This window comes from Chryseobacterium luteum (assembly GCF_000737785.1).
GTDB lineage: Bacteria > Bacteroidota > Bacteroidia > Flavobacteriales > Weeksellaceae > Chryseobacterium > Chryseobacterium luteum.
On sequence record NZ_JPRO01000006.1, the window covers coordinates 57,672 to 115,342 of the forward strand.

Annotated in this window: 52 protein-coding genes and 1 tRNA gene (2 of these 53 cut by a window edge); 23 read left to right on the plus strand and 30 right to left on the minus strand. The window is 36.6% G+C overall.

The features are described 5' to 3' along the window. Positions 1–450 carry the end of a nucleotidyltransferase domain-containing protein gene (locus tag IX38_RS09180; protein WP_034704039.1) on the plus strand. 612 nt of this gene lie to the left of the window's left edge, so the window shows 450 of its 1,062 coding nt (coding positions 613–1,062); its start codon lies beyond the left edge, outside the window; its stop codon occupies positions 448–450. A gap of 82 nt (positions 451–532) precedes the next feature. On the opposite strand, the gene IX38_RS09185 is transcribed toward IX38_RS09180, so the two are convergent. The 3 genes from IX38_RS09185 to IX38_RS09195 all read right to left on the minus strand — a co-directional run bounded on the left by IX38_RS09185 (position 533) and on the right by IX38_RS09195 (position 4,952). Continuing rightward, entirely contained in the window at positions 533–1,798 is a 1,266-nt protein-coding gene (locus IX38_RS09185) for a PQQ-binding-like beta-propeller repeat protein (protein ID WP_131368654.1), read from the minus strand. A gap of 4 nt (positions 1,799–1,802) precedes the next feature. Continuing rightward, entirely contained in the window at positions 1,803–2,534 is a 732-nt protein-coding gene (locus tag IX38_RS09190; protein ID WP_165570719.1) for a WG repeat-containing protein, read from the minus strand. A gap of 129 nt (positions 2,535–2,663) precedes the next feature. Next, positions 2,664–4,952, minus strand: coding sequence for a polyribonucleotide nucleotidyltransferase (locus tag IX38_RS09195; RefSeq protein ID WP_034704045.1), 2,289 nt, complete (start codon positions 4,950–4,952; stop codon positions 2,664–2,666). A gap of 450 nt (positions 4,953–5,402) precedes the next feature. On the opposite strand from IX38_RS09195, the gene IX38_RS09205 reads away from it, so the two are divergent. Both IX38_RS09205 and IX38_RS09210 read left to right on the plus strand, forming a co-directional pair. Next, the gene (locus tag IX38_RS09205) at positions 5,403–6,824 is read left to right on the plus strand and encodes a sugar MFS transporter (RefSeq protein ID WP_034704050.1); all 1,422 of its coding nucleotides are present in this window, start codon (positions 5,403–5,405) and stop codon (positions 6,822–6,824) included. 106 nt (positions 6,825–6,930) lie between these two features. Further along, the gene (locus IX38_RS09210; RefSeq protein WP_034704053.1) at positions 6,931–7,290 is read left to right on the plus strand and encodes a DUF4260 domain-containing protein; all 360 of its coding nucleotides are present in this window, start codon (positions 6,931–6,933) and stop codon (positions 7,288–7,290) included. Positions 7,291–7,346: 56 nt separating this feature from the next. Here the strand turns inward: IX38_RS09210 and rpsO are convergent, their stop codons facing one another. Continuing rightward, the gene (gene rpsO, locus IX38_RS09215) at positions 7,347–7,616 is read right to left on the minus strand and encodes a 30S ribosomal protein S15 (RefSeq protein WP_034704056.1); all 270 of its coding nucleotides are present in this window, start codon (positions 7,614–7,616) and stop codon (positions 7,347–7,349) included. A 175-nt stretch (positions 7,617–7,791) separates the two neighbouring features. Between rpsO and IX38_RS09220 the strand changes: the two genes are divergently transcribed. The 6 genes from IX38_RS09220 to IX38_RS09230 all read left to right on the plus strand — a co-directional run bounded on the left by IX38_RS09220 (position 7,792) and on the right by IX38_RS09230 (position 11,376). After that, positions 7,792–8,343 carry a hypothetical protein gene (locus tag IX38_RS09220; RefSeq protein ID WP_034704058.1) on the plus strand — a complete coding sequence of 184 codons (552 nt, stop codon included), beginning with the start codon at positions 7,792–7,794 and terminating at the stop codon, positions 8,341–8,343. A 249-nt stretch (positions 8,344–8,592) separates the two neighbouring features. Further along, on the plus strand, positions 8,593–8,745 hold the full coding sequence (locus IX38_RS23120) for a bacteriocin-like protein (RefSeq protein WP_194293695.1): 153 nt from the start codon (positions 8,593–8,595) through the stop codon (positions 8,743–8,745). A 38-nt stretch (positions 8,746–8,783) separates the two neighbouring features. Next, complete coding sequence (locus IX38_RS23560) at positions 8,784–8,927, plus strand: bacteriocin-like protein (RefSeq protein ID WP_449384747.1); 144 nt, start codon at positions 8,784–8,786, stop codon at positions 8,925–8,927. Between the two features lie 34 nt (positions 8,928–8,961). Then, positions 8,962–9,126, plus strand: coding sequence for a bacteriocin-like protein (locus IX38_RS22955; protein WP_165570720.1), 165 nt, complete (start codon positions 8,962–8,964; stop codon positions 9,124–9,126). Positions 9,127–9,292: 166 nt separating this feature from the next. Then, on the plus strand, positions 9,293–10,615 hold the full coding sequence (mgtE, locus tag IX38_RS09225) for a magnesium transporter (protein WP_034704061.1): 1,323 nt from the start codon (positions 9,293–9,295) through the stop codon (positions 10,613–10,615). A gap of 23 nt (positions 10,616–10,638) precedes the next feature. Further along, positions 10,639–11,376, plus strand: coding sequence for an ABC transporter substrate-binding protein (locus tag IX38_RS09230; protein ID WP_034704063.1), 738 nt, complete (start codon positions 10,639–10,641; stop codon positions 11,374–11,376). Between the two features lie 324 nt (positions 11,377–11,700). Here the strand turns inward: IX38_RS09230 and IX38_RS09235 are convergent, their stop codons facing one another. Together IX38_RS09235 and IX38_RS09240 are read right to left on the minus strand one after the other, a co-directional pair. After that, positions 11,701–12,150, minus strand: a complete 450-nt coding sequence (locus tag IX38_RS09235) for a GAF domain-containing protein (protein ID WP_034704064.1) — start codon at positions 12,148–12,150, stop codon at positions 11,701–11,703. Between the two features lie 13 nt (positions 12,151–12,163). Further along, positions 12,164–13,591: a nicotinate-nucleotide adenylyltransferase gene (locus IX38_RS09240; RefSeq protein WP_034704065.1), complete on the minus strand. Its 1,428-nt coding sequence runs from the start codon at positions 13,589–13,591 to the stop codon at positions 12,164–12,166. A 54-nt stretch (positions 13,592–13,645) separates the two neighbouring features. Here IX38_RS09240 and IX38_RS09245 point away from each other — a divergent pair, with 54 nt between their 5' ends. The 5 genes from IX38_RS09245 to IX38_RS09265 all read left to right on the plus strand — a co-directional run bounded on the left by IX38_RS09245 (position 13,646) and on the right by IX38_RS09265 (position 19,447). Further along, positions 13,646–14,413 carry an MBL fold metallo-hydrolase gene (locus tag IX38_RS09245; RefSeq protein ID WP_034704067.1) on the plus strand — a complete coding sequence of 256 codons (768 nt, stop codon included), beginning with the start codon at positions 13,646–13,648 and terminating at the stop codon, positions 14,411–14,413. A 68-nt stretch (positions 14,414–14,481) separates the two neighbouring features. After that, positions 14,482–14,561: transfer RNA gene (locus tag IX38_RS09250), tRNA-Leu, on the plus strand. Positions 14,562–15,061: 500 nt separating this feature from the next. Continuing rightward, complete coding sequence (locus IX38_RS21910; RefSeq protein WP_165570721.1) at positions 15,062–17,131, plus strand: reverse transcriptase domain-containing protein; 2,070 nt, start codon at positions 15,062–15,064, stop codon at positions 17,129–17,131. Positions 17,132–17,138: 7 nt separating this feature from the next. Next, a complete protein-coding gene (locus IX38_RS09260; RefSeq protein WP_034704069.1) occupies positions 17,139–17,762 on the plus strand; it encodes a hypothetical protein in 624 nt (207 codons plus the stop codon). Then, positions 17,759–19,447: a response regulator gene (locus IX38_RS09265; protein WP_034704070.1), complete on the plus strand. Its 1,689-nt coding sequence runs from the start codon at positions 17,759–17,761 to the stop codon at positions 19,445–19,447. The genes IX38_RS09260 and IX38_RS09265 overlap by 4 nt, the downstream gene beginning before the upstream one ends. A 331-nt stretch (positions 19,448–19,778) precedes the next feature. Here the strand turns inward: IX38_RS09265 and IX38_RS09270 are convergent, their stop codons facing one another. The 8 genes from IX38_RS09270 to IX38_RS09305 all read right to left on the minus strand — a co-directional run bounded on the left by IX38_RS09270 (position 19,779) and on the right by IX38_RS09305 (position 31,998). Next, on the minus strand, positions 19,779–21,062 hold the full coding sequence (locus tag IX38_RS09270; RefSeq protein ID WP_034704072.1) for a TolC family protein: 1,284 nt from the start codon (positions 21,060–21,062) through the stop codon (positions 19,779–19,781). Positions 21,063–21,083: 21 nt separating this feature from the next. Next, positions 21,084–21,905 (minus strand): GLPGLI family protein, encoded by an 822-nt coding sequence (locus IX38_RS09275; RefSeq protein WP_034704075.1) that lies wholly within the window; start codon positions 21,903–21,905, stop codon positions 21,084–21,086. Between the two features lie 59 nt (positions 21,906–21,964). Then, positions 21,965–24,403: an ABC transporter permease gene (locus tag IX38_RS09280; protein ID WP_034704077.1), complete on the minus strand. Its 2,439-nt coding sequence runs from the start codon at positions 24,401–24,403 to the stop codon at positions 21,965–21,967. A 39-nt stretch (positions 24,404–24,442) separates the two neighbouring features. Beyond that, entirely contained in the window at positions 24,443–26,857 is a 2,415-nt protein-coding gene (locus tag IX38_RS09285; RefSeq protein ID WP_034704079.1) for an ABC transporter permease, read from the minus strand. A 69-nt stretch (positions 26,858–26,926) separates the two neighbouring features. Further along, complete coding sequence (locus IX38_RS09290) at positions 26,927–29,341, minus strand: ABC transporter permease (protein ID WP_034704081.1); 2,415 nt, start codon at positions 29,339–29,341, stop codon at positions 26,927–26,929. Positions 29,342–29,552: 211 nt separating this feature from the next. Then, a complete protein-coding gene (locus tag IX38_RS09295; protein ID WP_034704083.1) occupies positions 29,553–30,275 on the minus strand; it encodes an ABC transporter ATP-binding protein in 723 nt (240 codons plus the stop codon). 12 nt (positions 30,276–30,287) lie between these two features. Continuing rightward, positions 30,288–30,665, minus strand: a complete 378-nt coding sequence (locus IX38_RS09300; protein ID WP_131368655.1) for a hypothetical protein — start codon at positions 30,663–30,665, stop codon at positions 30,288–30,290. Positions 30,666–30,756: 91 nt separating this feature from the next. Next, positions 30,757–31,998 carry an efflux RND transporter periplasmic adaptor subunit gene (locus IX38_RS09305; RefSeq protein ID WP_034704087.1) on the minus strand — a complete coding sequence of 414 codons (1,242 nt, stop codon included), beginning with the start codon at positions 31,996–31,998 and terminating at the stop codon, positions 30,757–30,759. Between the two features lie 176 nt (positions 31,999–32,174). On the opposite strand from IX38_RS09305, the gene IX38_RS09310 reads away from it, so the two are divergent. The 3 genes from IX38_RS09310 to IX38_RS09320 are packed head-to-tail and all read left to right on the plus strand — an operon-like array spanning position 32,175 to position 35,894. After that, positions 32,175–33,215: a PDDEXK nuclease domain-containing protein gene (locus IX38_RS09310; RefSeq protein WP_051884594.1), complete on the plus strand. Its 1,041-nt coding sequence runs from the start codon at positions 32,175–32,177 to the stop codon at positions 33,213–33,215. Between the two features lie 17 nt (positions 33,216–33,232). Beyond that, entirely contained in the window at positions 33,233–34,576 is a 1,344-nt protein-coding gene (locus tag IX38_RS09315; RefSeq protein WP_034704090.1) for a sigma-54-dependent transcriptional regulator, read from the plus strand. Position 34,577: 1 nt separating this feature from the next. Further along, positions 34,578–35,894, plus strand: coding sequence for a sensor histidine kinase (locus tag IX38_RS09320; protein ID WP_034704093.1), 1,317 nt, complete (start codon positions 34,578–34,580; stop codon positions 35,892–35,894). 126 nt (positions 35,895–36,020) lie between these two features. On the opposite strand, the gene IX38_RS09325 is transcribed toward IX38_RS09320, so the two are convergent. Both IX38_RS09325 and IX38_RS09330 read right to left on the minus strand, forming a co-directional pair. Next, positions 36,021–37,277: a hypothetical protein gene (locus IX38_RS09325; RefSeq protein WP_051884596.1), complete on the minus strand. Its 1,257-nt coding sequence runs from the start codon at positions 37,275–37,277 to the stop codon at positions 36,021–36,023. A gap of 596 nt (positions 37,278–37,873) precedes the next feature. Then, positions 37,874–38,818 (minus strand): beta-1,6-N-acetylglucosaminyltransferase, encoded by a 945-nt coding sequence (locus IX38_RS09330; RefSeq protein WP_034704095.1) that lies wholly within the window; start codon positions 38,816–38,818, stop codon positions 37,874–37,876. Positions 38,819–39,348: 530 nt separating this feature from the next. On the opposite strand from IX38_RS09330, the gene IX38_RS09340 reads away from it, so the two are divergent. The 4 genes from IX38_RS09340 to IX38_RS09355 all read left to right on the plus strand — a co-directional run bounded on the left by IX38_RS09340 (position 39,349) and on the right by IX38_RS09355 (position 42,944). Then, on the plus strand, positions 39,349–40,473 hold the full coding sequence (locus tag IX38_RS09340; protein ID WP_034704099.1) for a DEAD/DEAH box helicase: 1,125 nt from the start codon (positions 39,349–39,351) through the stop codon (positions 40,471–40,473). Between the two features lie 91 nt (positions 40,474–40,564). Next, a complete protein-coding gene (locus IX38_RS09345; RefSeq protein ID WP_034704100.1) occupies positions 40,565–40,759 on the plus strand; it encodes a cold-shock protein in 195 nt (64 codons plus the stop codon). A 214-nt stretch (positions 40,760–40,973) separates the two neighbouring features. Next, positions 40,974–41,810, plus strand: coding sequence for a prolipoprotein diacylglyceryl transferase (gene lgt / locus IX38_RS09350; protein WP_034704101.1), 837 nt, complete (start codon positions 40,974–40,976; stop codon positions 41,808–41,810). Positions 41,811–42,515: 705 nt separating this feature from the next. Next, positions 42,516–42,944 (plus strand): cold-shock protein, encoded by a 429-nt coding sequence (locus IX38_RS09355; RefSeq protein WP_034704102.1) that lies wholly within the window; start codon positions 42,516–42,518, stop codon positions 42,942–42,944. A gap of 224 nt (positions 42,945–43,168) precedes the next feature. Here the strand turns inward: IX38_RS09355 and IX38_RS09360 are convergent, their stop codons facing one another. From IX38_RS09360 to queG, 3 genes are all read right to left on the minus strand, one after another. Further along, positions 43,169–43,603 (minus strand): murein L,D-transpeptidase catalytic domain-containing protein, encoded by a 435-nt coding sequence (locus IX38_RS09360; protein WP_117585884.1) that lies wholly within the window; start codon positions 43,601–43,603, stop codon positions 43,169–43,171. Positions 43,604–43,817: 214 nt separating this feature from the next. Next, complete coding sequence (locus IX38_RS09365) at positions 43,818–44,504, minus strand: TIGR02117 family protein (RefSeq protein WP_034704104.1); 687 nt, start codon at positions 44,502–44,504, stop codon at positions 43,818–43,820. A gap of 349 nt (positions 44,505–44,853) precedes the next feature. Beyond that, on the minus strand, positions 44,854–45,807 hold the full coding sequence (gene queG / locus IX38_RS09370; RefSeq protein ID WP_034704106.1) for a tRNA epoxyqueuosine(34) reductase QueG: 954 nt from the start codon (positions 45,805–45,807) through the stop codon (positions 44,854–44,856). Positions 45,808–45,971: 164 nt separating this feature from the next. Here queG and IX38_RS09375 point away from each other — a divergent pair, with 164 nt between their 5' ends. Both IX38_RS09375 and IX38_RS09380 read left to right on the plus strand, forming a co-directional pair. Continuing rightward, entirely contained in the window at positions 45,972–46,271 is a 300-nt protein-coding gene (locus IX38_RS09375) for a rhodanese-like domain-containing protein (RefSeq protein WP_034704108.1), read from the plus strand. Positions 46,272–46,439: 168 nt separating this feature from the next. Continuing rightward, complete coding sequence (locus tag IX38_RS09380; RefSeq protein ID WP_228377931.1) at positions 46,440–46,916, plus strand: HD domain-containing protein; 477 nt, start codon at positions 46,440–46,442, stop codon at positions 46,914–46,916. 628 nt (positions 46,917–47,544) lie between these two features. On the opposite strand, the gene IX38_RS09385 is transcribed toward IX38_RS09380, so the two are convergent. The 11 genes from IX38_RS09385 to IX38_RS09435 form a co-directional block, all read right to left on the minus strand. Further along, positions 47,545–48,312, minus strand: coding sequence for an alpha/beta fold hydrolase (locus IX38_RS09385; protein WP_034704112.1), 768 nt, complete (start codon positions 48,310–48,312; stop codon positions 47,545–47,547). 12 nt (positions 48,313–48,324) lie between these two features. After that, positions 48,325–49,314, minus strand: coding sequence for an NAD(P)H-dependent flavin oxidoreductase (locus IX38_RS09390; protein ID WP_228377932.1), 990 nt, complete (start codon positions 49,312–49,314; stop codon positions 48,325–48,327). Between the two features lie 72 nt (positions 49,315–49,386). After that, on the minus strand, positions 49,387–49,884 hold the full coding sequence (locus IX38_RS09395; protein WP_034704114.1) for a hypothetical protein: 498 nt from the start codon (positions 49,882–49,884) through the stop codon (positions 49,387–49,389). 84 nt (positions 49,885–49,968) lie between these two features. Continuing rightward, the gene (locus IX38_RS09400; protein WP_034704117.1) at positions 49,969–51,333 is read right to left on the minus strand and encodes a peptidylprolyl isomerase; all 1,365 of its coding nucleotides are present in this window, start codon (positions 51,331–51,333) and stop codon (positions 49,969–49,971) included. Positions 51,334–51,420: 87 nt separating this feature from the next. Further along, the gene (locus IX38_RS09405; RefSeq protein ID WP_034704158.1) at positions 51,421–52,344 is read right to left on the minus strand and encodes a PfkB family carbohydrate kinase; all 924 of its coding nucleotides are present in this window, start codon (positions 52,342–52,344) and stop codon (positions 51,421–51,423) included. A 27-nt stretch (positions 52,345–52,371) separates the two neighbouring features. Further along, positions 52,372–52,929, minus strand: coding sequence for a gliding motility lipoprotein GldD (gldD, locus tag IX38_RS09410; RefSeq protein WP_034704119.1), 558 nt, complete (start codon positions 52,927–52,929; stop codon positions 52,372–52,374). 44 nt (positions 52,930–52,973) lie between these two features. Beyond that, positions 52,974–54,008 carry an A/G-specific adenine glycosylase gene (mutY, locus tag IX38_RS09415; RefSeq protein ID WP_034704121.1) on the minus strand — a complete coding sequence of 345 codons (1,035 nt, stop codon included), beginning with the start codon at positions 54,006–54,008 and terminating at the stop codon, positions 52,974–52,976. A gap of 84 nt (positions 54,009–54,092) precedes the next feature. Further along, positions 54,093–54,566 carry a hypothetical protein gene (locus tag IX38_RS09420; RefSeq protein ID WP_117585885.1) on the minus strand — a complete coding sequence of 158 codons (474 nt, stop codon included), beginning with the start codon at positions 54,564–54,566 and terminating at the stop codon, positions 54,093–54,095. A 64-nt stretch (positions 54,567–54,630) separates the two neighbouring features. Beyond that, entirely contained in the window at positions 54,631–55,992 is a 1,362-nt protein-coding gene (locus tag IX38_RS09425; protein WP_034704126.1) for a DUF5458 family protein, read from the minus strand. A 21-nt stretch (positions 55,993–56,013) separates the two neighbouring features. Then, positions 56,014–56,460, minus strand: a complete 447-nt coding sequence (locus tag IX38_RS09430) for a type VI secretion system contractile sheath small subunit (protein ID WP_034704161.1) — start codon at positions 56,458–56,460, stop codon at positions 56,014–56,016. Positions 56,461–56,731: 271 nt separating this feature from the next. After that, positions 56,732–57,671, minus strand: the end of a protein-coding gene (locus IX38_RS09435) for a M13 family metallopeptidase (protein ID WP_034704128.1). 1,157 nt of this gene lie beyond the right edge of the window; only the last 940 of its 2,097 coding nucleotides appear in the window; the start codon falls outside the window, past its right edge; the stop codon is at positions 56,732–56,734.

Genomic DNA, 57,671 nt, shown 5'->3' on the forward strand with positions numbered 1-57,671 from the left:
GAAGCTAATCAGGTTTCTGTATCATCTGTCCCGAAAGAGGAAAAACCGGTTGCCTATTTGTTTTGCAACCTCGATGCCTACTCCACGTATTGCAAAGATTACAGAGAATATTGGAAGTGGGTTTCCGAACGAAATGAAGACCGTTACAATGTCAATCAAACTCACGGACAAAATTATGACAGCAAAAACATGATGCACACCATTCGTCTTTTGCAGTCTTGTGAACAAATTTTCAAAACAAATTCATTACAAATCCGTGTAGAAAATCGGGATGAATTATTGGATATTAAAGCCGGAAACTGGTCCTATGAAGCTGTTATGCAGAAAGCAGAAAATCTGATAAAGTCCATAGAACATTATCACTCAGTTTCTACCCTTCCCGAAAATCCTGATTTGGAAAAAACAACCAGGATTTTAGTAGAAATCAGAGAGCAATTATATGGATCATAACTTCCTGTTTGCTTAATAAGTATAAACCTCATGAGTCTAAGACCCATGAGGTTTTTTTAATCTTAAAAGAACATATGAATTCCTATTTGCTGAAGTATTTAATTTGATTTAAAGGAATAGAACTTGGGTAGAAGGTATGAGCAATCAGCAGCTCAGCTTTTTTGGAATTCCTGTCTATGGATACAATTCCTTTTCCTGTCATATAGAGCAATTGTTCCTTTGCATTCACTTCAATATTAGAAACCGGATATAATGAGGGATCAATAGGGATTTCCAGGGTTGTTTTCCCTTTGAGATCTACTATAAAAATTTTGTTTTTGGTGTATCCTGCCACTTCATTTTGGTTCACCACCTGCCAGTTTTTGATAATATCCTGAGGCTCGAACAGCCATTTTTCCTTTCCTGACTGGGCATCAAGAGCAATTAAGGCCATTTTGTTTTCGCCTTCCGATTTTTTACAAACAATGAACAGATCGTTCGTTAAAGAAGTTTGGTCATCTCCTAAGCCCGGATATTTTTTGGATTGATAGGTCCATTCAAAAATATCTTTCCGGTCTATAAAATTGTTCTTGGGATTGGTAATATCTCCGCCTTTTGCCAATCCTTTTTTATCCACAGCCAATGCATGGAAAACTCCGTGATCATCCCCTACAAACAAGTATTTTTTTGAAGTCTGCATCTGAGTATAAAGAGGGTTTTCAAAGACTGCACCTTCATACATTCCGTTACTGGCAAAAGTTCCTTCCTTGTAATGTAAATCGAGATAAACGGCAGAATTAAGATAGATATTATCCGAGTTTTCAACCGGTTGATAGTAGTTATAGTTGGTAGAATTTTCAGAAGTAGAACTGCTGGTTCCGTTCTTAGCATTGATCACATAAAATCGGGACGTAAATTCCCCCGGCCGGCCGGCAGAAGCAATATACACATTGTTGTTATACAGCAAAGGTTTGGACATGAAAATAGGTCCAAAATCACTTCCAGAATTCTCCGTAACTATTGAACCATCTTCTGCAGCTGTTGCTGCAATGGCCTGATCGGGAGCATCTTTATAATTATGATTCCAATTGATTTTTCCTGAAACAATTTGAGCTGAAATGAATCTTCCACTTTCAAAAGGCAGATAAATTGATTTTTCATCATAGCTAAACCGGTTGCGGTTCATCAGGGTGTCTTCTTTTGAAACATACTTCCATGTCAATTGTTTCGTTTCCAGATTAAAATTAAATAATTTCCCTTTTGATGAGACGATCAGTGTTTCATTAGGAACTTTCACTTCTGCTTCTGTTTTTTCAGAATTACAGCTCATCAAACCTGCTAAAATAACTATGGCTATTAATTTTTTCATCCTATTATTTTTTAACTACATTACCATTAGCATATACCACATAGTCCTGACCATCCTTTTTTTGCACAACTGTTTTTCCATTCACAAATTCTCCCGTATTGGTAAATTCCGGCTGAACAATCACTTCTTCTTTAAAGTTTTTCACTCCCCACTGTGCCGGCGCTTTCATAAAAAAGAATAATCCTTCTCCCGCATAGGATACGGATTCATAGGTAGGCGGAACCAGGATTTTCCCTGTTTTATCGGCAAAACCATACTTATTGTCCTTTGAAATTCTGAAGATGCCATCTTTCTCAGCCTGAATATCGCTGTAAATCGGCGGCAGAATCTCTTTTCCCTTATCATCTACGATTCCCCAGTTATGACCTAAACCTACCTGACAAAAACCGTTGGTAAAGCCTATTGAAATCCCTTCATACTTGGTAGCCACTACTATTTTGCCTTGCTTATCAATCAATCCCATATTGGGTTCATCTTCATTATCCACCAAACGGCGAACGCTTTCAAAATCCGAACCATTAAAATACACACTTTCATAAAAGGGATCTTCACTGATCCAGGCATCTTCTTTCTTATCATAATGCCCTTTCACCTGTTTTCCGTAATCATTTACTTCTTTCTGTGCTGTTTTGGCAGTTTCTGCGGTAGTAATGTTGGGTGCGTTTCCTTCTTCTTTATTTTTGGATTGACATGACACTAATGCGATGGTCATGCAGCTTAATAGGAGTATTTTCATTTTTATCTGTTTAGTTAGATAAAGATAAACAAAATAGGCTAAGATCATCTTTGCTCTTATTTATTTAACATTAGCGGCAAAAAAAATCCCTCAAATTGAGGGATTTAATTTATATCTAAGATTTAAATCTTAAGCTTCAGAAGAAGAATTTTGATCTCCGGCAGGTCTTTCTCCTTCCGGTCTTGTATTCTCTTCTCTTCTTTCCGGTCTGTCCTGTCTTTCTGGTCTACCCTGTCCTTCCGGTCTTCTGTCACCTTGAGGTCTGTCTTGTCCTTCAGGTCTTGGTTTAGATTCAGGTCTTGCAGGTCTTGGCAACAAAACTTTTCTTGAAAGTTTCATTTTCTTACGGTCATCGTAACCCATGAACTTCACTTCCACTTCGTCACCTTCGTTGTAAGGTACTTTATCCAGACGAGCCCACTCAATCTCAGAAATGTGAAGTAATCCTTCAGTTCCTTTTGCAATCGCTACAAAAGCTCCAAAATCCATTACTTTAACCACTTTTCCTTGGTACACTTCACCTACTACAGGTACAAATGTGATCTCGTTGATTCTGGCGATCGCTGCATTGATTTTCTCTCTGCTTACACCGGAAATCTCGATTCTTCCGATTTCTCCTACTTCTTCAATAGCAATAACAGTATCCGTATCTTTTTGCAATTGTTGAATGATTTTTCCACCAGGTCCGATCACAGCACCAATGAAATCTTTAGAGATCTCAAGCATTACCATTTTCGGAGCGTGTGGTTTCACATCTTCTCTTGGAGCAGAAATAGTTTCATTTAATTTATCTAAGATATGAAGTCTTCCGTTTCTTGCCTGCAGAAGAGCTTTTTCCATGATATCCATGGAAAGTCCCTGGATTTTGATATCCATCTGACAAGCGGTGATACCGTCTGCAGTTCCCGTTACTTTAAAGTCCATGTCTCCCAGGTGATCTTCATCTCCTAAGATATCAGAAAGAACAGTGAATTTTCCTGTTTTAACGTCTGTTACCAACCCCATTGCAATACCGGAAACAGGTTTTGTAATCTGGATACCCGCATCCATCAATGCTAAAGTTCCGGCACAAACCGTTGCCATTGAAGACGAACCGTTTGATTCTAAAATATCAGAAACGATACGGATCGTGTAAGGGTTTTCTTCAGGAATCATGTTGGCCAAAGCTCTCTGAGCCAGGTTTCCATGTCCTACTTCTCTTCTTGAAGTTCCTCTTAAAGGTCTTGCTTCACCCGTTGAGAACGGCGGGAAGTTATAATGTAGGAAAAATCTTTCGTCATAGTTTACCATAACGCTGTCTACCATGTTCGCATCTTTCACTGAGCCTAATGTTACAGCTGTTAAAGACTGAGTTTCACCTCTTGTGAAGATTGCAGAACCGTGAGCTCCCGGCAAATAATCAATTTCGCTCCAGATTGGACGAATTGTTTCAGGATCACGGCCATCAAGACGGATTTTATCATTCAAAATCATCTGACGCATAGCTTCTTTCTCTACATCGTGGTAATATACTTTAGCAAAGGGGGTTACTCTTTCCAGTTCTTCAGGATGTTCTACATATTGAGCTAAAAATTCTGCCAGAACAGCTTTGAATTTCTCTCCTCTTTCCTCTTTTCCTGAAGGAGTTTTCGCTACTTCATATACTTTATCGTATGTTTCTTTCCACACTTTCTCACGGATAGCTTCATCGTGATTTTCGTGGCTGTATTCTCTTTTTGGTAAAGATTTACCTACTTTTTCGGCTAATCTTTCCTGAGCTTCAACTTGTTTTTTGATTTCAACGTGAGCGAACTGAATTGCTTCAAGCATTTCTGCTTCAGAAATTTCTTTCATCTCCCCTTCTACCATTACGATAGAATCTTTAGTTGCTCCCACCATGATATCAAGGTCAGCAATTTTAAGATCTTCAAATTTAGGGTTCACAGAAAGCTCCCCGTTGATTCTTACGACTCTTACTTCAGACATTGGCCCGTTGAAAGGGATATCTGTAATAGCAATCGCTGCAGATGCTGCAAGACCTGCCAAATCATCAGGAATTGACGATCCGTCATAAGAAATCAATGAAATCATTACCTGAACTTCAGCATGGAAATCGTCAGGAAATAATGGTCTAAGAACTCTGTCTACCAAACGCATTGTCAAGATTTCCTGATCCGACGGTCTGGCTTCTCTTCTAAAAAAGTTTCCGGGAATTTTCCCTCCTGCGTAGAATTTTTCTCTGTAATCTACAGTTAAGGGTAGAAAATCTACTCCTTCTTTTGCTTCTTTACTGGCTACAACAGTTGCTAAAAGCATTGTTCCGCCCATTTTTACGACTACAGAACCATCAGCCTGTTTTGCTAATTTTCCTGTTTCAATTGTGATTTCTCTGCCGTCTGCAAGAATAATCGTTTCTGTAATTGCTTGAGGTATACTCATAAATTGTTTTGTGTTGCACTCCGTATTGAGTGCTTTAATTATTGATATTTCGTCTAAATTTTCGTCTGCAAATATACCATATAATAATGAGATATTAAATTTTCAGTCTTAGAAATACCATTCAGAATCGTAAGATTTCCCTTCCATTTTTGTCAAAGATGTAAAAATTACGGAAAGTATGTTGAACCTGTTCATTATTCAGGATGATAAAAAATGTTTTTTTAAAAGAAAATTGATTATTAAATCCTGTTGTTTTCGTATTATTGTCTCAAAAAGTGGAAATACTATTTCTATCCCATTCAATAGATTTCAATCTGCAAAAAAGCATTGGGGAAAAATGGCAGAAAAACAGCCCACTTTGTTATATTTACGTTGCTTCTCAAAACAGGTATGCAGCAGAAGAAATAACTGAAAAGAGCTTAAAAGTTTTTTTCAAATAAATAAATGTTTATGATCAATAAAGAAGTAAAGACACAGAGCAGGAATTACACCGTTCCTTTAATCACCATCACCCTGCTTTTTTTTATGTGGGGATTCATTACCTGTATGAATGATATCCTGATCCCCTATCTGAAACAGCTTTTCAAACTCACCTTTTTCGAATCGATGCTGGTACAGTTCTGTTTTTTCGGGGCCTATTTTATCGGTTCACTGATCTATTTCCTGATCTCAATTTCAAAGGGAGACCCTATTAATAAAGCCGGTTACAAAAAAGGAATCATGTTCGGTATTTTTCTGGCTGCCTTTGGGTGTGTCTTATTTTATCCGGCCGCGACTTTTTCTTATTATCCTTTATTCCTGGGGGCTTTATTTATTCTGGGATTGGGTTTTACAGTGCTTCAGATTACGGCCAATGCTTACGTTTCACTACTGGGCAGCGAAGAATCCGCTTCCAGCCGTCTGAATATGACCCAGGCTTTCAACGCTTTCGGAACCACGATTGCTCCCGTTCTTGGAGGTCATCTGATCTTTGAATTCTTTTCAGCTCCTGACGGTTCTTTCAGTGCTGTGGCAACAAGAATTCCTTATCTGATCTTTGCAGGTATCCTGCTTTTGGTTGCATTATTAATTTCAAGGGTAAAGCTGCCTTCTTTCCAGACCCAGGAAGAAGAGATCGTAAAAGGATGGGGCGCTCTTCAGTTCAGCCATCTGAAATTCGGGGTTTTTGCCATGTTCTGCTATGTAGGCGGAGAAGTGGCGGTAGGAAGCTTTATCATCAGCTTTCTGGAGCAGCCTCAGATCATGGGTTTTAATGAGATCGTCAGCAAAAATTATCTTTCACTTTATTGGGGAGGTGCGATGATCGGACGTTTTCTTGGGGCTATTTCTCTGAACCAGTCATTAAGCCAGGGAAAAAAAGCGGTTTATATGCTGGGTGCAGCAGCAGCTGTTTTCTTAGTTATTTTCAGTATCGTAGACCTGAGTTTTGCCCAGATCAGCTTTTTCATTGTATTTATTATACTTAATTTTATTGCTTTCTTTATTGGTAAAGCAGCTCCGGCAAGGACATTATCTATTTTCGCAGGGATCAACGTTATTTTACTGATTTCAACGATGGTAAGTCACGGAGAATTAGCCATGTACAGCATTTTGGGAATTGGTATTTTCAATTCTATTATGTTCTCAAACATTTACACATTGGCTATTTCCGGATTAGGAAAATATACCAGCCAGGGATCATCTCTCGTTGTAATGGCCATTTTAGGAGGTGCTATTGTTCCTATTTTCCAGGGATATCTTGCTGATCAGCTGGGAGTACAGCATTCGTTTATTATTCCGGTGTTCTGCTATCTGGTGATTTTGATTTTTGGTGCTTACTGTACTAAATATTTAGGACACGTAGAAACAACTGAAGCTAAATCCGGACATTAATTTCAATTAAAAATATAAATCATGTGAGGCACTTTTTAAGTGTCTCATTTTTTTGTTTAAAGTATTTTGTCGAAGTTTTCGTCTAAAAAAGAAACATATACTATCTATGAAAACACAATTACAACTTGAATACATCGCATTTCTGATCTTGGGAATGTTTGCATTTGCACACACCGAATTTTCATGGTGGTGGTTTGCAGGATTATTCTTTGCTCCTGATCTTTCCATGTTGGGATATGCGGTTAATAATAAAGCAGGAGCATTTTGCTATAATCTTTTCCATCATTTTGGAATAGCAGTTTTAGTTTATTTAGCAGGAACTTTTCTGGCACTTCCCTATTTAAATATGATCGGTGCTATTTTATTTGCCCATTCAGCTTTCGACAGAATTTTAGGGTATGGATTAAAATATCCTGACAGTTTTCAGAATACCCATTTGGGGAAAATCGGAAAAGACAAAAAATAAGGACATAAAAAAAGCAACCTCTTTCGAAGTCGCTTTTATTTGAAAATCCCTGTAGATTATTTTCTTAAACCTAGTTCAGCGATGATAGCTCTGTATCTTGTAATATCTTTTTTCTTAAGATAATCCAATAAGCTTTTTCTTTTACCTACCAATTTCACTAGAGATCTCTCTGTGTTGAAATCGTGACGGTTAGCCTTTAAATGCTGAGATAAGTGGTTGATTCTGAAAGTGAAAAGAGCTACTTGTCCTTCAGCACTTCCTGTGTCCTGTGCAGATTTTCCATGTTTTGCGAAAATTTCTGCTTTTTTTTCTGTTGTTAAGTACATTCCAATATTGTTTAATGATTATTATGTAACGGCTGCAAAATTACAACTATTTTTTAATTCAGCAAAACATTATTGATTTCATATATCAAATTTGATAGAAAAAAATGTTAAAAAATTCTTAATAAATTGTATGTCATCCGGTGAAAAGGCAGTAATTTTGCATACGAGTTACACAATGAGAAAAATTATATTCTTTACAGCAGTCAGTTCTTTTTTACTAATCGGCGCTATTTCAGTGAAAGCACAGAAGAATGCAGACCATAAGGTAAAAAAAATCCTATACTTCAATCCTGAGGTAGAGCCTGACATTGAGGAAATCAAGGAGCCTACCAATCTTGCTTTTTTCAGTGCTGTTTCCGATAATTTCAGCGGAAGAAAGAATAAAATCCTCAGAGCCGAGGTCAAAATCCCCTTTGACAGCGTTGAAAAACAAACCATCACCGACTACTGCATCAATAACGATGCGGATTTTGCCATTGTTCCCAAGGTAAGATACTTCAAGGTGGGAATCGGCAAATATGTATTTTCCAATCAGGTTGTAGTAAGCATGAAGCTTTTTGATGCAGCCGGAAACCTGGTTACCGAAACAGATTATGATACTTACCGGAAAAACATGCGTCTTTTAGGTTCTACAGAAAACTCTATAAAAATAGGAACCGACGGGGCGATCAAGGGGATTTTGAAAAAACTCAGAAAACTTAAATCCTGGGCTGGAGCAGAGCTTTAAAGTTGAATGGTCAATTCTGCTGCGCAGGTCAATGATCAATTATTACTGTCAAAAAAATTCACTCATTGACGATTCACAATTCCCGATCTACTCCATTTCCTTTCACAAGTATATTCTCATAGCTATTTTTTTTTAAATAAATTAAAAAAACCTCCAAACACTCTGATTATTAGTTAAATATTTTCATACTATAGTGAATAATATGATATTTTTTACTATTTTAGTTTTACAAATTAAAATTTATATCATATGAAAAATTTAAAGAAGCTCAACAGAGAGCAACAGAAACAAATTAATGGAGGTGCCATTAACAGATGTAACAATACCAACAGACCTTGCTCTATAGGATGGTGCTGCAACGGATTGTGCTCACCTTATGCATGTATTGACCCTGAACTTTAAGTATTAGATCTTTTATCTTAATAATTAAATCTATTGATATGAAAAATCTAAAGAAACTCAACAGAGAGCAGCAGAGACAAATCAATGGCGGAGCTATCACCAGATGTAGCATAACAAGGCCATGCAGTATAGGATGGTGTTGCGATGGTGCTTGTAAAGAATATGCATGCATAGAGGTTTAGAACAGGTTTGGATTAATAATTAAAACTTATTAATATGAAGAATCTTAAAAAACTCAACAGAAAAGAGCAGCAAAACATCAACGGTGGCGGAATGATCAAAAAATGCCAGCTCCATACCCAATGCGGATTCGGAGAATGCTGCGACGGAGGCATGTGTTTGCCCTCCCCTTACCCTTTATGCGGACCTATTCCGGAATAATACAGTAGTATGAATTAAACTTAATCTGAACATCCGCTCCGGCGGGTGTTTTTTATTACAAAGACATTTCTGATCTGCTTAAACTTTAATTAATCCTTAATTTTGCTGCTTTCCTTCATAGTCTTAAATTTTTGAATTATTTTTGCATATCCAAAAAATTCACGTTTTGAATTCCAGAGACGAACTTATCTTTAATCCTGCCGATATCGCCGAAACTCTCAGCAACCTTCCTGCTGATGAGAGGCTTCTGGCATTTTTAAAAGTTCCGAAAGAGTACAAAGCGGAAGTTTTTTCTCATCTTGACCCTGATTTTCAGGAGGAAACCATAAGAAGTATCGGCAGCGAGGAAGTATCTGAGATCCTGAACGGGATGACACCGGATGACAGAACTTCTCTTTTTGAGGACTTTCCGGATGAGCTGATCAAGTATTCCATCAATCATCTTAATCCTCAGGAAAGAAGGATCGCCCTGAAGCTTCTGGGTTACGATTCAGACTCTATTGCCCGTCTGATGACACCTTATTACATCCAGATCCGAAAAGAATGGACGGTAAAAAGATGCCTTCAGCAGATTAAAAAGGTCGGAAAAAGGGTAGAAACCATGAACCATCTGTATGTTGTGGATGAAAGGAACCGCCTGATTGATGATATTGCTCTGGGAAGCCTTCTTCTGGCTGAAGAAGACACTCTGATATCGGATATGACGGACAATCATTTCGTTGCAATAACGACGACCACTTCAAAGGAAGACGCTGTAACTTATTTTGAAAAATATGACAGAACCGCCCTTCCCATCATTACGGAAGCAGGCGTTCTTGTAGGCATTGTAACCATTGATGACATTCTTGACCAGATCGAACAGCAGAATACGGAAGATATTCAGAAATTCGGGGGTCTTGAAGCGCTGGACGATCCATATACGCAGACTTCTCTGGTGGAGATGATCAAAAAAAGAGGAATGTGGCTTATCATTCTTTTCTTCTCGGAAATGCTTACCGCCTCTGCGATGGGTTATTTTGAGGATGAAATTCAGAAAGCTGTAGTACTTGCTTTATTTGTTCCGCTAATTATTTCCAGCGGAGGAAATTCCGGTTCGCAGGCTGCAACCCTTATTATCCGGGCAATGGCTCTTCAGGAAATTGGCTTGAAAGACTGGTGGTATGTGATGAAAAAAGAAATCTTTACCGGGCTGGCGCTGGGAGGTATTCTAGGTGTTATCGGCTTTTTAAGGATTATGGTATGGCATGAAGCAGGTTTCTTCGATTATGGAATGTACTGGCCATACGTAGGCCTAAGTGTAGGGGTTTCTCTCGTTATGATCGTTCTTTGGGGAACGCTTTCAGGCTCTATGGTTCCTTTTATCCTGAAAAAGCTGAACCTTGACCCCGCAACTTCTTCTGCTCCGTTTGTAGCAACCCTGGTAGACGTTACCGGACTTATTATCTATTTTTCCGTAGCAGGACTTTTCCTGACAGGAAAACTTTTGTAATTTAGGCAGAACAAAGTCTGAATATGAAAGTTGTTTCTCTTGTACCCTCTATCACAGAGGCGTTATTTGATCTTGGCCTTACTGAACATGAAGTGATAGGCCGGACAAAATTCTGCATCCATCCTGAAAGTAAAGTAAAAAATGTACCCGTTATCGGCGGTACAAAAAACATCAATATTGATAAAATTAAAGCATTAAAGCCTGATCTTATCCTGGCAAACAAAGAGGAAAACATCAAAGAACAGGTAGAGGCATTAATGGCTGACTTTAAAGTTATGGTGACAAATGTGGAAACCATTGAAGACAATTATTATCTCCTTAAAACACTCGGAAACACTTTTAACAGAGAGGAAAGAGCACAACAGTTTAATCTCAAAATCTATGATGTTCTGGAACAGGCTAAGCTTGATTCCCCGGTAAAGGCAGCTTACCTCATCTGGAAAAACCCTTATATGACCATCGGTGCCGATACTTTTATTCACAAGATCATGATGGAAATAGGGTTTGAAAATATGTTTAAGGATACAACGCGTTATCCTGAGATTCAAATGGAAGATCTTGCTGAAGTGGAAGTCATTATGCTTTCTTCAGAACCTTTCCCCTTCAAAGAAAAGCACATTGTGGAGATGAAGACATTTTATCCCGATAAAAAAATCATGATTGTAGATGGAGAAGCGTTTTCATGGTACGGAACCCATATTGCCAAGTGTGGAGATTATTTCAAAGAATTACTGGCTGAAATTCATGCTATGCAGCGTTGATCTTTTAACCAGAAAAGAAACAAAAGTCTTTTATACTTAAATTTTTTAACTAAGTGCAATAGAAGTACACTGAAGTTTCCGAAAATCAAAAAATCATATTGACAGAAATTTGTCGGATCAAAATTCCTTTCCTCCGCAGGGGAGTCAAAAATTCAAAGAATTTTTGACGGGGTGGTTCAAAAAAAGGATATTCCTATTTTTCAGCAATTTCTTGAATCCAATTGGTGACTTAGAGAGCATCAGCCATCAATTGAATTTAAATGTAACAAAAAAGCTCCGGTTAAAACCGGAGCTGTAATTTTATATTTCGAACTGAAATTTCACTTACAAAATCTTGGAAACCTCGTTACAAAGCCATTCCAGCAATTCACGGTCCTCAGCCGTAAACGGATCCACAGTATGGGAATCAATATCAATCTGGCCAACATTCTGACCGTCTTTGAAGATCGGAACTACAATCTCAGCCTTTGTATCAATAGAACAGCTTAAATAATTGCTTTCCTGGTGAACATCGGGAACTACGAATGTCTCATTGGAAACGGCAACCTGCCCACAAATCCCTTTTCCGTAAGGAATAATGGTATGATCGGTAGGAGCTCCTACGTAAGGTCCTAATTTCAGTTCTTCCTTATCTCCGTTTTTAAAGTAAAATCCGGTCCAGTTGAAGTAAGAAATTTCCTGATCCAGCAGGTGGCATACTTTCTGAAGCTTTTCTTCTGTATTATGTTTGGGACTTTCAAGAATGGAAGAAAGTCTTTTTTTTATTTCTGACATTTTATTCTATTTTTTAGGAAAATTGTTTAAAGGAAAGTTCTTCTTTATAGCCGAACATTCCACGCTCTTTTATCATTTCTGCAACGCCTTCCGGAACCTGGTTTTCCCAGCCTTTTACACAGCATGAAATTTTTCTTAAGATCTCTCTTGAATAAATTTCCAGGAACTCCGGATTATGATTCGTGATATCTACAATACGGTTGTTGTGTTTGAAATATTTGTAAAGTTCTTTTAGGTTTTCTTCCACCTTAAGGTTTGAAGAATCCAGCAATTCATGGGTTTCAGGATCTTTGTAAGGATAAAGATATACCCTCATTCCGTTTCTGAAAAACTTACCGAATGCTTCCAGGATTCCTCCTGAAAGATCTTTGTAATATTTCTCGTCAAATACCATCAGAAGGTTATTCACGCCCATGGCAACACCGATATCTCCGCTTGTGTAGGACGCAAAATAATCGATCAGCCTGTAATATTCCGAGAAGTTTGATATAATTACGGTATAGCCCAATTTGCCCAGAATATCTACCCGGTCCATAAAATCTCTTTCATCAATATCTCCGTCTGCCCTAAGGTTTGAAATCGTGATCTCTATCAGGACTTCTGTCTGTTCATGGGTGCAGGTGGCATCTTTCTGGAACATTTCAAGGCCGTTCTTGAGCATATCAATATTCACTTTCGTTACGGGTCTGAAACTTCCTCTTACCGCGAATATATTTTTTTTGTATAAAACATCGGCAGGCAGCATATTGCTCCCCTGGGAATTGAAGATCACGGCATCTGTCATTCCATGTTTTACAAGCTGCAGCGACATCAAACGGTTGTCTACGTAATCAAAAGCGGGCCCGCTGAAATCAATCATGTCAATTTCCAGACCGTCTTTTGCAATGTCGTCGTACAGGGATTCAATTAAATTTCGTGGATTGTCGTAGTAGTGGAAAGCTCCGAAGATAAGGTTTACCCCAAGGTTTCCTAAAGTTTCCTGCTGTAAGGTAGCATCATTTTCCTTGAATTTTACGTGGATGACGATCTCATTGTAATCTTCGTTTTCTTTTGTCTGAAACCGGATTCCTACCCATCCGTGGCCTTTAAGCGTTTTGTCGAAATTAATGGTGGTTACCGTATTGGCATAAGAGAAAAATTTTCTGTTTGGATTATTATCTCTTGAAATCCTTTCTTCAATCAATGCTACTTCATAGCGGAGCATTTTACGGAGCCGGTTTTGGGTAACATACCTGTTTTTTACTTCTTTTCCGTAAATGGCATCACTAAAATCTTTGTCGTAGGCAGACATCGCCTTAGCAATTGTACCGGAAGCCCCTCCTGCTCTAAAAAAGTGACGAACAGTCTCCTGCCCTGCTCCAATTTCCGCGAAAGTACCATAAATAGTAGGATCTAGATTAATTGTTAATGCTTTTTGTTTAGGAGTTAGTTTCTGATACATTAGGACGTAAAATTTTTCGTAAATTTACCAAAATTAAACCAACCTCAAAAGAAAATGAAGTTGAAATTTTTAGGAACCGGTACTTCCCAGGGTGTGCCCGTTATAGGCTGTACATGTGAAGTATGTACTTCCGAAAATCCCAAAGACAAGCGTTTCCGCTCCTCAGTAATGATCACTACGGAGGAAAGCAGAAAAATACTTATTGACTGCGGGCCGGATTTCAGAGAGCAGATGCTTCTCAACCATGAAAGCAATGTAGATATTGCTCTTCTTACCCATGAACACAATGACCATGTGATCGGGCTTGATGATATGCGCCCTCTGATTTTTAAAAGCGGAAAGGATATGCCGCTCTATTGCTACCAAAGAGTTGGGCACGAGATTAAAAAACGTTTTCCATATGCTTTTACCGATGTAAGGTATCCCGGAGCACCTGCTTTTGATCTTCACGAAATTGAAAATAAGCCATTTCATGTTTTGGATACGGAAATTACGCCTATTGAAGTGATCCATTATAAAATTACGGTGTTCGGATATAAGTTTAAAAACCTTGCGTACATCACGGATGCCAATTTCATTCCGGATACGGAAAAGGAAAAATTACAGAACCTGGATGTGCTGATCTTAAACTGCATCCGAAAATTTGACCCGCATCCTGCGCATTTTATCCTGCCTGATGTGATTGCCCTGTTTAAGGAGCTTAAGCCTAAAAAATTATTTTTAACACACATCAGCCACCATCTGGGACTGCATGATATTGAAGATAAGGATCTTCCGGAAGGGATACATCTCGCCTATGACGGTTTGGAGATAGAATTTTAAAATTTTTCCCTGAAAAAGCTTTTGAACATTAAAAAAAGTTTCTATATTTGCACACCGATTTAACACAAGCCCAGGTGGCGGAATTGGTAGACGCGCTGGTCTCAAACACCAGTTCTTAGGAGTACCGGTTCGATCCCGGTCCTGGGTACAAAAAACCTCTGAAATCTTTTGATTTTCAGAGGTTTTTGCTTTTTAGGATGGTCGAAAGGGTGGTTATTTTATATGTAAAGATAATATTCCAACATTAATAATTAAATATTCGAATTTAAATTATCTCCTGAATTTGAGAAAACATTAATTGAGTATAATTTTATAAAGAATTTCTAGAATAATCTCAAAAAATAAATATTTATTATAAATTAATTTTATTAATTTGCATCTGTTCCAGAAGACCGCTTAAGATTTTGATTTCGCCTGCTGTATTCGGTTGGCTGTCTCAAAAGTAATTTTGGGGCTAAAAGTTAGATAGTTATTTCTCTTTACGATTTTTGACTATTACGATTTTTATATATTTTATATTTAATTTATGTCATGATTTTTCCTGAAATGATTTCATAAACAAAGAAAATACAGCGGGCTTCTGAACATTTTCAATCAATGAAACTAGACCAGACTTCAATAAATCATATAAATACAACTTTTCATAAAATGAAAAGTAAAAATGATTTTTTATCATTACTTAATTTTGTAAAAGGAAAGATTTACGGAGGAAAGATTCATGCTTTTGAATTAAAGAATTTAAACTATTATATTAATACGAAAAGTAAACAAAATAGGTACACTAAATTTACAATAAAAAAAAAGTCAGGTGAAGATAGAATAATACACTCTCCAGTACCAGGCTTAAAAGCTATACAAAAATGTATAAATGTAATTTTTCAGAGTATTTATGAGGTAAATTCTGCAGCCACTGGATTTGTAATTGGCAAATCCATAGTTGACAATGGAATTGTGCATTCAGGAAAAAATTATGTCTTTAATCTTGATTTAAAAGACTTTTTTTCAAGTATTGATCAAGCCAGAGTTTGGGGTAGATTAAAAGTTTCACCATTCAACTTAAATGAGCAGAACGGAAATTTAGAAATTGCTAACATTATAGCATCACTATGTTGCCATGAAATGGATGTTGAAAGATATGATGCAATTAACAATAGATGGTACAATGTTACAAAAAATGTTGTTCCACAAGGAGCTCCCACCTCTCCCACATTAATTAATATTATTTGTCAGAGGCTAGATTATTATTTGTCAGCAGTTGCAAAAAGATTTTCTTTAAATTATACTAGATATGCTGATGATATTACTTTCAGCTCTAACCATAATGTTTACCAAAGTGGTGGCGAGTTTATCACTGAAATAGAAAGAATTATTAGATCAGAAAAATTTGATATTAAAGATTCAAAAACAAATCTACAAAAAAGGGGCTATCGTCAAGAGGTAACTGGTTTGGTAGTGAATATTAAGCCGAATGTTCATAGTAAATATATTAAGCAGATTAGACATTGGTTATATGCTTGGGAAAAACATGGATATGAATATGCATCAAATTTTTTTATTAAGCAATATTTAAAAGATAAAATCAATCCAAAAACTAACACGCCAGATCTCTATAGTGTTTTAAGAGGAAAACTAAATTATTTAAAGATGGTCAAAGGTTTTGAAAATTCTACATATTTAAAACTAAGTAATCGATTTAACTTGCTAATAGATTTTTCAGATAAGAATGTTACACTAACCCAATCTAATCAAGTAACGGTATCTGAGGTTTTACCTGACTTAAAAAATAATAAAATTTCCAAACTACCAATCATACATACACCTAAAGAAGTTGTTAGAATACTAAATAAATTCACATTAAACAATAGTGCATTAAAGTATTCGACGCATACTTGGGATGCAGGACAGAATGAAGATGTGTTTAAAGATTTGCCTGATTTTCTTAAAAAGGCAAACAGGGAATTTAATCCTGTGAGTGAAAGCTTGAAAACTCTAAGAAAAGAATTACATGCTAAAATAATTTCCTTCCTTTTCTATGATAAAGTTGCAGAAAAAGGTTGGGGTATCCATAGAGTTAAATTTGGGTGGAGTTCGCCAGAACTTTTGGCAGAAATGCAGATTACCAATATAAAACCTGAGAATTTCACTATACCAGAAAAAGCGCAATTTTCATTAGAAACTACCCGAGGAATACAAACAATTCAAAAATTTAAACAAGTAATTGATATTTTCAAAAATGAAATAGAAATTAGGGATGAAAATTCAGTCCTTAGAGAGCTCCTTATAGAAAAACATAATACACATTTAAATGGTTTCAATATTAGGGAAATGAGAAATTTAGAGAATACAAATTTCTTTACGGATGTGGATTATTTTAGTAAGGCATTAACTTTAATTTTTGAAAACATTCAGAAAAGACCCCAGCATAAATTTGTAAGCTATATTCTCAAAGATGAAGAGGATAGTTATATATTAGAAATTATACACCATGATTCAACCGCAAAAGGAAAATCTATTAAAGATAACAAATTAAGTTTGGAAAGTGGAGATTTTGGAACAGTGAGAATGCACCTATTAAACCTTTGTGAATGGAGTGTGGAATCAGAATTTAGAGAAGGTCCAACCAGAATAAATTTTTTAGATTCCAATCAAGATACACCACCTTACGTAAAAATAGATCAAGCTGAGGGATTCAAGTATATATTTAAGTTTTACAAATAATTAAGTAATGATTGCATTAGTAGAGGATCGAATTGGAAGAATGAATCAATTTATAGATTTTGATATAAAATCTATAGAAAATCTTCAAATTATTACAGAGACAGACTTATCCGATTTAAAAACTGACTTAGATCAAGGAGTTACAGATAAACTCGATATATTTGACTGCTTGATATTTCATAGGTCAGCGTTGACAAATACCCAAAGAGAAACTATCAAAGTTTACTGTAAAAATAAAATAAAACCCTTGGTTTTCTTCTCAGGAGGTATATCTTCAAGTTTCTACAATGATTCAACATTTCCATATTTGCATATAAATTCAAGGGATTTGTATTCTAACAATTTAAAAATGTTTAGCAATCATTCAGACCAACACCACATTATAAACTTATTAGTTCTACAATATGGTTCAAAATGGAAAACAAATCAACTACTTATCATAAAAGAAGATCTAAACATAAGATATCAACTAAAAAAAATTAAAAGAATAATGGATTTGAATATTCCAAAAAATCAAATCAAAGATTTTGATTTAGATTGGCTTGATAAAGATGACTTTACTGAAATTAGTGATGATCAAATTAAACAGTTCAGAGTAACTTTGGATAAGCTAATCTACGATTCAATATGAACAAACTAATAGTCCATAGTCAAAATACTGTTTTAAATTCTGAGGAATACTTTAAAATTGACGAGCAATTTGTCTTTAATGTTGATTCTGACATTTTAGATGTAGATTTCTACATTCATGATCAAATTATTAATAAGGAATTAGGTAGGAAAATTAATCAATGTGACATAATTTTTATAAAGGTGGGTCTAACGCAGAACTTTATGGAATATTATGGTATCCGTTTAGCCTGCCATATAAGAATGACCCAAAGCTTAGGAGAAAAAAATTATATTCCTATTGTTCTTATTAGTCAAGAATCTTGTCAATTTCTTGGACTTACTGGAGACTTATCAGAGATATTATTTACTGAAGGGGTTTATTTAATGGAAGATAATCCAAAAGATTTAAATAAATATATCAAACTTTTTAATGAGAATAAGCTAAAATCATCAACAAAAATTGATGACTTTCTATCCAAAATTAGAATTAAACCTTGTATCGAATATGATTCACACCATTCAATTGCAAATGAGTGGAGCTTACTTGGATGGGCACAAATTTTACAAATAGATCAATTTGATCAAACATTTATTAGTATTAAGCAAAATACTGAAGGCTTATTATATTATAAATACCTTGCATTAAAACATCCTATTTTGTTTAAGACATCTTCTGCTAATATTAATTTTAAAGGAGGTGGAAAAATATTATATATTGATGATGAATGGAATAAAGGATGGAACATAATTTTTAAACATATATTTAAAGATAAATCATCTTATCAATTTAAAACTTTTGAATATAATTTTACTGATAAAGAATTTTCTGCTGGAGAGCCATTCATTAAATCAGAGATAGAAACTTTTGATCCTGATATAGTAATTTTGGATTTGAGACTTTTCAAGAAAGATTTTGAAAAAGATAGGACTCCAGAAAATCTCTCTGGTTTTAAAATTCTTGAATATATCAAAAAAATTAATTTAGGAATCCAAATTATAATATTTACAGCCTCAAATAAGGTTTGGAATTTTCAAAAATTACAAAGTGCTGGAGCAGATTATTTTATAATTAAAAATTCTCCAGAAAATATTATAAGCGCAGAAACAACTTTAGATTCAATAGAAAAGTTCACAGAAAATATTAAAAAAGCTTCAGAAAAATCATTTATAAAAAATATTGTAGTAATATGTAAGAAAATTTCCCAATTTCTTTACAAAACTGATACTTCTGATAACTTAGAATATGAGTTACTAGTTAAAAATCTTGTAGGTCAATTAAAAGTATGTCTATCAGCCTTGACTCTTATAAATATTGAGCGAAATGTAACAATTGACATAGCTTTTCTTAGTTTTTATAACTTTTTCGAACTGTTTAAAGAATATTATTTAAAATATGAAGATTACAAGTATAAAATTGGATTCGAAGAAATTATCATGTTAGAATATAAGCTAAAAGGAAATAAACTCAGTAAAGGCGGTACATATATAAAAGAGCACAGTTCTTTTGATGCTCAACTATCCTTTTTTTTAACCGCTCTTTTTTTTGACTATTTTAAAATAGATGAGTTGAAAACAATTTCAGCTATTACATTATGTAATGCAAGAAATGCTTACTTTCATGGAAGTAAAAAGAATTTTTCCATTGAAGAATTAGAGTTAATAACTCAAATAATTTGTGAAGCTTCCTCAAAATTAAGAGAATAGAATTTTTAAATGCTTAATATTGAAATGAAAATTTATTTTGATAGATACACCAGGAAAAAACCGAAACTAAAACCAATTAAAGCCAATAAGTATCCGAGTACAAAAATTTATATTCGAAGATATTAACGGGTTCTACAACTATTTCATCATATCTGCTTTTTCAAAAAATCATGAAATAAAAATTCGAAGCTCTTGATTGCCTAGCACTATATTGATTACTCATAACTTATAGAAAATCATGTCGTAAAGATAGCAATTACGGAAGTTCGGTAAACATCGACATTTTTCCTTATTCTTTCCCCTTCAGCTCTAACGACAAACTGGACAGGTATTAATCCGACCTGAATACTTTTAATAATTCGGTTTGCTGCATCACTTCATTTTTACTGCTGATAAGATTATAATTTGCCTGAAGCCAGTTGTTTCTCACAACGAAAAATGTATAGGCATCCATTAATCCTTCTTTGTATTTCTCCTCGGATTTTTGAAAGGATAATTTTTGATTTTCAAAATTGGCCTGCAGTAAAGTATATTTTTCTTCGGAATTTTGGAATTGTGCTTTAATGGAATTGATGCTTTGGGTCAGGTTATTAATGATGATCTCTTTATCATAATTGGAATTGATGACATTCAGTTTTGCGATCTCAATGTTATTTTTTACTTGTAATTTGTTGAAAACAGGAATGTTGAGACTGAAACCAACCTGCTGACTTTTATTTCTTTTGAACTGATCTGAAAAAGCATCAGCCGATTTACCCAAAGTTTTGCTGTAAAAACTGGACCAATTGTAAGAACCGTTCAGTGTTGGAAGATAAGCCGATTTTGCAATGCTAATATTTTTCTCTTCAGCTTTTACATCTGTTATGACGGCTTTGTAAGCAGGATTTTTCTCTAAAAGGCTTTTTACAAAATCCGGATCATTAAAGTTCAGATCGGGAAGATATTCTTCATTCATCTCAAAATCCAGGGTGTCTTTTGTAATGGCCAGTGCATTTAATAAATTTATTTTGGAAAGATCCCTGGAATTCTTTGCTGAAACCCATTGTTCCTGCAAAGTTCCAAGATTCGCCTTGATATCGTAAATATCACTTTTGGGTCTGTTTCCGATCTCCACTTCTTTTTCGGTACGTTTGATCTGATCTTCGATTCCTGAGATCTGAGTCTGCAATACATCAAGCCAGCTTTTGCTGTTCTGATAATTGAAAAACATCTGAATAACGTTCAGTTTTACATCGTTCTGCGCTTTTTTCATTTTGAAGGTCGAGCTTTCTTTATTGATTTTTGATAAAGAAATATTGAGATAATTGCGCCAGTTCATCAGTTCCCAATTGGCCTGTGCATACACCTGATCATATTGCGTGTTGAGAGATCCTCTTTGATTCGTGGTCTGATCGATCGTAGATCCGAAACTGTAATTATGATTAATTCCTGCTTCAACCGACGGGAGCAACATCCCTTTTGCGGCAGAAATCTGACGGTCATTTTTCTGAATATTGACACCGGATTGCTTTACCAAAGGATGATTGGCAGATGCATAATCCAGGCATTGCTTCAAAGTCCAGCTTTGCTGAGCGGGAAGAAAATTTATGATTAGTAAAAAAAATAGTTTTTTCATAATACGTTATCCTTGATAATTTTAGTTTTCAGGATAAGGGATTGCTTTATCCAGTTCTATCGGATTGTAATTCTTTCTGATTATCTCCTGAAGGAATTTTCTTTTCTGATCCAACTGTTCCTGGCTTGTGATCTTTTCGCCTCTGATAACAACCGTTCCACCATTTTTCAGAGCGTTTTTCATATCAGCAATCGGGTCGTTATAATAATCGAGTTTGACTTTTTGAAACTGTTTCAAAGTAACTTTTACAGGTTGTTTTCCGTAATGGGTTTCCAGGAAATTGTTGGTCGCAAAAGTCTCCGGAAGATTGATGCTTTTCGACAATGTGTAAATGTAAGTGCCTGTGTCGTCCTGCAATTCGAAGATCAGTCCGGGTAAACCCCGGAATTTGTATGGTCCTTCCTGAAAAGGAATCGCATTGCAAAACCAGGCTGTCCATTTTCTTCCGCCAAAGTCGGCGGTTGCTTTCTGCAACGAATATTCTGCGCTTTTTTTGCTCTCGTTTTGTATTTTCCAGTTTATCTCGTCTTTGGAATCAATTACAAAATAATCGAACATATTGTCATGAAAAGCTTTATTTTCATTGGTATTGGTTTTTCTCAGAATCAATTGGTCAGACTGCGTACTGTTCTGCCGGCTTTCTCCGGTTTTCTTGCTGATAGAATCGTTTCTGAGGAAATCATAATCGTAGAACCTGGTATAATCCTTATCTATGTCCAGAGCCATATTCATTTTATTATATTGATTATCCCGCTTTATACTCAGTTCATAAATATATCTGTGGGTTTGTGAAAAAGATAATCCGAATGTCAGTATTGCAATAATTAAAAGTTGTTTTTTCATTTTGATTTATTTTTTATAAATCTTCAAGGTTTTTGAAACCCTGAAGGTTAGAAAACTTGTTATTCGTATTTCAGGTATTTTACAAGGTTGATTTTTGTGGCGCGGTAAGCTTTGAAACTTACTACCGAAAAAGTAAGAATCAGTAATAAGATCATACTTAAAATGTAAGGCCAGACAGGCATTTCTATTCGGTAGGAAAAATCTTTGAGCCATTCATTCATTGCGTAATAACTTATAGGAATACTCAATAAAACAGCAAATGAACAGATTAATAAAAATCTTTTTGTCAAATCCCAGATAATGGTTTTCCCGTCTGCACCAAGTGTTTTTTTGATGGCGACATCTTTCAGTTTTTGTTCTATTAATAATGATGACAAGGCGAATAATCCCAATAATGCAATGACCAGAACTACGATATTCAGGGTTGTGAAAAGCGTCTGTTGTTTCTGAAATTTCTCGAAGGTTCTTGCAAATTGTTTGTCTACAAATTCATAATCGAAGGGATAGCCGGGTTCTGCTTTTGTGAGCCAGAACTCCTTGATTCTTTCTAATGTTCCATCGATATCGTTTCCGGAAAGTTTGATCTGGAGATTTTGCACATTATTTTTGACCCAGTTTCTGTCATAGTTGAACATTACAACCGGATCTACAGGCTTATCTACACCAGTGACATAAAAATCTTTAACAACACCCAGGATTTTATATTTCTTCTTCTCTTCCCAGCCCGGCAAAATTTCTTTCCCTAATGCCTGCTTGGCATTCCAGCCCATTTTTTTAACAAATGTTTCATTGGCAATAGCACCGGAAATTGTATCAGAAGCATATCGCAGATCCAGATCTCTCCCGGCAACAAATTTAATTTTATAAAATTTGAAAAAATTATAATCAATGCCGCCAACACCAACTGAGCTAATACTTTTTGTGGTATCAATAGCATTTTTCACAGAAGAGGAATTGATAAGCCCGTTTCCGATATTAAAAACAGAACTCGTGATATCCTGTACTCCTGCAATCTTTGACACTTCATTTTTTAGGCGGAGGTATTTTTTGGAAATATAATCGTCCTTCCAGCCGGCTTTTTTGAATTGGATTCTTATCACCTGGTCGCCTTTGAATCCCAGATCCTTATTCATCATATATCCAACCTGAGTATGAATGATCAAAGAACAAATAATGAAGAATGAAGAGATAATTAATTGTAAGGTCAGAATTGAATTTCGTAACCAAACGCCTTGTCTGCTTCTGGCAAAATTACCTTTCAGTGTATTGATAGGTTTGAAGTTGGAAAGATAAATTGCAGGAATCAATCCGGAAATCAATGAAAAAACCAGCAATAACAGACCTGTATAGATGAAAAGCTGCCCGTTATCCAGTTTGATATCCTTGCCAAGAAACTTGTTATAAGAAGGGAGAAGAAGCTCGACCATTGCAAAAGCAATAATATAAGCTACAAGACAGATCATAAAGGTCTCGATCAAAAACTGCAAGATCAGTTTCGATTTTGTGCTTCCAACCACTTTTCTTATGCCGACTTCTTTTGCTCTTTGAGATGCCTGCGCTGTTTTTAAATTAATAAGATTAATGCCTGATAATAACAGAATCAAAGCCGACAAACCCAACAAGATCATAATTGATTTTTTGTCTCCTTTATCTACACCTTCGCTTTTTGCGTCCAGTTTCATTTTGCTGATTGGTGTGAGAGAAACTTTTGACTTATTTTTTTCGTCAATCTTTTCTCCCCATTTTTTCATCGTTATTTTTTCATTTTCCCAAAGCAGATTCGACAGTTTTTTTTCAAGATCCTGAACATCGGTTCCGGGTTTCAGTTTGAAATAACCGACGTAGCTGTAATTGGTCCATTGGTCATCATACTTGTTCTTATTCAAAAAATTAGGATGTTTCATTACAAAACCAGGACGGAAAACTGTATTTGACGTTGGCAATTTATAGACTGCACTTACAACATAAGACTTGTTTTCAGAATCATCTAATTGTAATTTTCTTCCGATACAGTTGCTGTAATCATCTCCAAAAAGAACTTTTGCAGTTTCTTCTGAAATGGCAATTTTCCCGTCGCCGTTTACAGCGTTTTTTAAATCTCCTGCCACTTTTTCATAAGGAAAGAACTCAAAAAAATTATCCGTAACTTTCGCATTAGTGGTAAAAACAGATTTGCCACCGGATATTAATCTGATTTTGTAATCCTTCCACAGATTTACAATTGCAAAATTCTCTATCTCATCAAATTTTTCTTTTGATACCGCCAGTTCCGGGTAACTGGATGTAATCAATTTTCCAAAAGTAGCATTGCTGTTTTCTACCAAATAAATATTCTCCTTATTCGGAATCCAATTTTCATAGGATCTCTCGTCCTGCCAATGGATGAATATCAATAAGAAAACGCACAGACCAACACTCAATCCCAAAATATTGATGATGGTAGAAAGCCAGTTTTTCCTGTAATTGATAAATGCTATTTTGAGCCAGTTCTTTAACATAATGATGAATTATAAGTGATGATTGAAGTCTTCCGACTTTTATTCGTATTTTAAATATTTCACAAGATTCACTTTTGTGGCTTGGTAGGCTTTAACACTTACAACCGCAAAAGTCAGTAAGAGCAGAGCCACAAGGCTCAAAACGAACGGTAAAACAGGCATATCAATCCGGTAAGCGAAATCTTTCAGCCATTCATTCATCAGATAATAACTGATCGGAATACTAATTAAAACAGCGATTAACGTGATCCAAAGGAATTGTTTAGTCAATCCGAAAATCAAAGTTCCGTCTGATGCGCCTAAACTTTTTCTGATTGCAACGTCTTTCAGTTTCTGCTCGATCATTAATGATGACAAAGCGAATAATCCTAATAATGCGACCATCAAAACCATTGCATTCAGAATGGTGAAAAGCGTCTGCTGTTTGTGGTAAGTTTCAAAGGTTTTTGCAAACTGTTTGTCAATGAAATAATAATCGAAAGGATAACCTCGTTCCACATTATTCTGCCAATAAGCTTTGATTCTTTTCACAGTTCCGTCGATGTCATCCGGTTTTATTTTTAACTGAATATTATAGACCTGGAATCTCTTCCAATCTGTTTCCCGGTAATGGAAAAAGACAATGGGTTCCACTTCGGATTTTAAACTTTTAACATTAAAATCTTTTACAACCCCAACGATATGGTAAGGTTTATTGTCAAAACCGGGACGGAATTCAATCTTTAAAGCCTCATCATCACTCCACCCGAATTTTCTTACAAAAGCCTCATTGACCAGAAGATTATTAATCGTATCTGATGCAAGATCGGGATTCAGCCAGCGGCCTTTTTTCAATTTAACATCCATAAACTGAAGGTAATTATAGTCAATAGAACCTAGCTGGGCGAGTATGCTTTTATCCATATAATCCATAGTTGCATTGCTGTATCTAAAGGTTCCGGGAGCGGCTTCGCCAAAAGAAACATCGGCAACACCATTTATTTTCCTTATTTCATTTTTCAACCGCTCGTATTTCAGCCAGGGTTTCGGATCATTTTCACTGAAGTTGATCAGCATAATCTGTTTGCCATTGTAACCAAGGTCTTTGTTCATCATATACTTCACCTGTTGATTCACGATCAATCCGCCTATGATGAAGAATGAGGAGATGATGATCTGTAAGGTCAGGATTCCGTTTCTGAGCCAAACGCCGTGTCTGCTTCTGGCGAAATTCCCCTTCAAAGTTTCTATCGCTTTGAAATTTGAGAGGTACATTGCCGGGATTAATCCTGAAATCAATGTAACAAGCAATACCATTACAAAAGAGTAAAAGAAAATATGCCAGTCGTTCATCTTCATTTCTTTGTCATAGAACTTGTTGAAGCTTGGCAGAAGCAGCTCTGTCAAAGCCAGAGAAAGCAGGTAAGACGTAATACAGATGATAAAAGTTTCCATTAAAAACTGCAGAATAAGATTCGCTTTTGTACTGCCAATCGCTTTTCTCACACCAATTTCCTTTGCACGCTGGGAAGCCTGCGCCGTTTTCAGATTGATAAAATTGATGGCTGATAAAATAACAATCAATACAGAAAGCGTAAACAGAATCATCAGAGTTTTAAAATCTCCTGCTCCAAACCAATAAGCTTTTGCGTGAAGTTTCATTTCATCCAATGGAGTCAGAAGACTATCTGAAGGACCATATAATTCCAAATATTTTTCCGGAGTTATTCCAAGTTCTCCGGAACTGACTTTAGCCCTGTATTTATAAACTTCTGTAACTATTTTTTCCTGAACAGCCTTGACATCTGCATTTTTGCTCAACATAAGCATGGATCCGTAATTGAAAGTTGACCATCCTTCCTTATCATTTTTCATCTGTTCGAAAGGCAGAACGACAAACTCCGGTTTTGTAACGCTGTTTTCTTCCGGCAATTCATAAACTGCCGTTACTACGTAATTTTTGTTATCAAATTTGATACTTTCTCCTGCAACATTTGTTTTACCAAAAAGGTTTTTGGCGGTAGTTGTGGAAATGGCTATTGAAGCTTCACCTTTAAGCGCATTTTTGTAACTTCCTGAAATCAATTTAAACGGGAAGAAATTGAAAAAGTTTTCAGAAACCAACATTCCATCTTTCTGATAGGCTGTTTTATTTCTCGTGCTCATCTTATAACCTACTCCGGCTGCGTGAAACAACACATAATCCTTAACTTCAGGAATGACTTTTACAGCACGGTCCACCATAGGAATAGAAATTCCGGTTCCGTAATTATTATCCTTTTTGTAATAGCTTTGTAATCCATAGATCTGGTCTTTCTTCGGATTCCATTTTTCGAATGATTCTTCGTCATTCCAGTGCATCAGGATGAGCATAAATCCTGTCAGGCCGATCGTCAGTCCAAACAAATTGATGATGGTAGAAAGCCAGTTTTTCCTGTAATTGACAAAAGCTATTTTGAGCCAGTTCTTAAACATAATTTCAAATGATAAGTGATGAATGATAAGTGATAAATGATGTCAGTTTATCTTTAAAACTTCAGGTATTTACTCGTATTTCAGGTATTTTACAAGATTTACTTTGGTTGCTTTATAAGCTTTGAAGCTTACCACTGAAAAGGTCAACAGAAGCAAAACGACAAGGCTCAGAACAAATGGTAAAACAGGCATATCAATTCTGTAAGCGAAATCCTTCAGCCATTCGTTCATCAGGTAATAACTGATCGGAATACTGATAATAACAGCGATCAATGTGATCCAAAGGAATTGTTTCGTCAGTCCGAAAATCAAAGTTTTATCTGATGCGCCAAGTGTTTTTCTGATGGCAACATCTTTCAGTTTTTGTTCGATCATTAATGATGACAAAGCGAATAATCCTAACAAAGCAACCATCAAAACCATTGCGTTCAGAATTGTAAATAATGTTTGCTGTTTCTGATATTTCTCGAATGTTTTAGCAAATTTCTGATCGAGAAAATAGTAATCGAAAGGATAACCTTGTTCCACATTATTCTGCCAGTAAGCTTTAAGCCTTTTCACAGTTCCGTCAATATCATTAGGATCTATTTTCAATTGGATATTATAAACATCGAATCGTTTCCAATCGGTTTCTCTGTAATGGAAAAAGATGATTGGTTCTATTTCTGTTTTCAGTCCTCTGATATTAAAATCATTTACAACTCCCACAATGTGATAAGGTTTATTGTCAAATCCCGGACGAACTTCATTCTTCAAAGCTTCATCATCTTTCCATCCGAATTTTCTCACAAAAGCTTCGTTTACTAAAACATTATTAATGGTGTCTGATGCAAGATTCGGGTCAAGCCAACGTCCTTTTTTCAGCTTTACATTAATGAATTTCAGGTAATTAAAATCCATAGAACCGTGTTGTCCCTCGATACTTTTATCCCTAAAATCCATATTGGAGCTGCTGGATCTGCCATTTCCGGGAACTGCTTCTCCATAAGAAATATCGGTCACGCCCTGGATTTTTCTCATTTCGTTTTTAAGTCGCTCATATTTTAGCCAGGGTTTAGGATTTTCTTCGCTGAAGTTGATCATCATAATCTGTTTTCCGCTATATCCAAGATCCTTATTCATCATATATTTCACCTGCTGATTCACGATCAATCCGCCAATAATGAAGAATGAAGAGATGATTAATTGTAAAGTCAGAATCCCGTTTCTGAGCCAGATTCCGTTTTTACTTCTTGCAAAATTCCCTTTCAGAGTTTCAATTGCTTTGAAATTGGAGAGATACATTGCAGGAATTAATCCTGAAATAACCGTTACCGCAATGACCATTGCAAATGAGTAAAAGAAAATATGCCAGTCGGTCATTTTCATTTCTTTGTCATAGAACTTATTGAAGCTTGGTAAAAGCAGTTCTGTCAAGGCTAAGGAAAGCAAGTAAGAAGCAAAACAAATGATAAAAGTTTCCAGCAAAAACTGTAGAATAAGATTGGTTTTTGTACTGCCAATCGCTTTTCTTACACCAATTTCTTTTGCACGTTGAGAAGCTTGCGCTGTTTTCAGATTGATAAAATTGATCGCTGATAAAATCACAATCAATACAGAAAGCGTGAACAAAATCATCAAAGTTTTAAAATCCGGCGGACCAAACCAGGAAGCTTTGGCGTGAAGTTTTATTTCATCCAAAGGTGTTAAAACACTATCGTTTGGTCCATAAAGATCCATATATTGCTGAATGGTAACTCCTGCTTCTGCTACATCCAGACTTGCACGGTATTCAAAAATATCTTTTATGAATTTCTGTCTTATCTGATCTAGATTTACATCTTTTTTAAGCATAAAAAAACACCCATAGCTGAAGTTTCCCCATTGGTTTTCATCACTTTTCATTGGTTCTACTGGCTTTAGAAGAAACTCTGGTTTTATCTGGCTGTTTTCTTTTGGTAATTCATAAACTGCAGTTACAATGAAATTTTTATTATTGAATTTTAAACTTTCGCCAGCAACATTGGTTTTACCAAAAAGATTTTTGGCAGCAGTTGTTGAAAGTGCAATAACACCACCATCTTTCAAAGCATTTTTATAATTCCCATCAACCAGTTTGAATGGGAAAAATTCAAAAAAATTATCAGAAACATTCATTCCCCCTTCTTGATAGAATGTTTTATTTTTAGTGGTGATCTTAAAACCCATTCCAGAACTTTTGAACAAGACATAATCCTCAACACCTGGAATAACTTCTTTGGCACGATTTGCCATTGGAATTGAGATGTTGTTTCCGTAGGAATTTTCTTTTTTATTGTAAGTCTGGAAATAGTAAATCTGGTCTTTCTTCGGATTCCATCTTTCGAAGGATTCTTCGTCATTCCAATGCATCAGAATGAGCATAAATCCGGTCAAACCGATGGTCAATCCAAACAAATTAATGATCGTGGAAAGCCAGTTTTTTTTATAATTGATGAAGGCGATTCTGAGCCAGTTGTTGAGCATAATTTTTATTTTTTGTCGGAGGTCGGGAGTACGTCCGAGGTTTAAAGTGCAACGCTAAAATTTTCTTTTGGTAAACCTCACAGGTTTTAGAGACCTATGAGGTTTGGATATGGAGAATGAATGTTTCCTAATTTAATCAGAAATCGCAACCTAAAGAATTATAGCACAAAGCTGTAATCTTCCGATCTCCGACTTCCATCTTCCGGTATTTTTATTCAAAATTCTTAGCATCAGCTTTTTCAAAGACATCTTTTCTTTGGGAAGAATGCTCTTCTGAGAATATTTCGCCGTCTTTCATATTCACAATTTTTGAAGCGTAACCGGCGTCATAAGATGAGTGTGTCACCATTGCGATTGTAGATCCTTCTCTGTGGAGTTCTGCCAAAAGGTTCATCACTTCATTTCCGTTGGAGCTGTCCAGGTTTCCTGTTGGTTCATCAGCAAGAATTAATTTTGGTTTTGTCACCAAGGCTCTTGCTACGGCTGCTCTTTGCTGCTGACCGCCTGAAAGCTGTTGTGGATAATGTTTTGCTCTGTGAGAAATGTTGATTTTTTCCATAATTTCTTCAACTCGTTTTTTTCTTTCTGAGGAAGAAACGCCGTTATAAATCAAAGGAAGTTCTATATTTTCAAAAACCGTCAGCTCATCAATCAGATTAAAATTCTGAAAAATGAAACCTATATTCTTTTTTCTGATGTCAGATTTTTTTCTCTCACTCAAATTAATCGTTTCAGTTTCACCGAATTTATATGAACCTGAAGAAGCACTGTCCAGCAATCCCAGAATATTAAGAAAAGTAGATTTCCCACAGCCCGAAGGTCCCATTATGGCTACAAATTCGCCTTCCTTTATACTCAGGCTTACATTGTTTAGTGCGTTGGTTTGTACGTCTTCAGTTTTATAGACTTTTGAAAGGTTCTGAATGTTTATCATTGTTTTAATTTTTTAAAGTGTTTTTGTTCTGATTTCCCCTGCTTGATTAATGTAATATTTTGATTTTAAATCTTTGGTCAAAGTGATATTTTTCCATCCTACACCTTTTATTCCTTGCAGAAAAATTTCGTTCCCGATTTTGGAATATTGCACCAAAAAGTTGGATTCCTCTTTTTCCTCCGGATTTTTTTCAAGGTTTACCATTGTGTTTTCATTAAGGACAACTTTCCGGTAAGAATCAAAGCTTAAATAAGAATAATTGCAGCCTTTGGAACATTCAAAAATAATGTGATTATTTCTGAAAGAAATTACCCATTCCAATTCTGTCGGCTTCTGAGAATATGCCATTGCAGATAGTAAGCACATCAGGAATATTAATATTATTTTCATATGTAGTTCTAATTTTTTTTAAGGTCATATGCAATCGCCAGATCGTCATCAATTTTTCAACAATATTTGTAAATAGCGATTTCATAATGATTTATTTTTGAATATCTAAGATTTCATATTTCTTAAGCTCAGAATAATCTGATGTGATGACAGTTTCGCCTTGTTTTAATCCGGAAACTACTTCGTAATACATTTGGTTTTCTCGTCCAAGGTTGATGTTTCTTTTCTCGGCCTTGTTATTTTTAAGGACAAAAATCCATTTTCCGTTGGTGTCTTTATAGAAATTTCCCTTAGGGATCATAACACTTTGTGTGTCAGCAGAGAGTTTCAGCTTCACTCCGAATGTCATCCCGATTTTCAGGTTTTCCGGTTTAACATCAACGAAATTAAGTTCTACAGAAAACTGCCCGTCTTTTACTTCAGGAAGAATTTTTGTGATGATGACTTCAAATTGTTTTGTATTGCTTTCCAGACTTCCTTTGATTCCGTTTTGAAGTTTATTGATGTAATATTCATCTACTTTCGCAATTAGCTTGTAACCGCCCATCAGATCTACTTTTCCGATGCTTTCACCGGACGTTAAATTTTGTCCAAGAGAAATATTGAAAGACGATAACCTTCCGGAAACCGGCGACATAATAAGGAAGTTATTTTTATTTGATTTAAGAATATTCAGGCTTTTTTCCATTTGGCTGATGGAAGTATTGATCGCAGAAAACTGAGAGTTTCTGGATATCTTTTCACTTGAAGCACCTCTTTCTACAATCACTTTTCTTTGTTTCTGATAATTCAGATTTTGTAAAGCTATATCATAATCCGTTTTTTTTCCGATTTCCGCCTCATAAAGTCTTTTCTGAAGATTAAAAGACTGTAAAGCCGTGTTGTAATCATTTTGAGACTGAAGTAATTCCTTATCCTGGGTAAATTCCTGATTCTTCAATTCCAGAAGCGAACTTCTCATCTGGCTGATCTGCTGCATAATTCCCGTTTCCTGATTAAGATAATTGAATTCCGTATTCGGGTTGTAAACTCTTGCGATTGGTTGACCTTTCGTTACCATTTGTCCGTCTTCCGCAAAAATTTCTTTCACTGCTCCACCTTCCAAAACATTGATTAATGAAGAATTAAGAGATTGTGTTTGCGCCGTTACCATCAACATATCTTCGAATTTTCCGTTCGTCACTTCATCCACCTGAATATCTTCTAATTTTATATTATATGTTTTTTTCTGATTGAGAAAATACCATCCAAAAACTGAAACTGCCAAAGCAGAAACGATGATGACCGATATTAATTTTAATTTAGAATTCTTTTTTACTATTTTCGTATCCATATTTAAGATAACTTATTTACTTACAGATTATTACACAACACACGTGCCGGAAATTTATAACTTTATAACTCTCTGAAAATGTGATTAAATATAATTTTATTAAATTTAAAACTGTTCATTATCGGACACTATTTGTACGGAAACGGACAATTTATAGTTGATGAAGATTAAAAACTATGGCGAAAAAAATAAAAAACACAGAATCCCTTGATAATCAAATAGTATTTCCCAACGAAAAACTGTTTACTGATTTATCACAACTAATAGAGCAAGGCCAGCATCAAGTGGCAATGCAGGCGAACAGCGCGCTTACCATTTTGTTTTGGCAGGTTGGCAAACGTATCAATGATGACATACTGCAAAATCAACGGGCAGAATATGGAAAACAAATTGTGCCGACAGTGTCAGCACAATTGGAAACATTATATGGTCGGAATTTTACAGAAAAAAATGTGCGAAGAATGATGCAGTTTGCAGAATTGTTTTCCGAAATGCAAATTGTCGTTACACTGTCACGACAATTAACCTGGTCGCATTTTTTAGTTTTAATTCCTTTAAAATCAGAAGAAGCAAAACAGTTTTATGCTCAATTAGCCATTAATGAAACACTTGGCGTACGAGAACTCCGAAAACAAATCGCCAATAAAGCCTTCGAAAGAACCGAAATTGCCAATATTCAAGTAACACAAAACGAAAATTTTCCCATCAACACATTCAAAGATCCTTATCTTTTAGACTTTCTCGGATTACATAATGGCTATTTAGAAAAAGACATAGAAACAGCTATTCTTGGTGAACTGGAAAAATTTATTTTAGAATTAGGAAAAGGGTTTGCTTTTGTGGAACGCCAAAAGCGGATGATCATAGACGGAGAAGATTTTTACCTTGATTTATTATTTTACCATCGTTCATTAAAAAGGTTGGTTGCCATAGAACTAAAACTGGGAAAATTTCAGGCTAAATATAAAGGTCAAATGGAATTATACCTGAAATGGCTCAATAAAAATGAGCGTCAGGAAGGTGAAGAAACTCCAATCGGATTGATACTTTGTGCCGAAAGCAGCAAAGAACAGGTGGAACTCTTGGAAATGCACAAAGACGGAATTATGGTCGCCGAATATTGGACAGAATTGCCATCCAAAAAAGAGTTGGAAAGAAAGTTACATACCGCTCTAATCGAAGCAAAAGAACGTTTTGAACGTAAAAAACTGCTTTAATTTTTATAACTCAAAAAATGCGAAAAAAAGAAGCTCATATTTTAATTGTTGATGATGACGAAGATATTTTATTTTCGGCAAGAGTCTGGCTCAAGAAATTTTTCACGGAGGTCAGCTGTCTCAGCCAGCCCAATAATATTTTGAAATTTTTAGCAAAACACCAGGTTGACACTGTCCTTCTGGACATGAATTTCCGGAAAGGCTTTGAAAACGGGCAGGACGGTTTATACTGGATGCAGGAAATCAGATTACTGGAACCTCAGCTTCCGATCATTCTGATGACGGCTTATGGTGAAGTGGAACTGGCTGTTGAAGCTCTGAAAAACGGTGCTTCAGATTTTATTCTGAAACCCTGGAATAATGAGAAGTTATACGCTTCCGTGAATCTTGCAGTAGATATTTCCAGAAAAAATAAAAAACTGAATCAGTGGGAAAATGTCAGCATAAAAACCAATCAATATCAGTTAGAAACGCAATCTTTTGCAATGCAGGAAGTGATGGGTCAAATCACGAAGGTCGCGCCAACAGATGCTAACATTTTACTTCTAGGAGAAAATGGAACGGGAAAGTATGTTTTGGCAGAACACATCCACGAATTATCCGAAAGGAAAAACCAGCCTTTTGTCCACATCGATCTGGGAAGTCTTTCTGAAAATCTTTTTGAAGCCGAATTATTCGGTTACAAAAAAGGAGCCTTTACAGATGCCGGCCAGGATTATTCAGGAAAGATTGAAAATGCCCAGAACGGAACTGTTTTTCTTGATGAAATCGGGAATCTTCCGCTTCATCTTCAAACCAAATTATTAAGCCTGATTCAGAACAGGAAATTATCGAGGATCGGAGAAAGCAAGGAAAGATCTTTGGATGTGCGGTTTATTTTTGCGACCAATGAAAATCTCAAAAAAGCGGTTGCCGACAATCGTTTCCGGAAAGACCTTTATTACAGGATCAACACCGTAGAGCTGCAAATCCCGAGCCTGAGAGACCGGGTGGAAGATATTCCTGATCTTGCTAATTATTTCCTGGAAAAATACAGGCAGAAATACCATAAAAATGATCTTGCTCTGAATGAATCGCTGATCAGTGAACTCACCATCTATTCCTGGCCAGGAAATATCCGCGAGCTGGACCATTGCATGGAGAGAAGTGTGATCCTTTCCAACGAGAAAAATTTGAAATTATTAATGCCTCAAGACGAAGAATCTGACAAACCGATTATCAATCTCAATATAGAGGAAATGGAAGAAATTCTCATTAAAAAAGCTTTAAAAAAGCACAGAGGAAATATTTCTCTCGCTTCAGAGGATCTGGGATTATCAAGAGCGGCATTGTATAGAAGAATGGAAAAATTTGACCTGTAAAATGAAAAAACAACGATTTATCTGGCTATTATTCATTCTGCTGGCGATCATCAGCGGGATTTTTGCCTTTGATTTTTATTCTCAGAATAAGTGGATCAATTTCGGTTTATTTACGGTCGTATGTATCGCCTGCATCGTTTTCGCACAGATGTCAGCATTATCTTTTGTTCAAAGAAGTGAAAAAATATTGCTGGCCATTCAGAAAAAAGATTTCTCTCTTTTTCCGGAAACCGAACAGAACAATCTGGTTGAAAATGCAGTAAAACTGTATTATCAGAGCAAAGAAGAGCATTTATCGCTATCTTCCTACAAACTTCTGTACGAAGAAATTCTGAATCAGTTAGAAATAGGATTAATGATTCTCTCCGAAAAAAACAATGACTGGGAAGTGTTTTATGTGAATCCTGTTTTTCTGGAAATCCTGCAAATACCAAAATATAATTCCTGGAATTTGTACGAATCCAAAACACCTGATTTTTTCAGGATCATTGAGCAGACCAATTACCAGAACTCACAGGAATTTTTTGATATTTCGATCGATGAAAATGTAAAGCAGTCGTTTTCTTTAAGAACTAAAAAGGTACAGAATATCAAAAACCGTTTTTGCATCATCAGTCTTGAATCTGTTCAGAAGATCATTGAGCAGAAAGAAAAACTGGCTTGGAACAACCTGATGAAAGTAATTTCTCACGAGCTTCTGAATACTTTAACGCCTGTGAACAGCCTGATCCAGAACATGGAATACATTATCAATCAGGATGTTGTTGAAAAAGAAGATCAGCAGGAAATGAAAGAAAGCCTGATGATCATCAATTCGAAATCAAAACAGTTACTGAATTTTGTTGACGATTACCGGCAGGTTGCTGAACTGCCAAAACCGGTATTCAAAACAATATCTCTGACCGATATTGCCAAATCTGCTCTCCATTTCTTAAAACCTGAATTTAAAAAAAATAAGATCGTTCTCATTAATTCACTGGAAGATCAAACGTTTTTTGCAGACCAGAAAATGATAGAACGATGTCTGATCAATCTTTATCTGAATGCAATCCATGCTGTTGCAGATAACCAGGAAAAGATCATCAGAACAGAGATCAAAACGATCAACAAACGTATTGTTCTAAGCGTGGAAGATAATGGAACCGGAATCTCGAATGAAATTAAGGATAAGATCTTTCTCCCGTTTTTTACGACAAGAACCAATGGTTCCGGAATTGGACTTACGCTCAGCAAAAGCATCATTGAAGCGCATAAAGGGTATCTGAATTATAAATCTTTGGAAAAAGGAAGCCGTTTTGAGATTTGGTTTATGGAATAACTCCACCTGAACTTTATATAAAAAAAGATAAAACCGAACCGATATCCGTTATGGGCATTAAAACCTCTGAAATTCATTGATTCAGAGGTTTTTAATCAGATTTAAAAAAGACAGATGCATTCTTAGCTACCATTTTATTTTCGGGAGTACTTTTTTAATTTCTTTACTTATATTATTTCCGGCTTTGCCTACTTCATTACCAATATTCCGGATTACTTTAACGGCTTCATGGTTATTACCCGGACCATACTGAATGTCGTGAACCGTGGTATTCCATGTTTTTACAATGTCATTATTAGGGCCGAATTGATTTTGCAGTTCCGAACCAATTTTATTTAAGCCTTTTATAATATCATTATTTTTGCCAAAACACCCGGAATCCCCTCCTACACCAATGGTAAGGCATTTATCCAGTTCTCTTGCCATTAGCTGTCCGCCGGCACAACCCGCAAAAACATAGGGCTGCCCACCCGACGTTACTGCACACTGCACCACGATCTGGGCTTCTGTATTCATATTAAGCTTACTTGCTCCATAGCACATTGCCGTATTCATAAAGCTAACCTGGCCATACGAGCCCTGCTGCTGCACACAGGAAAGAAGTTTTTGAAGCTCCGGATCCGAAGATTCACCTGCCAGACATAGCGGATATTTGCTGTAGTCGGTTCCGTATTGCTTGTAGCATTTCAGTAAAGATGCAGAGATTCTTCTTTCATTAGCTCCTCCCATGGTTCCGACCAGGCACAAGGCCTGCTCTTCGGGCGTTGAAGCATTTTTAACGCAATTATAAATTTCATTTTCTTTTTTACCGGCCATATTTTCGACCATGCAGTCACCAAATTTTTGTCTGTCCAGTGTTCCATTAAAGCCTACTGACTGGTCATAACAGTTTTTCGCCGTCTGTTCGTTAGTGATCATCAGGTCACCATACGGATTGTTAATATCTATGATCTGGTTGGGCAATGGCTCAAAACCATTTGCAGTCTGAATACCAACATTTGGATTATACTGCGGTGGAGTGTAATTCACCATCGGGTTTGGTGGTGGCTGGATGTCTGAATATCCAATGATCCTGGCTCCCATAATATAATCAATCTCAATAACGTTTCTGTTGTAATCCAGAAAGAAAGCTTTCTGATACGGATTGGCAGCAGGCAGCCTTAAATACATCATTCCGGACGGATCCCGGTATGCCATGCCTTTATTCATGGGATTGCCGTCCTGTACCATCATCCCGTCACTATACAGAACGAAACTCTGCTGGTGGGCCTGGTCATAAATGCGTCCGAGTGGAGCCGGAGGCTGCGAATAGAGGTTGGCAAAAGTCACAAACAGGAAAAAGCTTAGAAACAGCTTTAAACTTTTTAAGAGTCGTGTTTTCATGGTATTTGTTTTTATTAGAGTAATTCATGGTTTTACTTAAGTTGTTATCTTTATTAATTTCAACGTAAAACTGGTCATAAAAACAAAACAGGTCAATTACACTTTTGGGTACTTTTTATCTCTGACGGGAAGGCAGAGACTGTTTAAATTTAAAATCTCACTGGTCTGTCAGATTACACAGATTTTTATAACTGAAATAAATCTCCTTACTCTGCGGGAATAATTTTTTCTGCATACTAATTTTATTAAATAAATTCAAACAGGATCTAACCATCTGAAAATAAATACACTTTGATGGTAATATTCATTTTCAATGACTTACATTTAATACAGAAATAGAAACTTAAAAAAACACAAAACTTTATTTCTATTATCCCTGTAATGGGGATTTTGCTGAAATTATTTCAATTAACGATACTGAATCTCCTGATTGATGATTAACGGACATTAGTTCATTAGCCTCTTGTTAAGCGCAAGAGGTTTTATCAGACAGACTGATAAAGAGATGTGTAATTTTTTTAAACAGATAGCAGCAGCAATCCATTTAAGCATATGAGTAATTGTTTCCAGACGATAAATTTCAATGAAATAGCGTGTTAATTATCCTGCCGTCTATCCATTTTCAGCTCCCTTTCCACTTCATTTACATCCGTCAAGGGGATATCATAGCTTTCGGCGATGTATTTCAGAACTTCGTCTTCCGTTTTATCGTTTATTTTCCTGATGAAAAGATGGTTGGTAGCTTTCAGAAAAAGAATAAGCTCATCAGGTGTCTGCTTCTTGCCAAATATCGGCTTTTCAATGACGGCTCTTTTATCATCATTCACGATAAGATCATTAAAAGTGGTATTCATAAGGACAGTCTGAAAAAAAGATTCTGCCGGCAAAAAGGTATGAAGATAGTAGTCCTCAAAATTCATTACTCTTTTATTATTCGCAAGAAAAGCACAGGTATCCCTGGTGAAAATAACCCATTTACCTCCTATGTAGGGCGTAACTCCTTTCATGAATTCTCTTTTGTACATCAGAGAAGAAATCTTATAAGACAGTTCTGTGAAATGGTTCTGTATTCTCTGAAGGGTATCGGGACGGTAAAACTTCTGGTCATAATAGAAAAGATAATTCCTGCCATTGTTCGCAGTAAGAAACTTACGGATAATATTCTGGGACTTAAGAGGATAATCTTCACCGCTTAAATTAACAAAATAATCCCATTCCTGACTGACGTTAAGCAGAAACTCCATGGCATCCAGTTCAGCCTGGATCATACTGAATCCGCCGGAAACAATATTAATGCTTTCCAGGATATAGACGTTGGGAAATTTAACGAGATACATCTGGATCTCATCGGTCATTTCGTCTTTGGCTTTACGGTCGATATGGACAAGGTAAAACTGGTCCCTGGTATAGATCTTCTGAAACATAGTCCTGAATACTTCCGGCTTATGATGTATCATAATGAAGTAAGCAATTCTCACATGCTTATCTGAATGGGAATCCAAAGTTTGGTGCTGGGGGGTGGTTGTAGGAAAAGTCTGCATGTGTGATGGATTTTAAAATCATCCGCCTGGTGCAAACAATTCAGTTAACGTGCGAAATCTACGAATAATTTTTTGACAATCAATTATTTAAACCCATTATTATTCAGTTTATTTATTGTAGCTTTGCAAAGCATTTATAAGAACAGGCCTCTGCCTTTTGCTATTCTGTAACAGTTTAAAATCTTCATTTTTCTCTTTCAGTTTTGCTTTTTCAGCTGCCCAATTAAAACTTATTTTTTTTAAATAACTTTTTAATACTGCTTCCTTGATTTTCAGGTTTAAAAAAGCAGTTATAAAGCTCAGGACATATGGATTTGTAAAGATCCAGTTTTGAGAAATGCGAACGATATGATATTGCAAAGCTTAGTACATATATTCCCAACTGAATGTATCGCCAAAGTTAATGCAAAGTAAAATAATAATTAAAGATAATGCCTGTCGGAATTGATATTCATTGTTTTTTAATACAAGACAACAATTCAGATCTTAACCGATCTGGCCACTCAGAACCGGCTGTCCGGTAGAATATAATGAGTTTTAAAAATCTAAATTTAATAAATCCTATAGTCCGCGCCGTTACAGAAGCCGGATATTCCAAACCTACAGAGATACAGTACACTGCTGTTCCGCATATTCTGGCGGGAAGGGATATTATAGGCTATGCCGAGACCGGTACAGGAAAAACAGCGGCATTTGCTATGCCTATTCTCCAGCTATTAAAAAGAAATACACCCGATCATAAAGAAATACGAACTTTAATCTTAACTCCAACCCGGGAACTTGTCCTGCAGCTGGAAGAAAGTTTTAAAGTGTACAGCAAATATTTACCTCTATCTCAACTTTCCATTTTTGGAGGCGTATTATCAGGAAGCCAGCTGGCAGCTCTGAGAAAAAGAGTGGACATCCTTATTGCAACGCCCGAAAGGCTGCTGGATTTGGTAAGCCAAAGACATATTGATCTTTCTAAAATCGAAATACTGGTCCTGGATGAAGCGGACAGAATGCTTGATATGGGATTTGCAGATGATGTAAAGAAGATTTTAAAGCTGATCTCCCAAAAAAGACAGACTTTATTTTTCTCTGCCACGATGCAGTCGGATGTACGACGATTTGCAGACTCTATAATGAACAATCCCGTAGAGATTACGGTAGATACGGCTCCATCACCCGTACAGTCTATTAACCAGTCGGTTTACTTTGTTGAAAAAACCAAGAAAACAGATCTGCTGATCAATATACTGCAGGATGTATCCATTTTACGTTCACTGGTCTTTACCCGTACAAAACAGGGTGCAGACAGGTTAGTCAAGCAATTGGAACGCACAGGAATTTTTGCAGCCGCCATTCATGGAAATAAATCCCAGACAGCAAGATATCAGGCTGTGGAAGATTTTAAAAACAGTAAGATCCGTGTCCTGGTAGCCACTGATATTGCAGCCAGAGGAATCGACATTGAAGAATTTCCGTATGTAGTTAATTACGAACTTCCCGATGTCCCGGAAACTTATGTCCACAGGATCGGCAAAACCGGAAGAGCAGGAACAAAAGGAACAGCCGTTTCTTTCTGTGACGAGGGGGAACGCTCGGACTTAACCAATATTCAGAAACTGATAGGATTTATCGTACCTGTAGCAAAATTCCAGTATATTCATTAAATCACAACAAAATAGACGGATTATTTCTTTAAGAAATTTCAGAAAAAAATCCTCACAATAATTAATACAACAATTTTTAATACCCATTACAATGCAAGAAGGCACAGTAAAATTTTTCAATGAAGCAAAAGGCTTCGGATTCATTTCTCCATCAGACGGAGGTAAGGACATTTTTGTACACTCTTCAGGTTTAGATTCAAGATCTATCCGTGAGAACGATAAAGTAGTTTTCGAAGTACAAAAAAGCGACAAAGGTTTAAATGCAGTTAACGTAAAGTTAGCATAGTTTGAATATACCGTTTAAATGGACATTGACCGATAAGTAGCAATACTTTTTATTCGATGTCCGTTAAAACCTCTTGCTTGATGTAAGAGGTTTTTTATTTTTGCAAAAACTGAGATATTCTCCCAAAATATCCTAAAGTTTCGCTTCAGTTCCTTAAAAAACGGTGATATCCTGCTATATTTGTCCTCTAAAAATAATTCCACAATTACCATCAATGAATTTATTATACGTCAACTGGGATGTAAGTCCTGAAATCTTCAATATTTCCGGGTTTCCCCTAAAATATTACGGCATCCTGTTTCTTGCCGGACTCGTTTTATGCTATACCATCTTAAAGACCGTCTATAAAAAAGAAAATCTAAGCAGTCAGGCTCATGAAGCTCTTTTTTCTTATGCCTTCATCGGTATTCTCGTCGGCGCAAGATTAGGCCACTGCCTCTTCTATGATTTTGATTATTATTCACAGCATCCGATCGAGATATTCCTTCCCATCCAGAAAGGAGCCGACGGAGCTTATCATTTTTCAGGATATGCAGGCTTGGCTAGCCATGGCGGAGGAATCGGCCTTATTATCATGCTGCTGATCTATTCCAGGAAATTCTCAATTAAATTCATGACCGTCCTGGACATTGTCGCTATTGCAACCCCTTTAGCGGGAGCTTTTATCAGGCTGGGTAATCTGATGAACTCTGAAATTATAGGAACACCTTCCAATGCGCCGTGGGCATTTATATTCAGACAGGTAGATAACATTCCCAGGCATCCTGCCCAGCTGTATGAGGCCATCTGTTATCTGATGATCTTCCTTCTGGTGTATTTTATTTATACTAAAAATATCTTTAAGGTTGGAAAAGGCTTTTATTTCGGGATTACCACCCTGCTGATCTTTATTGTACGGTTTTTAGTCGAATTTATAAAGGTAGATCAGGTTGATTTTGAAAAGGGAATGAGCCTGAATATGGGACAAATTTTAAGCATCCCATTCCTGTTGCTGGGACTGTTTTTCATTATTAAAAGTATCCGGGACAAAAAGGAAATAAAAGTTTCATAATCCTAAAAAATATTACTAAGAAACCTCTGGCATTACTTTCAGAGGTTTTTTTCCGGATATAATTCAACAAAAATTGGCTTAAGTGTATTAAGCATTGGGTTATTTTCTTATTCAAATCGTTATTTCGCATTCATATGTACAGTGTAAAATAAAAAATTTATATCCCACACGAAGCACTTATCCCACTACATACCAGCCGTATACACTCTTCAACTGCCCTGAAATTCAGCTTTTATGTAAAAAAAATCCAGAATACGTGAGTTTTAGGCACAGCATTTGCAGAGATGATCACGTTATACACCACTTCATTTTTATAATATATTATTTTCCACAATCCCCGGTTTACTGGGGATTTTTTCATTATTATCTCCGGATTGATAAATAATTTTTCACCAGGAAAATACATTTTTGATAATCAGTGATTTAAAATAGGTTTATTCAGTTTATTGTCGTATATTTGTGTATTAATTAATAGGCCGCTGCCTTTGCCCTCTGTTACAGTATAGAAATTCTTTCTTTTCAGTTCCCGCTTTTTCAGATGCCTCATTTTTTAAAAACCACTTCTTTTACTGATGGACGCCCAAAACTATATGCTTTCGGTATTTCATTATAAAGAAGAACAGACGGACTACTGCAGGCTTTACATAGCTCATGGCAGATCAGATTAACAATATTACAATATAAAATTAAATACTAGAATAATTTATGGCAGACTCTTTTTCTAAAAAAGAAAATTTCAAGAAAAAAATTCAAAAGCAAAAAGAAAAAGCGCTGAGACGCGAAGATCGTAAAACGAACAACAACAAAGGTGCGGATGATGTTTTCATGTATGTAGATGAATTCGGAAGACTTACCTCTACACCTCCTGAAGGCAGAGAAAGACAGGAAGTAAACATTGATGAAATCCAGCTTGGTGCAGCTCCAATTATGGAGGAAGATGTAAGAAAGACAGGAATCATCACTTTCCACAGTGAGAAAGGCTATGGCTTCATTACTGAGGACAACAGCAAGGAAAATGTTTTCTTTCATAACAACAGCTGTGCACACCTTGTAAAAAAGGGGAACAAGGTATCTTTCGAGAAAGAAAAATCTCCGAAAGGATTCTCTGCGGTTAATATCCAATTGGTTAAATAATTAACAGGTCTGCTTCATCATGCAGATTTTGTCAGACAATAAAAAAAAGCCGTTCTACAGAGCGGCTTTTACATTTTCTTTACTAAATATTTTCTCTGATGCTGCATAACGGCGTCTAAATGTTTCGGTTTCTTTTACGAAACTTGAATGACTATTTCACCCAACAACACCAGTGGAATTTCATAATCAATGTTGTTTTTCATTGGGATGAATATCTCTGTATATTATTGGTAAATCCATATCAGAACTGGTTTCCCGGTCTTTTGGATCATAGGATCAATTTCTTTCATGGCATTGTTGGAAACGGTGGAACATCCCCAACCTTCCGGAGAACCTTTTGGAAAAACTTCATCATCACTCATCTGATCCCACGAATGAAAAACTATACATCTTTTCAAAGCATTGCTGTTTGTTTTCTCCAGGCCATGCATCACATATTTAACATTAATTCCCCACTCGCTGTAACCTCTTTCCAGCAGCTTATACTTCCCTAAAGATGAAAGATGGCTGTCTTCATTACTGAACTGCGGATTGTCTCTTGAACCATCTGAGCTCCATGGATTTGGACCACAGCCATGTCCCACAAGATATTTTCTAACGACCTTTTTTGTTTTAAAATCCCAGACAAAAAACCTTTTAATCCCGGAGTGTAGGCTCATATCGATCAGGATACAAAATCTGTACTGAACTTTTTTGAAACACAGAATTTCAGAGCTTCTTCGGCCTTCGCTGCAATTTTAGACACATCCGCTTCCTGTCTTTTTTTTCTTTAACATCAAGGTTTGCTGTACTGAAATGATTTTCTTTGGATTTATTACTGCATGAAAACACAAGGTGAAGGACCAGAATAACTGCCAAAATCTTCATTGAGAATTATTTGTAATGTCTGAAAATTCCGAAATCAGAGGGTGTCCACAGTGCTGCTTTCTGTCCCGCAGCTTTCAGTGCATCATTGGCCCAGGTATTACAGGTATTCAGGAAGCTGTATTTTCCTTTAGCATCGTAAAATGCATCATTGACGTCATATACAGCATTGGTAGGAATAAGGATAAAATTTCCGTTCTGGTCCCTGTCGAATTTATCTTCTACAAATTTCACCAGATTCTTATACTGATCCCTGCTGATCATGATCTTTTTGCAGTCATCCCCTTCTTTCATGGTTTTGTAATAGGAACAGTGCATCGCTGAGTCGCTGAGCCAGAATGCGGCTTTAAAAGCAGTGGAAAATTTCAGATCGGCCCAGGTAGGAGTATCCAGATAAAAGCCTTTATCTCCCCAGCCTATTCCTATATAAGTATAATCCGTACTTTTTGATTTGGTATTGGAAAACGGAACTTTTGCGCTCCAATCCTGAAGATCGTTTTTTACAGGCATTACAATATCGGTATGCACGCCGTTGGTATAAATATAAATCGGGATATCTTTCGTCTGCCCGTCATTTTTTTCTGCAGAAACTTCTATAAGAGGCAGCAGAAGCCCCATCACAACATACAGAGCAACAATTCCCAAAATAATTCCGATGGCTTTCAGGACATACAGTAATATCATTTTTACACTCATGATTAATAAAATTTAATCTTCAATTTCCTGTAAAAGTATTTGTTTTAATCGGAAAAATGATTAAATTTAGTTACGAAATATTCACAAATATGCGTAAAAATACAAAATCACAAAAAAGACTTAAAGTAAGAGTAAAAACAGCTCCAAAAAGAGTACAAAAAAAACGTTGATTTTCTGTGGGACATTGGTCTCCTGAAAATCATTTTTCTTTTTAGGAAAGTTTTCCAGAGATTCTTACTGAATCAAATCTTATCCTCCTTAAGGCTGACAGCTTAAGGGATGGCAGGTTATCCTCCCAAGTTTTGGAACCTAAATATTCCAGAGAAGGATTTGTCACCCAAAATTTCTCCTAAAGCTTATCTAAAGAACGTTCTAAAAATTCAATATTCCGCTTCAGGCCTGCAAATTTAGTTCTCTTTACGGGAGATTTCCTGAAGATCTCGGAGAATATTTCCTGGGTAATTTCTTTCCACTCTTCCTTTTTAAAATTTTTCAGGGATTCATTCGGAGCAAACCTACTTTGAAGGTTGGGCGAAGAAAACCTGTTCCAGGGACATACATCCTGGCAGATATCGCACCCGAACATCCAGTCTTCCATTCTGTCTTGAAAATGATCCGGAATTTCACTTTTAAGCTCTATGGTTGCATAAGAGATGCAGCGGCTTCCGTCGATGATCTTATCTGAAACAATAGCATCCGTAGGGCAGGCATCTATACACTTCCTGCAGGTGCCGCAATGGTCTGTAGTGGCGTGGTCGGGAATTAATTCAAGATCGCAGATAATTTCCGCCAAAAAATAGAAGGAACCATTCTGTTTTGTGATAAGGTTGGCATTTTTTCCTACCCATCCTATTCCTGACTTTCTGGCCCAGCTTCTTTCCAGAACGGGAGCAGAATCCACAAAAACCCGGAATCCGAACTCTCCTATCTCCTGCTGAAGTTCTGAAACCATTTCGCGGAGAATTTCTTTTACCACTTCATGATAATCTTCTGCGTAGGCATATTTCGAGATCTTATAATTTTCCAAGGCAGAAATTTTTTCTTTTGGAAAGTAGTTGTAGGATAATGAAATAACGGACTTTGAGCCTTCTACAAGCAATCTGGGATCTAATCTTTTGTCGAAATGGTTTTCCATGTATTTCATTTCCCCATGGAAATTATTTTTAAGCCATTTTTCAAGATTGGGGGCATCTTCTTCTAAAAATCCTGCCTTGGAGATACCGCAGCTCTGAAATCCAAATTGTTCTGCTTTGGACTTTATGAGTTGGGAATATTTTTCGGCACCGGCATTGAGGATTTCCATTCTGCAAAATTAAGATTAATTTACGAATCTTACGTTTTGGATAAGAAATGAATAAGCCCTACGTTTTAAAGCATTTTTGCAGAAATTTAAGTTTTGATAAAGAGTTTTTTAAGAAAAAAATTGCGTATTTTCGTTCTTATTTTTAAATCTAAAATTAAACAGTTATGTCTTTAATAGAAGTTATACAGTCAGGAAATTATGAATTAATTGATGTCCGTGAGCCGATGGAGCTTGAAATGGACGGAAATATAGACGGGGCCAAAAACATTCCTCTGGGTGAAGTGGAGGACAGAAAAGAAGAAATTTTATCTATTGAAAAGCCTGTAATCCTATTCTGCAGAAGCGGAAACAGAAGCGGAAAAGCATTGGAATATCTTAATGGCCAGGGCCTGAAGGACGGTTACAACGGCGGAGGCTGGGCTGAACTGAAAGCAGTATTGGAATCAAATCAGGGAACTTTTTAAAGTTCCTTTTTTTATCTCAATCCATCATGAACCTGAAAGAGCAATTCACGGATCTCTGTCTCCTTTTCAACACAGGACAACAGTCTTATTGAAGGTCTGTGGCAGGAAATTGAAGCAAAATACTCAGAAAAGGGCAGACATTACCATGATCTTTTTCATCTTGAAAATATGTTTCTGGAACTGGAAGGTGTAAAACATGATATTGAAAATTTTTCAGCTATTTCGTTTTCTGTTTTTTATCACGATATCATCTATGATTCTTCTTCAAAATCCAATGAAGAGAAAAGCGCTCTGTATGCTGCGGACCGGCTTAAAAAAATAGGGTTAGATCAGGATATGATTTCAAAAACAGAGGCCCAGATCATAGCAACAAAATCCCACCAAAAGTCGGATGATACGGATACGGACTATCTTCTGGATGCGGATCTTTCTATCCTGGGAAAAGAACCTGCCATATATTTTGACTATACCCGGAAAATCAGGAAGGAGTATGCGTTATATCCGGACTTTCTCTACAAACCGGGAAGAAAAAAGGTTCTGAAGCATTTTTTGGAGCTTGAAAGTATTTTTAAAACCAGGCATTTCAGAGAGAAATATGAGCAGCAGGCCAAAGAGAATTTAACTGCAGAGCTTCAGCTTCTATAGTAAGAAAGGAGATGCGGCAGAACCACATCTCCAACATCAAACCACTCATCCAAAACACAACTATCGATCATCAATTAAGAACAGGGGAATTCTTAATGATATGATTACAAGGGATTTTTCTCATCAATTTTTTATCATCTTCTGCATCATTGTCCGGTTTTCAAAAATAGAAAATAGAATATCACTTACCCGTGATACCAGATGTATGTTTTGTGTAATTATCACTGAAAACACAGTGGAACAAAGCCCTAAGATTAAGAAAACAGCGGAGATAAAAAAGGTTAATGATTTCAAAATAATCACTTTAAAATTTATCAGGATTGTACATTTTTTATTTTTTTATTTTCGTTAAATATGAAGATATAAGAATAGAGCAATTGCCTAAATCAGATCAAAAATATCAGGAAAAAAATAAAACCGCAGCTTTAACGTTGTACATTCTTATACAATTCAGGCAATATTATACAATTTGTACACATAAGAGCAAAACCAGGTTGAATACAACAGGGAAAAGACATTAAAAATTTCACAACGGATGCTTTCCGGCACTGCTTAATCAACAGGGTTAAAAATAAAAAAGCACCTTGAAAAATCAAGATGCTCATATTGCGGTTATCCTTCCCAGCTGCTATAATTTTTTTATGAATTCTGATACTTTACCGATAACCAGCTCAGGAACTTCTTTATGCGGCGTATGCCCTATTCCCGGGATAATATACTTTTCTGCCGTACCGCTTACCTGAGAAACTGTTCTTTCCACCTGTTCCAGCGTACCATATTCGTCAGCATCCCCCTGAATGAATAGTAAGGGGCAATGAATGTCTTTTAAAAGGTATTCGATGTTCCAGCTCCGGTAGTCTTCACGGGTCCAGGTTTCCGTCCAGGCTCTGAAAAGCATTTCCACCTTGTCTCCATGATATTTGGCAAGGCGCCCGGCAAGATTGGTGGTCTTGTAGGCATCCCATGCATCCCAGACTCCTTTTAATGTAAGATCTTCTACAAAAATATGTCCTGCTTCACAGATTACGGATTTTATCTTTTCAGGATATTTGGCTGCTGTAATAAGGGCTATGGTTCCTCCGTCGCTGTGACCAAATAAAACGGCATTATTGATGTTAAGTTCGGTCAGCAAATCATTCAGCAAGCCGGCTTCCTGTTCCATATAATTAACGGGTCTTTCGTGGGTAAGCATCGGGCCGGATTTTCCATAACCCAGCCTGTCGTACAACAGAATGTTACAGTGTGTAACTTCAGACAGTTTTTCCGGCAGATCTCTCCAGAGCTGCACACAGCCTAAGGAATCGTGGAGAAAAACGATAACGGGTTTTGCTTCTGAAATGTTGTTATGTGTTATGTAAAGTTTCTGTCCTCTTACCTCGATTATTCTCTCTTCCATGAATTCAGACTTCTATAAGCCGGGTACGCTTGCTTCTTCAAACTCCTTCAACAAATTACTGAAAACGGTTTCTACCGGTAATATATCATTGATCAGGGCTGAAACCTGTCCTATTTCCAGCTCGCCGTCTTCCATATCTCCTTCAAACATTCCACGTTTGGCTCTTGCACGCCCCAATGAAGCTATTAAAGCCTCTTTATCTCTCCCTGACTGGTAAATCTCCTCGAGCTCACCAAAGAATTTGTTTTTCACCATCCTTACAGGTGCTAACTCTTTTAAGGTAAGGTGGGTGTCGCCTTCATTTAATTCTGTAATTTTCTTTTTCCAGTTTTCATGGGCACTTGCTTCAACAGTAGCGGCAAACCGGGAACCGATCTGTACCCCATCTGCCCCCAGGATCATGGCAGCTTTCATCTGTGAACCCAGTGCAATACCTCCAGCGGCAATCAATGGTTTGGAGATATGTTTTTTCACATTCGGGATAAGACAGAAAGTAGTGGTCTCATCTCTTCCGTTGTGTCCTCCTGCTTCAAAGCCTTCCGCTACAACAGCATCTACTCCTGCTTCTTCACATTTTACTGCAAATTTGGTAGATGAAACTACGTGGGCTACTTTTATTCCTTCTTTCTGAAGGGTTTCTGTATATGTTTTGGGATTTCCGGCGGAAGTAAAAACGATCTTTATCTTCTCTTCTATGATGATCTGAATAATCTCTTCAAGGTTAGGATACAGCATGGGTACGTTAATACCAAAGGGTTTATCTGTAGCCATCTTACATTTCCTGATATTTTCTCTCAGGATATCCGGATACATGCTTCCTGCTCCTATAAGTCCCAATCCTCCACAGTTGGAAACCGCCGATGCCAGTTTCCATCCGGAATGCCAGATCATTCCGGCCTGAACGATAGGATATTGTATATTAAAAAGCTCTGTAATTCTATTTTGACCTGTCTTCATTTCGTGAAGTTTTTTTGCTGAATTGAAATCTATAAAATTGCTCATGCGTAAAAATACTAAAAACCGTTGTTTTTAATGAATAAAAAATTGTGTAAAATCGCTTTAAACAAAGGATTACTAAGTTTTAAATATATCCAAAGTATCATCAATAACAGGACTTATTTTTAAAAAATTCCAGGCCAAATCAATTATATCATTTTGAATGGTTTCGATATTCAAATTGATCCAGCCTTCCATTAAAATTAACGGTCCAAAATGTACATCTGCATTTTCCCACTCTTTCTGATATTCAATAAATTTATTTCTGAATTTTTCGGCGAAGTTTCTGCTTGAAATTTTATAGCCTTTCAGTTCACGAAGTTTTAAAGCATGAATATTATAATATAATTTTCCTTCTTTAATGGTTTTATCATTTACCCAAACCGAAAAAAATATTCTGCTTTTTGAATTTAATGGAGATTTAAAATCATTTGACCATTCAGGTTTATAAATTTTTAATGCAACGGATTCTAAAACTTCTTCAACGGATAATTTCAGACCAAGATCATCAAATTGCCTGAAGAAAATATCTTCTACCGCTTCTTGAAAATTTCTCTTGTAAAAATTATAATCCATTCTTTATCGTTTTTACCAAAAATAAGAAGTTTTCTTAAATTTCAGACATAAAAAAACCTCCAGAAATTCTGAAGGTTTTACTATTTATTTTTTGATTGATTCTTTTTTCCAGTTGGCTTTGAATTTACAGTTGTCATAGCGTCCGTCAATCGAGATAAAGGTTGTCGGCAGTTTAGAATTGACAAACTTTTCAATCATTTCATTACGCTTTTTATTAAGCGCCATCTGCTTGATCCTGTTATAATCTGTTTCCAGTGTAATCTGGTGGGCAGGAATAACGTCTTCCAATTTGATGATCTTTACTACTTTTCTCTTATTGTCCTCATCTTCAAAAGCAGAAGTGATATCTCCTTTGTTCAGGCCTGCCAATTCATACGTAATAGATCCCGGAATGCTTTCTCTTTCGATTTTGTCCGAACCATCTGCACCTGAAATAATACCAGCATTGAATTTCGTCTTTTTATCATCTGAGAATTTAAATGCCGCATCTTTAAATGTGATCTTGCCTGCAATAATAAGACCTTTGATGCTGTCTAATTTTGCTTTGGCGGTTTTCATCTCATCATCAGTAGGTGTGGCTTTTAACAGGATGTGTCTTGCATCATATACTTTCCCTGATTTTTTGATCAGCTGTATGATATGGTATCCGAATTCAGATTCAATAGGATCTGAGATCTCATTTTCCTGGAGGTTCAGAGCTGCTGCTTCAAACGGTTTTACCATTTGTCCTTTAGCAATATTTTTATAAAGTCCGCCATTTGCGGCAGATCCTTCATCTTCGGAATAAATCCTTGCCTGGCTTTCAAAAGTTTCCCCACCGGCAATATCCTGTTTGATTTTCTTTAATCTTTTGATAAGATCATCTTTATGCGCCTCTGTAAGTTTAGGAAAAATCATGATCTGTGCCAGAGAGATTTCATCCTTTATTTCCGGAAGCTGCATTTTGTAGAGGTTATAGAAGTCGGTAACCTCGTTCGGGGTTACGTCTGCCTTTTCAGTGATACGCTGATATTTCGCCTGTCCGTAGTACTGGTCTACATCTATCTTTTCGATAGCGTTTTTCATTTCATATCCATTTCTGAACTTATATGCAGCAAGCATTGTTTTTTCGTCAGGGAATTGGGAAAGCAACTGGCGGTATTTTGCATTCGCCTGCTCTTTAATGGCAGCAGAACGGTTTTCAATTAATGTATCTTTTTTAGCTTCGTATACAAGAAGTTTGTTGCTGATCAGGTTTTCAAGAAAGTCACATTTATCAGTTTCAGAGGCTCCCTGCTGTTTGGCATAATTTCTCTGCTCATTCACATCCGATTCCAAAACAATTTCATCCCCGATAACAGCAGCAATACCATCCACTAATTCTCCGGGTTTTAGCTGAGCATTCATGTTTGAAGAGAATATCATCATGAAAATCCCAAGAAGAAAAGTGATTTTTAGTTTATTTGTCATTTTACTATTTTAAACAAGTTGCAAATTTAGAATACTTAACGAATTAGTCTAAATTTTTTATTATAAATATTTCTTAAAAAGACTTATTTATTGCAGTTCAATATCGAATGTCGTTAATTCTTTGAATTGTCTTAATCTGTTGAACATATCAGATTCGTTTACTTCCTGGATTCTTTCTGTTCCGAATTTTTCAACGGTGAAAGAAGCCATGGCCGAACCTACAATTAAGGCAGATTTCATGGTCTCGAAATCTACCTTTCCTTTTTTAGCCAGATAAGCTGCAAAACCTCCGGCAAAAGTATCTCCCGCTCCGGTTGGATCGAAAACTTCTTCCAGCGGAAGTGCAGGGATAGCAAATACTTTATTGTCGTGGAAAAGTAAAGCTCCGTGCTCTCCTTTTTTAATAATTACATAATCAGGACCCATTGTGTGGATCTTTTTAGCGGCTTTTACCAAAGAATATTCACCGGAAAGCTGTCTTGCCTCTTCATCATTGATGGTAATAACATCAGTTTTGGCGATCATATCCATCAGAATATCCAAAGCTGAATCCATCCAGAAGTTCATGGTATCAAGAATAACCAGTTTCGGACGTGTGTTCATCTTTTCCAGTACGGACAGCTGAACGCCGGGGTGCAGGTTCCCGAGCAGAAGGATTTCTGAATCCTGCATAGAATCAGGGATTTTCGGATCAAAATTTTCCAGAACATTCACTTCTGTAGCCAAAGTATCTCTGGTATTCAGGTCATTATGGTATTTTCCGGACCAGAAGAATGTTTTTCCTTCTTTTACAATCTCAATTCCTTCAATATTTATTTCTCGGTCTGTGAACATATCAAGGTGCTCCTGTGGGAAATCTCCTCCAACAACGGAAACAATACCAGATTTAACGCCTAAAACAGATGAAGTGATGCCGATATAAGTGGCTGCACCTCCTAAAATTTTATCAGTTTTACCAAATGGCGTTTCGATTGCATCAAATGCAACGCTTCCTACAACTAAAAGTTTCATATATTTTTCAATGTATTTTAAAGTCAATTATTTTTTCCATTCAAAAGTGTCCAGCAGGTGCTTCATATCATCTTTGATATAGTTCACTGCCGGGGCCAGAGAATCGGGTTTCGGCCTTGTGTTAAAGTATAAATAAGCAGTCACGAAATGTTTTGTGCTGTCCGTAATGTAAAATTGAAGATTGGAAGCGCTCTGTCCCTTCAGTTCATAGAAGTTTCCGTACACTTTTTTGTCAGGATATTCAAATGATTTAGTATCTATGGAACTGGCTTTAATGGTATGCTCGTAAACCATTTTTTCAGCTTCTTTGATATGGTCGGCAAAATCATTCTGTATCGGATAGTAGGTCACAAAGACCTTTGCTTTCATTTTTGGATAATTGATATAATACCAGCAAGGCTTTTTAGCATCAGAAATCGATGCAAAGTCTGAATATTCAAAAGTATAGGCACAATTGTTTTCAAACTTATGATATTTCGGTGCCGGATATTCCAGGCGGAGTTCCCCATAAGGTTTCGGAACATGATCTTTTCCGCATGAAACTAAAAGGAGTGATATAAAAATAAAAATGACGTTTTTTATCATTTTGCAAAAGTACAAATTAGATTTTAGATTTTGGGAGACAAATTTCAGTCTTTCAGTGAGTTTTGGATATAGTTTTCCAAAGGCTTGGGAAAAGATTTATCATGAGATGCCATAAAGTCTGTGACCATGTATTGGTTTTCCTCAATAAAACTGTCCCAAACAGCTTCTGAATCTACCTCAACATTTGAAATTTCAATGGTCAGGTTCTTATGGGTAAGCTTGTGGGTAATGGTTTTCACGTTTCTGACAAATGATTCCAGCTCCTCAGAAATAGCCAATGGAAACTCAAATAATTTTTTCCAGATAAAATCATCTTTTCTCTGCTGTATCAAAAACTGACCGTTTCTGTGTACGAAATAATACTTCAGGGCGAGGTCTTCTGTTTTGACCTTTTTTGTTTTGACAGGGAAATCTGATATTTTCTGCATGGAAAACGCAAGGCAGTCATCATTCACAGGACATTCACCACAAAGGGGATTTTTAGGCTTGCAGATCTCTGAACCAAGATCCATCATGGCCTGATTAAAATCTCCGACATTGTCCGGTATGACCAATTCCGCAAGCTGTGAGAAATAAGAAAAAGCTTTTGAATTGGAAATATCGAAACTATCCGCAAAAATACGGCTTAAAACTCTGTAAAAATTACCGTCAACAGCAGGCATTCTGCCCCCGAAACAGATGCTTGATACCGCAGCAGCTGTGTACTTCCCTACTCCTTTTAATTTTAAAATCTCTTCATAATCAGAGGGGAAAACGCCATGATAATCGTTCATAATCTGCTGGGAAGCCTTATGGATATTAATGGCTCTTGAATAGTATCCAAGGCCTTTCCAGTAGAGCAGCACTTCATTTTCTTCAGCTTCAGCCAGAGTTTTTACATCGGGAAATCTTTTAATGAAGTTATTATAATGATTGAGTCCCTGACTGATCCTTGTCTGCTGAAAAACAATTTCGCAGATCCAGATCTTGTAAGGGTCTTTTGTCTGTCTGAAAGGCAGATCTCTTGCATTTTTTCCGTACCAGGTCAGTAATTTATTTCCAATGTGGAGAAAATCTGAGCTTTTATTATCTTTTTCCAAAAACCTAAGTCTGTTTAAATGATATAAGGGAATTTTCAGTCAGTGTTTTATTAAGACTTCCGTTCCCATCCTGCAAAGATAAAATTATTTATCCTTTTTAACAGAGTATACCGGAGCTGCTTTCAGCCACTTGTATTTAAGATTTCTTTCTGCGGCGATAAACCGGTAGCCTTCAAGCTTTTTAAGATAAAGATAGATGGAGTCGCTTTTTAGCTTAAGCCGTTGATCGGACAGGAACATAAACGGATAATCGACCACTGAATCTCTTATTGTTTTCATTACTTTTCCGGATCTGACCTTGTAAAGAAAGAATGTTTTTCCTCTTCCTTTTGAACTGTCGGCCAGCTTGACATTTGAACTTGCTATAACCAGCTCGCTGCCGTCAAAGCATTCTTCTTCGTTCATTATGTAGGCTTTTCCCTTCTGGCGTTCGTCTTTAAAAAGATCCACGGCATAATGATCGGGCTCCTGGTATTTTTTTTCGCATCCCGCCAATACAACCAGCAGGAACAGAGGCAGAAGTAAGCTTATTTTTGTTTGGATCGCATTAGTTTTCATATGAATGGCAGTAAAAAACCGATGTAAGAATGCATCGGTTTTATTATTAAAAATTGGTTGATTACTATTCCTGAGTATACTGTGCATCCCATTCATTACCGTCATCTCCTTTGTGTCCGTCCAATTTAATAACGAAACTTTTTGTAGGGAAATAAGGGGTCATACGGATATCCAGCCATACTCTGTCTTTATTGACTCTGTCCTGCTCGAAACGAACAATTTTGAACTTTTCAATAAGCTTGTCCGGACCTTTGATGTTGTCCAGGAATGTTACGATCTGTCTTCTTAAATCGTCCTCGTTCTTGGCGTTCCAGTTTTCGAAAGCTCTTCTGTTCAGGAAGTCGAGTAAAACTTTAGTTACATAATCGAATACACGTACTACTGAGTAGGTCTGAAGACCGATATTATCTCCTGTAAACAGTGTTTTTGCGGAGAATGCCATGATCTTACCGTATTCGTTTACCATCGGAACCAGACCCATTTTTTCCAACTGGGAAATTTCACTTTTCTTCAGTTCGAATTTTACGGCATCTACTTCGTTGATATTACCATGTTTTTTACCTGCTGCCACCTGAGACATTAAGGTTTTGTGGATTTTTCCTGCCAATGAAGTGGAAGGCGGAAGCTCTACGTTCTCTTCTTCTCCTACTTCTTCTGCTCTTCCTCTGCCTACAAGCCAGTTACACGTCATAATAACGTTACTTCTGTGAAGCTCGCCACCGGTAAGGTTGGCTGAGTGGAACAAGTCTACCACGTCATCCGGTTTATCAAGATTAGCAAAGTCGGTAACCATCATTACTTTGTTTTCGTTACAGATCTTTGCCCATTTTTCAATAACTTTATTTGAACCTAAATATCCGGGTATGGCTAAGATAGAATAGTTATCCCTAAGATCTAAACGGTCGTAATAGTTTTTGAATTCGTCGGAAATGGCATCAATGAACAAAGGATTATCAAGATCTGAAACCTGTTCAAGGCTTGCATTAACGATGCTTACGTTATCCACTTTATCCAGTTCTGTGTTTTTGTAGAATTGGGCTACAGTTCTGTAGTTGGTTTCCAGCAAACGCACTGCATCAAGTGTATTTTTAAGATTGGTTTTTAAGTTCTGGTCAGCCGCCTGCGCTTTGGTTTTGCAGACATCTGCCATTTTATCTGCAGGTTCGTTGCCCTCCAGAAGACTTACCCAAAGGCTTATTTTTTGAAGAAGCTCTTTTCTTTCGTCTGTTTTATTACTGTCTGTCAGGAAAATTTCTTTCCTGGCTTTTCTAGTAGGGTTCATATTGGCGATACCGTCTACAACGGATTCAACAAAGCCAAAACCTCCTATTTTATTAAGCTCTGCAAGCGGGTTGCCTTTCGGCTGTCCTGAATGTTGCTGCTGCCCCTGCTGTTGGCTCTCTTGTGCCTGTAATTTGCTATCCATGATTTGATTTAGTGTAAATAGTTATTTTTCAAGTTCTTGTGCCACATCTTTCAGTACTTCGATGAACGCAGCTCTGGTCTGGTCATTCTCAAGCATGTTGCGCAGAATTTTGTTGGTTTTCAGCTGTCGTACGATTTTATTGTACTGCTCCTGTTCCATGCTAAGCTGCTGTAAATACTCTGATTTCTGGGTAAGATTTTTAGGAGTGAAGTCTGCAAGATTCTGAAACCGGAATTCTTCTTCTACAATGCTCCCCTCTTCCGTTTCGTGCTGTACAGCTACAGAAGGTTGAAAATGTCTGAAGACGTCGTCCACGGTCTTTAATCCTGTTACAATTTCAGGGTTATAAGATTCTTCTGTGGTAAGCTGGCTTACTATCAGAGATTTATTTTCCTGTATTTCCTGAATAGCTTCATTAGCGTCCACTTTTACTTCGTTGCCGCCAACACCATAATTAAACATTGCCATATTATTATTATTTTGAGATTTCTGATTTTGGTTTGGATCTGTCTTTGAATAATTTACTGATGAATCAAATAAATTGCCAATCCAATGTTTAAATTTAAAAAAAAACTGTAACATACAAAATTTTGTAAAGATTTTTCTTGAAATATTAATTTAACCCATAATATATACACCGTAAAATCATTACTTTACGACATCACTAAACTATGAAAAAAATAAATAAAAAACGCATCATTTCTGATACGTTTTTCTTTTCTAACAATTTTTGGTTATTCTACCAGATTTTTATCCTGTCCTGTGGTGCTTTGTACATTTTGTCACCGGGTTTTATATCAAATGCTTTGATGAATGCATCCTGATTGACCAGTGGACCGAATGCCCTGAACACTCCGGGAGAGTGCGGGTCTGTCTTTACCTGGTTGATCATATACTGGTCGGTAGATTTGGTTCTCCAAACCGTTGCCCAGCTCATAAAAAACCTCTGATCCTGCGTAAATCCACTGATCTTGCCCGGGTTTCCTTTATCTTTCAGGTACATCTGAAGGGCATCATAAGCTACCGCTACCCCACCCAGGTCACCAATATTTTCACCGCTTGTGAATTTACCGTTTACAAAGCTTCCTTTTACGGGTTCGTAAGCACCGTACTGGGCGGCCAGCTGTGCTACTTTGGCATCAAAGTTCTTACGGTCTTCATCCGTCCACCAGTTATTGAGGTTTCCATCACCGTCAAAACGCGAACCGCTGTCATCAAATCCGTGAGAGATCTCATGTCCGATCACAGCTCCGATACCTCCAAAGTTCACAGCAGCATCAGCTTTAGGGTTATAGAAAGGAGGCTGAAGAATGGCGGCCGGAAAAACGATCTCATTGTTTGATCCGCTGTAATAAGCGTTTACAGTTTGCGGAGACATTCCCCATTCTGTTTTGTCCACCGGTTTTCCTACTTTATCCAGACTTCTCTGGTACTGCCACCCGGCTACATTCTGAAGATTGGAATATAAAGTGGCTCCCTGTTTTGGAGATTCTACCTTTAACTGGGTATAATCTTTCCATTTATCCGGATAAGCGATCTTTACAGTGAATTTAGAAAGCTTTTCCTGTGCTTTCACTTTCGTGGCCGGAGACATCCAGTCCATATCATTAATATGTGTTTTGAATGATTTTAAAATATAATCAATATACATCTCCATCTGGGCTTTTGCTTCGGGAGTG

Coding starts and splice junctions, on each gene's coding strand:
- IX38_RS09185 (WP_131368654.1), bottom strand. CDS start 1,798: ATGAAAAAATTAATAGCCATAGTTATTTTAGCAGGTTTGATGAGCTGT.
- IX38_RS09190 (WP_165570719.1), bottom strand. CDS start 2,534: ATGAAAATACTCCTATTAAGCTGCATGACCATCGCATTAGTGTCATGT.
- IX38_RS09195 (WP_034704045.1), bottom strand. CDS start 4,952: ATGAGTATACCTCAAGCAATTACAGAAACGATTATTCTTGCAGACGGC.
- IX38_RS09205 (WP_034704050.1), top strand. CDS start 5,403: ATGATCAATAAAGAAGTAAAGACACAGAGCAGGAATTACACCGTTCCT.
- IX38_RS09210 (WP_034704053.1), top strand. CDS start 6,931: ATGAAAACACAATTACAACTTGAATACATCGCATTTCTGATCTTGGGA.
- rpsO (WP_034704056.1), bottom strand. CDS start 7,616: ATGTACTTAACAACAGAAAAAAAAGCAGAAATTTTCGCAAAACATGGA.
- IX38_RS09220 (WP_034704058.1), top strand. CDS start 7,792: ATGAGAAAAATTATATTCTTTACAGCAGTCAGTTCTTTTTTACTAATC.
- IX38_RS23120 (WP_194293695.1), top strand. CDS start 8,593: ATGAAAAATTTAAAGAAGCTCAACAGAGAGCAACAGAAACAAATTAAT.
- IX38_RS23560 (WP_449384747.1), top strand. CDS start 8,784: ATGAAAAATCTAAAGAAACTCAACAGAGAGCAGCAGAGACAAATCAAT.
- IX38_RS22955 (WP_165570720.1), top strand. CDS start 8,962: ATGAAGAATCTTAAAAAACTCAACAGAAAAGAGCAGCAAAACATCAAC.
- IX38_RS09230 (WP_034704063.1), top strand. CDS start 10,639: ATGAAAGTTGTTTCTCTTGTACCCTCTATCACAGAGGCGTTATTTGAT.
- IX38_RS09235 (WP_034704064.1), bottom strand. CDS start 12,150: ATGTCAGAAATAAAAAAAAGACTTTCTTCCATTCTTGAAAGTCCCAAA.
- IX38_RS09240 (WP_034704065.1), bottom strand. CDS start 13,591: ATGTATCAGAAACTAACTCCTAAACAAAAAGCATTAACAATTAATCTA.
- IX38_RS09245 (WP_034704067.1), top strand. CDS start 13,646: ATGAAGTTGAAATTTTTAGGAACCGGTACTTCCCAGGGTGTGCCCGTT.
- IX38_RS21910 (WP_165570721.1), top strand. CDS start 15,062: ATGAAAAGTAAAAATGATTTTTTATCATTACTTAATTTTGTAAAAGGA.
- IX38_RS09260 (WP_034704069.1), top strand. CDS start 17,139: ATGATTGCATTAGTAGAGGATCGAATTGGAAGAATGAATCAATTTATA.
- IX38_RS09265 (WP_034704070.1), top strand. CDS start 17,759: ATGAACAAACTAATAGTCCATAGTCAAAATACTGTTTTAAATTCTGAG.
- IX38_RS09270 (WP_034704072.1), bottom strand. CDS start 21,062: ATGAAAAAACTATTTTTTTTACTAATCATAAATTTTCTTCCCGCTCAG.
- IX38_RS09275 (WP_034704075.1), bottom strand. CDS start 21,905: ATGAAAAAACAACTTTTAATTATTGCAATACTGACATTCGGATTATCT.
- IX38_RS09280 (WP_034704077.1), bottom strand. CDS start 24,403: ATGTTAAAGAACTGGCTCAAAATAGCATTTATCAATTACAGGAAAAAC.
- IX38_RS09285 (WP_034704079.1), bottom strand. CDS start 26,857: ATGTTTAAGAACTGGCTCAAAATAGCTTTTGTCAATTACAGGAAAAAC.
- IX38_RS09290 (WP_034704081.1), bottom strand. CDS start 29,341: ATGCTCAACAACTGGCTCAGAATCGCCTTCATCAATTATAAAAAAAAC.
- IX38_RS09295 (WP_034704083.1), bottom strand. CDS start 30,275: ATGATAAACATTCAGAACCTTTCAAAAGTCTATAAAACTGAAGACGTA.
- IX38_RS09300 (WP_131368655.1), bottom strand. CDS start 30,665: ATGAAAATAATATTAATATTCCTGATGTGCTTACTATCTGCAATGGCA.
- IX38_RS09305 (WP_034704087.1), bottom strand. CDS start 31,998: ATGGATACGAAAATAGTAAAAAAGAATTCTAAATTAAAATTAATATCG.
- IX38_RS09310 (WP_051884594.1), top strand. CDS start 32,175: ATGGCGAAAAAAATAAAAAACACAGAATCCCTTGATAATCAAATAGTA.
- IX38_RS09315 (WP_034704090.1), top strand. CDS start 33,233: ATGCGAAAAAAAGAAGCTCATATTTTAATTGTTGATGATGACGAAGAT.
- IX38_RS09320 (WP_034704093.1), top strand. CDS start 34,578: ATGAAAAAACAACGATTTATCTGGCTATTATTCATTCTGCTGGCGATC.
- IX38_RS09325 (WP_051884596.1), bottom strand. CDS start 37,277: ATGAAAACACGACTCTTAAAAAGTTTAAAGCTGTTTCTAAGCTTTTTC.
- IX38_RS09330 (WP_034704095.1), bottom strand. CDS start 38,818: ATGCAGACTTTTCCTACAACCACCCCCCAGCACCAAACTTTGGATTCC.
- IX38_RS09340 (WP_034704099.1), top strand. CDS start 39,349: ATGAGTTTTAAAAATCTAAATTTAATAAATCCTATAGTCCGCGCCGTT.
- IX38_RS09345 (WP_034704100.1), top strand. CDS start 40,565: ATGCAAGAAGGCACAGTAAAATTTTTCAATGAAGCAAAAGGCTTCGGA.
- lgt (WP_034704101.1), top strand. CDS start 40,974: ATGAATTTATTATACGTCAACTGGGATGTAAGTCCTGAAATCTTCAAT.
- IX38_RS09355 (WP_034704102.1), top strand. CDS start 42,516: ATGGCAGACTCTTTTTCTAAAAAAGAAAATTTCAAGAAAAAAATTCAA.
- IX38_RS09360 (WP_117585884.1), bottom strand. CDS start 43,603: ATGAGCCTACACTCCGGGATTAAAAGGTTTTTTGTCTGGGATTTTAAA.
- IX38_RS09365 (WP_034704104.1), bottom strand. CDS start 44,504: ATGAGTGTAAAAATGATATTACTGTATGTCCTGAAAGCCATCGGAATT.
- queG (WP_034704106.1), bottom strand. CDS start 45,807: ATGGAAATCCTCAATGCCGGTGCCGAAAAATATTCCCAACTCATAAAG.
- IX38_RS09375 (WP_034704108.1), top strand. CDS start 45,972: ATGTCTTTAATAGAAGTTATACAGTCAGGAAATTATGAATTAATTGAT.
- IX38_RS09380 (WP_228377931.1), top strand. CDS start 46,440: ATGTTTCTGGAACTGGAAGGTGTAAAACATGATATTGAAAATTTTTCA.
- IX38_RS09385 (WP_034704112.1), bottom strand. CDS start 48,312: ATGGAAGAGAGAATAATCGAGGTAAGAGGACAGAAACTTTACATAACA.
- IX38_RS09390 (WP_228377932.1), bottom strand. CDS start 49,314: ATGAGCAATTTTATAGATTTCAATTCAGCAAAAAAACTTCACGAAATG.
- IX38_RS09395 (WP_034704114.1), bottom strand. CDS start 49,884: ATGGATTATAATTTTTACAAGAGAAATTTTCAAGAAGCGGTAGAAGAT.
- IX38_RS09400 (WP_034704117.1), bottom strand. CDS start 51,333: ATGACAAATAAACTAAAAATCACTTTTCTTCTTGGGATTTTCATGATG.
- IX38_RS09405 (WP_034704158.1), bottom strand. CDS start 52,344: ATGAAACTTTTAGTTGTAGGAAGCGTTGCATTTGATGCAATCGAAACG.
- gldD (WP_034704119.1), bottom strand. CDS start 52,929: ATGATAAAAAACGTCATTTTTATTTTTATATCACTCCTTTTAGTTTCA.
- IX38_RS09420 (WP_117585885.1), bottom strand. CDS start 54,566: ATGAAAACTAATGCGATCCAAACAAAAATAAGCTTACTTCTGCCTCTG.
- IX38_RS09425 (WP_034704126.1), bottom strand. CDS start 55,992: ATGGATAGCAAATTACAGGCACAAGAGAGCCAACAGCAGGGGCAGCAG.
- IX38_RS09430 (WP_034704161.1), bottom strand. CDS start 56,460: ATGGCAATGTTTAATTATGGTGTTGGCGGCAACGAAGTAAAAGTGGAC.